The organism is Streptomyces sp. NBC_01525, assembly GCF_045040405.1.
Taxonomy (GTDB): domain Bacteria; phylum Actinomycetota; class Actinomycetes; order Streptomycetales; family Streptomycetaceae; genus Streptomyces; species Streptomyces benahoarensis.
The window spans coordinates 2259699-2317369 of the sequence record NZ_CP109397.1 but is presented as its reverse complement, the minus strand read 5'-3'; the positions used below and the strand labels follow the sequence as shown (position 1 = coordinate 2317369).

Below are 57671 nucleotides of genomic sequence, written 5' to 3'. Positions count from 1 at the left end.
CTGCCGGGACGCGCACGTTCGGGAGGGCCGCTCAAAGCTCCCCGGGCACGTCGCCCCGGCCACGCGTAGCCGGTCCGATCCCCCAAGACCGGCACGGCTGTTGCCGAGCAGGCCCCGCCGGGGAGCCTGCACACCTGGTTAGACTCTCGACCCCCCACGATGGTTACGTTCGGAACTCTGTGATCTGGGTCTCTTGCCATATGAGGGCGAAAACGGTCAAGGGCCGCGATCTGAATTTCGCGGCCCTGACGTATGGGTGTTGTGCCCATTGTGGGAATTTTGTGAACATGTGGGCTGTGTGGGCTACGGAGCGGCCCCTGTGGTGAAAAGCCCTCCGGTCGATACCGGGGAGGCTTAGGCCGGACCCAGCAGCTCGTAACCGGCCTCGCCCACCGCCTCGCGCACCGCGGCCTCGTCGAGGGCGGCCCGCGAAACGACGGTCACCAGGCCCGTGGCGGCCTCCGCGCGCACCGAGACGACGCCGTCCAGCTCCGAGATCTCGGAGTTGACCGCGCCCTCGCAGTGCCCACAGGTCATGCCGGTCACCTTGTAGGTCGTGGTGATCTCGCCCGCCTGCGCCGCGCTCTCGCCGGAGTGGCAGGAGCTTTCGGGCGTGCAGCAGGAGCCGTTCGTCGATGCGGCGGTCATGGGAGTCTCCTCGTGGTGCCGATGGTCCGTGGATGTCGAGGTGTTGTACGGGTCGCCGGAGCGTGCGCCACCAGAGGTGCGGCGGTGCGACCGGAGTCGCCGACGTCGTCCGGCGATGCCCACTGTATACCCCTAGGGGGTATCGATCCAGCGGTGTCGCGCCGTTCGCCCCGGCACACGTTGCCGTCCCGCGTGTCGCGCGTCAGCCTGGGAGGTACCGGACCGGAGCGCGCCGGACCGGGGCGATCGGAGGAGGCGCGCCGGATGGACGTGCTGGCCCTCTACGGGCTGCTGGTGCTCACCACCCTGCCACCGCTGGTGCCCAACTCCGCGGTGCTCGTCTCCGCCGGGGTCCTCGCCGCGCACGGCGATCTCTTCCTCCCGCTCGTCCTGCTGGTCGTCGCCGGCAGCGCGACCCTCGGCGACGTACTGATGTATCTGCTCGCCCGCCGCTTCGGCGGCCCGGCGCGCGCCTGGATGCGGCGCAGCGTCCGCCGCCGCGTCCTCCTGGAGTGGACCTCCCGGCGTATCGAGCGGTACGGCCTGCCCTTCGTCCTCGCGGTGCGGTTCCTGCCCAGCGGCCGGATCGTCGGCGCCGTCGCCTCCGGCGTCCTGCGCTACCCGCTGCGCCGCTATCTGCTCGGCGCCGGCATCGCCGAGACGGTGTGGGCGTCCTACTCGATCGGCCTCGGCTACCTCGGCAGCGCCGCCGTGGGTAACCGCCTCTACGCCGCCGCCCTGGGCATCGGCATCTCGTGCGCCGTCGCCGTTCTGGGTGCGGTCGTTCCATGGGTGGCGCGCCGCCGCGCCGTCCGGGCGCGGAGGGTGTCGGCGTGCCGGGTGACCGCTGCCGGGGTGGCGGTCCGGGGTGGTGGCTCCGGCGGTACGCGGTGGCGGGGCGAGGGCGATGTCGCGCAGGGTGGATGCCGCGTCCCGGGTCCGGGTCGACGTCCCCGGTCCGTTGTCAGTGGTCGCCCTTACCGTTGAGTCATGACTTACGAACTCTCCGTAATCATCTTGGTGTTGGGGTACGCGTCGGGCTGGGCGTGGCGGGCCCTTCGCGCTCCGGGTGGGTCTTCCGGGGTCCCGGACGGTCGGGCCGGGGGAGTGGGTCGCGTTATGGGTGGCGCGGCTCACCGGTGGCCGCCGGGTGCCGGGGTGGTCCGCCGAGGTGCCCGGATTCAGGTGCCGTCCGTGGCCCGCAGTTCGCGGTCGACGGCGCGCAGCAGGGTGAGCAGCATGCGGTTCAGGGGCGTCGGGAGGGAGTGCCGTTCGCCTGCCGCGACCACCGCTCCGGAGAGGTATTCGTGCTCCAGCGGTCGGCCCGCCTCGCGGTCGTAGAGCATCGACGAACCGCCGCCGGGCGGGGCCATCGCATAGATCTCCAGCGTCCCGGAGATATCGCTGTCGCCGATGTCCGCCCCCTCCGCGCGGGCGACCTCCGCCGCCTCGGTGAGCAGCGCGCGGGCGAGCGCGGTCATCTCCGCCTCCCGGAAGATGTCCATCCGCTGCCCGAGCAGCGCCGTGAGGGGGTTGGCGGCGAGGTTGAGGAACAGCTTGCGCCAGGTGGCGGTGGTGAAGTCCGGCACCGGCGTGCCGCCCGGCGTGTCCGGCGGTGCCCGGATCCGCCCGTGTCCCGGGGCGTCCGCGGAGGCGAGGCAGGCCCCGGACCGGCGTGGCCCGTGCACCGTGACCTAGGTCGTGCGGAGGTGGAGTCATCCCCGTCGGCTGTGGCCCGGTCTGCGGGTCACCCAGTCGCGGACGGTGTCGGCGAACCAGTACGGCCTGCCGCCCTCGACGAGGTCCGGCTCGGGAAGCAGCCCGTGCTTGCGGTACGAGCGCACGGTGTCCGGCCGTACCCGGATGTGCGCGGCGATGTCCTTGTAGGACCAGAGCCTCCGGTCGGTCATCGCTGCCTCGCCTCCCTGGATCCGGGGCCCCGGCCGCGCGGCCTGCGGGAGGCGCGGACGGGGCGGGTGTTCCTGTGCCCTGCGCCGGGACAACGACACCGACCGCTGCACGGACAGGGGCTGTTGATCACCTGTGACGGAAGGCCCGCGTAATCGTGACGGATGTGACGCGCCGGGGACGGACGTGACAGGGACGGAACGGAAGGGGGGTGAGGGGGAGGCCGTGGCGGGATGCGGGATGCGGGAGGGATGCGGGAGGGAGGCGGCCTTACCGGTCGGGAAGTCCCGGACGTGAGCGGCGGGCCGCCCCGCTCGGGACGGCCCGTCGTGTGAAGGGTGCCGCGCTGAGGGCGCGGGTGGGTCGGGTCAGGCGTAGAGCGCCTTCCAGGTCTTCTTGCCGACCTTGCCGTCAGCGGTCAGATGCGACGCCTTCTGGAACTTCTTGACGGCGGCGCGCGTCTGGTCGCCGAAGTAGCCGGTGAGGCTGCTCCAGGGCAGGTACTTGCGGTTGGCCAGCAGGCACTGGACCTGCTTGACCCGGTCGTTGCGCTGGCCGTACACGGTGAGCGCGGTGCCGTTGTAGTAGGCGCAGGCCGCCCGGGGGTCCGGTCCGGCGGCGGCCTGTGCCGCAGGTGCCGAGCCGGTCAGCAGAGCGGCGGTGATCAGGCCGGTGGCGGCCGCCAGGGCGGCCGGGCGGCGGATGGTGCGATGCAGTGAGGCGATGCGCATGATGTCCTCTTTTCCCCCGTTGAACGCCATGCATCCGTATGGTGCGTATCCGGCCACCCCCAGGGGGTACGCGCGCCGGACCGCCCCGCATCCGGATGCCGTGCATCTACGGGCACGCCGCCCGCGCCCGCCGTGGTTGCCGGAGGTGCGGAGTCCGGTGCGTCAACTTTCCTACGTAAGAGGGGTGATGAGGGGGCATCGTCACGGACCAGTCGCTTTGCGCCGAACATCCCGTGGGTCGGGGGACGCGAAGGGGCGGCCGCCGCCCTCGCATCGACGCCGGACGTGCAGGGAAGGGGGCGGATCAGCGGTACAGCGCGGGCCGTTCGGGCAGGTCGACGGGGACACGCTCGCCGGTGCGCTGCGCCTGGACGCCCGCCCGGCAGACCACCGCGGCGGCGTAGCCGTCCCAGCAGCCGGGGCCCTCCACCGTGCCGCGCCGGGTGGCGTTCACCCACCGCTGCACCTGCCGGTCGTACGCGCCCGCGAAGCGTTCCACGAAGCCCGGCGGGATGGTGCCGCCCCAGCGGCCCGCCGCGTTGACGAAGACGCCGCGGTCGTCGCCGATCCGGGCGGTGCCCCGCTCGCAGACCGCCTCGCAGGACACCTGGTAGCCGAAGCCGCAGTTGACGAACAGTTCCGTGTCGACGAGGTGGCCGTCCGCGGTCTCGAAGACGATCAGCTGCGGATCGTGCAGCCCTTCGGGCGCACCGCCGGAGGGCGCCGGGCGCAGCACCCGCACGGCGGTGATCTCGGTGTCCAGCAGCCAGCGCGTCACATCGATCTCGTGCACCGCGGAGTCGTGCAGTGTCTGCGTGTCGGTGCAGCCGGGCGGCGAGGCGACGTTGCGGTGCGTGTGGTGCAGCATCAGCGGACGGCCGTACGCGCCGCGCGTCAACTGTGCCTTGAGGGCGAGGTAGTCGGCGTCGTAGCGGCGCATGAAGCCCAGCTGGACGAGGCGGCGGCCGCCTCGCTGTTCGGCGGCGAGCACCCGCAGCGCGGAGTCCGGATCCGGCGTCAGCGGCTTCTCGCACAGCACCGGCAGCCCGCGGTCGAACGCCGCCATCAGCGCCGCCTCATGGGCCGCCCCCGGCGACGCGACGAGGACCGCGTCCACCCCCGGAATATCCATGGCGGCCACCGGATCGGTGCAGGCCACGGCCCCCTCGATGGCGTCGGTCAGCGCCTCGGCGCGCGCCCCGTCGACGTCGGCGACGACCGCCACCCGCGCCCCGCTGATCACCTCGTCGATCCGGCGTACGTGATCGGCGCCCATCCGCCCGGCGCCGATGACGGCCACCCCCAGCGTCCCGTGCATGTCGTCCTCCTGCTCGCGGTCCGTTCCGTCCGTCGCTCAGGCGCCGCAGGAGCGCAGAAAGCGGCGGGTGCGCCGGGCGATGGGCAGCGGCCGCTCCGGCGGACAGGGATACATGTCCTGCTCGACGATGGCGAAGAGCGCGGTGCCCAGCTCCTGCGCCGCCTCCAGGACGGGCGGCAACGCGGGCACACCGCGCGGCGGTTCGCACATCACGCCCTGCCGGACGGCCGGACCGAAGGCGGTGCCCTTGGCGCGGACATCGGCCAGGACACCGGGGTCGACCTGCTTGAGGTGGAGATAGCCGATGCGCTCGCCGTAGGTGCGGATCAGCGCGACGCTGTCACCGCCGCAGTAGGCGTAGTGGCCGGTGTCCAGGCAGAGGGAGACCAGGCCGGAGTCGGTGGCGTCGAGGAAGCGGGTGACGTGCTCCTCGGTGTCGAGGTGGGTGTCCGCGTGCGGATGCACCACCAGCATCAGGCCGAATTCCTCCCGCACCCGCCGGGCCAGCCGCTCCGTGCCCTCGGTCAGGTGCCGCCACTGCGCGGCCGTCAGCTCGGGGGGCTCCAGCTCCTCGGCGGTGCGGTCGTCACGCCAGAAGGACGGGATGGCGACGAGGTGCCCGGCGCCCGTCGCCCGGGCGAGCGCGGCGACCCGGGACACCTGCGCCCATGTCGCCTCCCAGACCGCGGGGCCGTGGTGCAGCGAGGTGAAGACCGTCCCGGCCGAGACACCGAGGCCACGCCGCGCGGTCTCGTCGCGCAGCACCGCCGGGTCGGTGGGGAGATACCCGTAGGGGCCCAGCTCGATCCAGTCGTAGCCCGCCTCGGTGACCTCGTCGAGAAAGCGCCGCCAGGGGACCTGCCGCGCGTCGTCGGGGAACCACACGCCCCACGAATCCGGCGCGGACCCCACTCGGATGCGGTCCAGAACGGGCGCGTCGGCACGGGCTGCGGACATGCGACGGCTCTCCTCTCGCCGGTCGGCGGTGACCGGGGGCGTGGGAGTGGTGGGCTCAGCCTCGCGGGCGCCTCGGGGGGTGTCAAGATTTCGTTCTGCCATAAGGATCTCCCGGCACGACCGCCCTGGGGAGCGCCGGACGGCGCCCCTGGAAGCGGTGGTTCCGCCGCGTCGCTCCCCTGGCGGAAGCCCGCGCGAGGGGGCGGCCCCACCCATGGGGCCACTCGCCGTACCGCCGTCCCCGTACAGGTCAGGGCGGTGTGCCGCGCCGTTGACACGGTCCGGCAGCCCCACTAGACCTGTGCCCGCGACGGGGCGTGGGCGCGCCGCCCGGCCCCGCCGTACCGCGTCGGCCGAAGCGAAGGGGCCCCATGACGGAACCGTTCGACCTCATCACCATGGGCCGCATCGGGGTGGACCTCTACCCCCTCCAGACGGGCGTGCCGCTCGCCCGCGTGGAGACGTTCGGGAAGTTCCTCGGCGGCTCCGCCACCAATGTTGCGGTGGCCGCCGCGCGACTGGGCCGCCGCACCGCCGTCATCAGCCGCACCGGACGCGACCCCTTCGGCGACTACCTCCACCAGGCGCTGCGGGAATTCGGCGTCGACGACCGCTGGGTCACCGCCGTGGACGGTCTGCCCACCCCGGTCACGTTCTGCGAGATCTTCCCGCCGGACCACTTCCCGCTCTACTTCTACCGCCGCCCCACCGCCCCCGACCTCACCCTCCGCGCCGACGAGCTGGACCACGACGCGCTGCGGGCCGCCCGGATCCTCTGGGTCACCGGCACCGGACTGTGCGAGGAGCCCAGCCGCACCGCCACCCTCGCCGCGCTCGCCGCCCGCGGCAGGCGCGGCCCCACTGTCTTCGACCTCGACTGGCGTCCCCTGTTCTGGGGCGGTGCGGGCGGCGCCTCCGGGGACGGTGGCACGACCGGCGCCGCCGCCATGGCCGCCGCGCGCCCGCACTACGAGGCGGCGCTCGCCCACGCCACCGTCGCCGTCGGCAACGTCGACGAGGCCGAGGTCGCCACCGGGCTGCGCGACCCGAGGGCCTGCGCCGAGGCGCTGCTTGCCGGGGGCGCCGAACTCGCCGTCGTCAAACAGGGCCCCAAGGGCGTCCTCGCGGTGCACCGGGACGGCCGCACCGCCGAGGTCCCGGCCTTCCCCGTCGACGTCGTCAACGGCCTCGGCGCCGGTGACGCCTTCGGCGGCGCCCTCTGCCACGGCCTGCTGCATGGCTGGGACCTGGAGCCGATGATGCGCTACGCCAACGCGGCCGGTGCCCTCGTCGCCACCCGCCTCGCGTGCTCGCCCGCCATGCCGACCGCGGCGGAGGTCGACGCGTTCCTCGCCGGACGATGAACCCCGGCGTGCCCCGAAGCCCCGCCCGGAAAGAGCGGTTGGGGCCGCCGGGCCGTTGCGGCCGCGTCCGGACCCCGGCCCCGGACCGGCCCGACGGCCTCGCGCGGACCGGTGGGCACCGCCGCGGCGCACGGATTTTCCCTCACTGTCAGTGGTCGGGTGGAGACTTGTGGTCATGAATCCCGCATCCGCGTCATCCGCTTCCGCACCCGGCCCCGGCCGGGCCCTCGGCCTCCACATCCCGGCAGGTCACGGCGGTACCGGGCCGTACGCCCTGGACATCACGCCGGAGCGGGCGGGCTGGGGCCACTCCTCGCTGCGCGTCCTCGACCTGCCGCCCGGCGGCCACCACGCCTTCGATGCCGGGGACAGCGAATGGATCGTGCTGCCCCTCGCCGGAGGCTGCACCGTCACCACCGACGGTGCCCCGTACGAACTCACCGGCCGCGACAGCGTCTTCAGCGGCCTCACCGACTTCGCCTACGTCCCGCGCGACGCGCGCGCGGGGCTCACCAGCCGGGCGGGCGGCCGGTTCGCCCTCGCCGGAGCCCGCTGCGCCCGCCGCCTGCCCGCCCGCCGCGGCGCCGCGGCCGACGTCCCCGTGGAGCTGCGCGGCGCCGGGCCCTGCTCCCGCCAGGTCAACAACTTCGCCGCCGCCGACGCCTTCCCCTGCGACAAGCTCATCGCCGTGGAAGTCCTCACGCCGGGCGGCAACTGGTCGTCCTACCCGCCGCACAAACACGACACCGCCCGCCCCGGCGAGGAGTCCGAGCTGGAGGAGATCTACTACTTCGAGATCGAGCCCGCCCACGGCACCCCGGGCGTCGGCTACCAACGCGTCACTCCCTCCGGGCCCGGCCACCGCACCGACGTCCTCGCCGAGGTCCGCGGCGGCGATGCCGTCCTCATCCCCGACGGCTGGCACGGCCCGTCCATCGCCGCACCCGGCCATGCCCTCTACTACCTCAACGTCATGGCCGGACCCGGCGCCACCCGCGAGTGGCTGATCCGCGACCACCCCGACCACGGCTGGATCCGCTCCACCTGGGCCGGCCAACCCACCGACCCCCGCCTGCCCCGCTACACCGCGCCCCCGGGAGACACCCGATGACCACCCTCCGCCTCACCGTCGCGCAGGCCCTGGTGCGGTTCCTCGCCCGCCAGTACACCGAGCGCGACGGCCATCGCCACCGCCTGGTGAACGCCTGCTGGGGCATCTTCGGGCATGGCAACGTCGCCGGGATCGGCCAAGCCCTGCGCGAGGACCCCGCCGCCCTGCCGTTCCTCCAGGGCCGCAACGAACAGGCCATGGTCCACGCCGCGACCGCCTACGCCCGCCAGAGCGACCGGCTCCGCGCCCAGGCCGTCACCACCTCCATCGGCCCCGGCGCCACCAACCTCGTCACCGGCGCCGCCCTCGCCACCGTCAACCACCTCCCGGTCCTGCTGCTGCCCGGCGACACCTTCGCCACCCGCCGCGCCGACCCCGTCCTCCAGCAGCTCGAAGTCCCGTACGCCGGTGACCTCTCCGTCAACGACACCCTGCGCCCCGTCTCCCGCTACTTCGACCGCGTCACCCGGCCCGAGGCGCTGATCCCGGCCGCCCTCCAGGCGATGCGGGTCCTCACCGACCCCGTCGACACCGGCGCCGTCACCCTCGCCCTGCCGCAGGACGTCCAGGCCGAGGCGTACGACTGGCCGCCGGAGTTCTTCGCCTACCGCATCTGGCGCGTCCCCCGCCCCGCGCCCGACCCGGACGCCCTCGCCGAGGCGGCCCGGGCCCTGCGCGCCGCCCGCCGCCCGCTGATCATCGCCGGTGGCGGCGTCCACCACAGCGAGGCCGAGGACGCCCTGCGGACCTTCGCCGATGCCACCGGCATCCCCGTCGCCGCCACCCAGGCGGGCAAGGGGGCGCTGCGCCACGACCACCCCGCCGACGTCGGCGGCATCGGCCACACCGGCACCGCCACCGCCGACGCACTCGCCCGCGACGCCGATGTGGTCCTCGGCATCGGCACCCGCTACACCGACTTCACCACCGCCTCCGCCACCCTCTTCGCCGACCCCGCCGTCCGCTTCGTCAACCTCAACATCGCCGCCTTCGACGCCCACAAGCTCGCGGCGCTGCCCCTGGTCGCCGACGCCCGCGAAGGGCTCACCGCGCTCACCCGCGCGCTGCACGGCCACCGCGTCGACGCCGCGTACGAGACGGGCTACGCCACCGCGAAGGCCGCCTGGGAGCGCCGCGTCGATGCCGCGTACGCCGCCCCCGACCCGGCCGCCCGGCCCACCCAGACCCAGGTGCTCGGCGCCCTCGACGCCGTCGTCGACGACACCGACATCCTCGTCAACGCCGCAGGGTCCCTCCCCGGCGACCTGCACCGGCTCTGGCGCGCCAGGTCCCGCAGGCAGTACCACCTCGAATACGGCTACTCCTGCATGGGATACGAGATCCCCGCCGCCCTCGGCGTCGCCCTCGCCGCCCCCGGCCGCCCGGTATGGGCCCTGGTCGGCGACGGTACGTACCTGATGAACCCCACCGAGATCGTCACGGCGGTCCAGGAGGGCGCCGCGTTCACGCTGGTGCTGCTCCAGAACCACGGCTTCGCCTCCATCGGCGGCCTCTCCGAGCAGACCGGCGGCGAGCGCTTCGGCACCGACTACCGCTTCCGCGCGGCGGACGGCACCTACACCGGCGATCCGCTGCCCGTCGATCTCGCGGCCAACGCCGCCTCCCTCGGCATGCGGGTGCTGCGCGCGCCCACCGTCGGCGCGCTGCGCGACGCCCTCGCCGAGGCGCGTGGCGCGAACCGTCCCACATGTGTCTACATCGAGACCGAAACGGCCGACACAGTGCCGGGCGCGCCGGGCGCCCAGTCCTGGTGGGATGTACCTGTTGCCGAGACCGCGACGCGTCCCGCGGCGGTCGCCGCGCGCCTGGCCTACGACCAACACGCCGCCGACCGCCGCCGACACCTCTGATCTCAGCCCGTAGTAGTCACCACCGGAAAGGCCCCCCGCATGCAGACCATCAGCCACTGGATCGGCGGCAAGCCCGTCGAGGGTGTGTCCGGCAACTTCGGCCCGGTGTTCAACCCGGCCACCGGCGCCCAGGAGAAGCAGGTCGCCTTCGCCTCCGTCGAGGAGGTCGACGCCGCGGTCGCCGCCGCCAAGGAGGCGTTCGCCACCTGGGGCACCAGCTCCCTCGCCAAGCGCACCTCGGTGCTGTTCCGCTACCGCGAGCTGGTCGCCGCCCACCGCGAGGAGCTGGCCCGGCTGATCACGGCCGAGCACGGCAAGGTGCACTCCGACGCCCTCGGCGAGGTCGCCCGCGGTCTGGAGATCATCGAGCTGGCGTGCGGCATTCCCGAGAAGCTCAAGGGCGAGCTGTCCACGCAGGTCTCCACCCGGGTGGACGTCGCAGCGATCCGGCAGTCCCTCGGTGTGGTCGCCGGCATCACGCCGTTCAACTTCCCCGCCATGGTGCCGATGTGGATGTTCCCGCTCGCTGTGGCGTGCGGCAACACCTTCGTCCTCAAGCCCAGCGAGAAGGTGCCCGGCGCCGCCCTCAAGCTCGCCGAGCTGGCCGCCGAGGCGGGCCTGCCCGACGGCGTGCTGAACGTCGTCAACGGCGACAAGGTCGCGGTCGACCGCATCCTGGAGCACCCGGACATCGCCGCGGTCTCCTTCGTCGGCTCCACCCCCATCGCCAAGTACATCCACACCACCGGCACCGCGAACGGCAAGCGGGTGCAGGCGCTGGGCGGCGCCAAGAACCACATGCTGGTGCTGCCGGACGCCGACCTCGACCTCGCCGCCGACTCGGCGATCAACGCCGCGTACGGCTCGGCCGGTGAGCGCTGCATGGCGATCTCCGTCGTCGTCGCCGTCGGCGAGACCGCCGACCCGCTGATCGAGAAGATCAAGGCCCGCGCCGCCGCCCTCCGCATCGGCCCGGGCGACGACCCGGCGTCCGAGATGGGCCCGCTGATCACCAAGGTCCACCGCGACAAGGTCGCCTCGTACGTCCAGGGCGCCGCCGCGCAGGGCGCCGACGTCGTCGTCGACGGCACCGGCTTCACGGTCGAGGGCTTCGAGGGCGGCCACTGGCTCGGGGTGTCGCTGCTCGACAACGTCACGCCCGAGATGGACGCCTACCGCGACGAGATCTTCGGCCCGGTGCTGTCGGTCGTCCGCGTCGCCACGTACGACGAGGCCATCGCGCTGATGAACGCCTCGCCGTGGGGCAACGGCACCGCCATCTTCACCCGCGACGGCGGCGCTGCCCGCCGCTTCCAGCTGGAGGTCGAGGCGGGGATGGTCGGCGTCAACGTCCCGATCCCGGTCCCGGTCGGCTACCACTCCTTCGGTGGCTGGAAGGACTCGCTCTTCGGCGACCACCACATCTACGGCAACGACGGCGTGCACTTCTACACCCGCGGCAAGGTCGTCACCACCCGCTGGCCCGACCCGTCCGACGGTGGCATCAACCTCGGTTTCCCCAGCAACCACTGACGGTACGTACGCTGCCCCGCCGGTCATCGACCGGCGGGGCAGCGGCGCTCCGTCCGCCGGGGGGGGCACGGCGTTCAGAGGGACGGCCGTCGGCGGGGTTGCTACGGTGACCGGGCGTGTACACAACACCACTATCGGGGGACGCGATGCCACCTAGTACGGCGCTGGCCAAGGGCGCACGGATCACGGGCGGCATTTTCTGCCTGGTCTTCTTCCTCTACACCGCGTTCTGGCTCTGCTACGACCTCTCGCAGTTCGGCTTCCCCGCGGTGTGGGACTACTGGACCGGCGCACGTCCCCCCGGCCTCAACACCGTCAGCAACTCCACGCAGTTCTGCCTGGCCCTGGTGCAGCTGAGCGGGGCGATCGCGGCGTTCGCGGGGCGGCGGACGGCAGGCGGCCTGATGGCCGTCGCCACCACTTTCACCTTCGCCACCGCCGTCCAGACCATGGTCAGCGTCGGCTCCCACACCGGCGACAACCGCTGGTTCCTCCACGCCCAGATCGACGCCGACCCCTTCGAGGCGGTCTTCCTCGGCAGCCCGGTGCTCGCCCTGCTGGCCTTCGTCACCGGGATCGTGCTGCTCGCCGGGATGCGGTCCTGGCCGCGCCGCGCCCCCAGCCTGCCGCCGATGCGTCCGGTCAAGGCCGCCGGGGTCGTCGCCGGTCTCGTTCTCGGTGCGGTGGCGCTGTGTTCGGTGATCTGGCAGATCTACATGCTGGTCCAGAGCGGCGGGGCGGCCGATGCCCTCTTCATGCTCTACCTGGGCAAGGGCATCCTGTCGTCCCTGACGTCGCTGGCCCCGGGCTGGGACGCGCTGATCCTGCTGATGCTGGCGGTCATCGCCGCGCTCAGCTGCCTGATCCGCGGCACCGCCGCCCGTGGCCTGGCCCTGGGCCTGGCGACGATGCTGCTGCCGAACGCCCTGCTGACGGTGATCGGCCCCGGGTTCTCCGGCCAGTTGTTCAAGATCAGTGGCGCGGCGCCGGGCCAGAGCATCCTCGGCATCGCGCAGGTGGCACTCGACCTCTTCGGTTCGCTCGCCCTGTTCGCCCTGATGGCCAAGGGCGAGCCGGTTGCCCCCGGCTGGCAGCCGCCCGCGCCCGCACCGCAGTTCGGCGGCCCCGGCTTCGTCCCGCCCGGCCCGCAGGGCCCGCAGCCGGGTGGCTGGCAGCCGCCGATCCCGCCGCCGGGCGGCCCGATTCCCGGCCCGATGTCCGGCCCGGTACCCGGCGGCCCGGTACCCCCGCAGGCGGGCCCGGTCCCGCCGATGCCGATGCCGATGCCGATGCCGGGTCCCGCGGCCCCGCCTGTCCCGTCCGCGGCCCCGCCGATACCGCCGACCGCCCCGCCGGTCCCGCCCGGCAACCCGCCGGCCCTTGGTGGGTTCGGGCCTCCGCAGTACTGATCGGGAGCTGCGGCCGGTGCCGCCTCGCGGCGCGCACCCCCCGTACGGCCGACGGCTGCGCGGGGCGCGCCGCGACGGCTCCCACGTCTCCCGGCGGGCCGGGGCACACCGGCCAACCGGAGCGCCCCGCCTACGCCGACCGCACCCCCTCGTCGGCGCGAGCCCCCTCCCGCTCCTGGCCGCCGCTTCCGTCGCCCGTGCTCCGGCCCGTACCGCTGATGCCGGTCAGGACGAGGGCTACGGCGGAGGCGATCAACACCGTTCCGGTGGCCGGGAGGCAGGGGAGGAGAAGCCCGGGCGGCGCGGCGCGGGCCAGGGCGCCCGGCCGTCGTGCGGGTGGGAACGGCCGCCCCTCGGCCCGTCCGCACGGAGTCCCTTCACCGTAGGGGTGGAGGCCCGGGCTCCGGCACGGAACGCCGGTTCGCCCAAGGGCTCGTGGCGGCTCGTCGGTGGCGGCACCCACGGCGGCCCCGCGCCACCGGGCCGGGCCCCGGCGCCGCCTCCCGGCCACTCGCCGGGAACCCCGTAAGGGCCACTCCCTAGGATCCCCCTATGGATCTGCGACTGCGCGGACGGCGGCTGTACGCGGCCGTCGGTGTTCTGGCCCTGCTCATGGGCGGCGGCGTGTGGGCGGGCGCCACTTCGGACGCCGCACCCGTCGTGCACCGCGAGGACCGGGCGCTGGCGGTGCCCGAGAAGCCCGGCGGCACGAAGACCGTACGGATCGACACCTCCTACTTCACCGCGGGGAGTTCCACCGCGCGCCGCCCCGCCGTGCTGCTCGCGCACGGCTTCGGCGGCAGCAAGAACGAGGTCCGTCCGCAGGCGGAGCGGCTGGCCCGGGACGGGTACGCCGTCCTCACCTGGTCGGCGCGCGGCTTCGGCGACTCCACCGGCCACATCGGGCTCAACGACCCGGACCGCGAGGTCGCCGACGTCAGCCGCCTCGTCGACTGGCTGGCGAATCGTCCCGAGGTACGGCTCGACAAGGCCGGGGATCCGCGCGTCGGGATCGCCGGCGCCTCGTACGGCGGCGCCGTCGCGCTGCTCGCCGCCGGGCACGACCCGCGGATCGACGCCCTCGCCCCGCAGATCACCTACTGGAACCTCGCCGACGCGCTCTTCCCCCACGGCGTGTTCAAGAAGCTGTGGTCCGGGATCTTCTTCACCACCGGCTCGGCGGGCGATCCCACCGCGGCGCCCGGGCGCGTCCCCGCGTCGTCCGGCGGCTGCGGCCGGTTCGCCGCGGACCTGTGCGCGATGTACGAACGGGTCGCGGTGGCCGGGAAACCGGACGCGGCGGCCCGCGCCCTCCTGGAGAAGCGCAGCCCGTCCGCCGTCGGCGACCGGGTCGAGGCGCCGACCCTGATCATGCAGGGGCAGACCGACTCGCTCTTCACACTGGATCAAGCCGATGCGATGGAACGGGCCCTGCGCCGCAACGGCGCCCCCGTCTCCGTCGACTGGATCGCCGGTGGCCACGACGGCGGTGACCGCGAGACGGCCCGGCTCACCGACCGCACCCGCGCCTGGTTCGACCGCTACCTCAAGGGAGACAAGGGCGCCGACACCGGGCCCGCGTTCCGGGTCAGCCGCAGCGGAGGGGTGGACTCCACCAACGGCTCCCTGCAACTGCGCGGCGCGAGCGGCCCGGCCTACCCCGGCCTGGCCCACGACCCGCTCCGCATCCAGCTCACCGGCCCCGAACAGCGCTTCACCAGCCCGCCCGGCGCGAGCCCGCCCGCGATCTCCGCGGTCCCCGGCGTCGGCGCGCTCGGCACCCTTTCCACCCTGGGCACCGGCGGCCTCGCGGTCGACTTCCCGGGCCAGTACGCCCGCTTCGACTCGGCGCCGCTCACCGCGCCCGTCCACCTCACCGGCGCGCCACGCACCACCGTGACCGTACGGTCCACCTCCCGCGACGCGGTCCTCTTCGCCAAGCTCTACGACGTCGCCCCGGACGGCACCAAGCAGGTGCTGCCCGCCCAGCTCGTCACGCCGTACCGCATCTCCGGCGCCGACCGGGGCGTCCGCGTCGAACTGCGGCTGCCCGCCGTCGACCACGACTTCGCCGCCGGGCACCGGATGCGCCTGGTCCTCGCCGCGACCGACCTCGGCTACGCCTCACCCGCCGAGCCCGCCACCTACACCGTGGCGGCGGCCGGGGGCGGCGCCCTGACCGTCCCCACCGACGCGCGGGTCCGCGCCGCCGCGCCCCCGCTGCCCGCCTGGACGTGGCTGCTGCCGTCGGCCGCCGCCGTCCTCGCCGCCGCCCTGCTGCTCACCGCCCGCCGCCGCGCCACCGCCCCGGCCCCCGATCCGTCCCTCGCCGCCGTGCCGCTGGTGATCGACGGGCTGAGCAAGAAGTACGCCGGGGCGAGCGACCGGTACGCGGTGCGGGACCTGTCGTTCCGCGTCGAGACCGGGCAGGTCCTGGGGCTGCTCGGGCCCAACGGCGCCGGGAAGACCACCACCCTGCGGATGCTGATGGGCCTGATCCGGCCGGACGAGGGCGAGATCCGGGTCTTCGGGCACGCCATCCGGCCGGGCGCCCCGGTGCTCTCCCGGGTGGGCGCGTTCGTCGAAGGTGCAGGGTTCCTGCCCCATCTGTCGGGCCGCGCCAACCTCGACCTGTACTGGCGCGCCACCGGGCGGCCCGCCGCCGACGCGCACGCCGAGGAGGCCCTGGCGATCGCCGGGCTCGGCACCGCCCTGGACCGCGCGGTGCGCACCTACTCCCAGGGCATGCGGCAGCGCCTCGCCCTCGCCCAGGCCATGCTGGGCCTGCCCGACCTGCTGATTCTCGACGAACCGACCAACGGCCTCGACCCGCCCCAGATCCGCGAGATGCGCGAGGTGATGATCCGTTACGCGGCCGCCGGGCGCACCGTCATCGTCTCCAGCCATCTGCTGTCCGAGGTCGAACAGAGCTGTACGCATCTGGTCGTCATGGACCGCGGACGCCTGGTCAGGTCCGGGCCGGTCGCGGAGATCACCGGCGCCCAGGACAGCGTCCTCGTCGGCGTCGCGGACCCCGGAGCGCTCACCGAGGCGGTGGTGGAGAAGGTCCGCGCGCTGCCCGGTGTGCTCGCGGCGGTCCGCGCCGACGACGGTCTGCTGGTCCGCCTCGACGATGCCGCGGCCACCCCGCGCCTGCTCGCCGGACTCCTGCGGCTGGACCTGCCGGTGTACCGCGTCGGGCCGCACCGCCGCCTGGAGGACGCGTTCCTCACCCTGATCGGAGGCGACCGATGACCGCCACCACCCCGGATCCGCACCCCGCGCCCCCGGCGACGGCCGCCGCCCCCGGCTACCGTGCCCGCCGCACCCTCCCGTTGCGCGTCGAGGCGCTGCGGCAGCTGCGGCGGCGCCGCACCCTGGTGATCGGCGCCGGTCTGGCGCTGCTGCCGTTCGTACTGGTCGTGGCCTTCGCCATCGGCGGCACCCCGGGGCGGCGGGCGAGCGGCCGGGTCACCCTGATGGAGACCGCGACGGCATCCGGCGGCAACTTCACCGCCACCGTGCTCTTCGTCTCGGCGGGCTTTCTGCTGGTCGTGCCGGTGGCGCTGTTCTGCGGTGACACGGTGGCGTCCGAGGCGAGCTGGTCGTCGCTGCGCTATCTGCTCGCGGCGCCGGTGCCGCGCGCCCGGCTGCTGCTGAGCAAGCTCACCGTGGGCCTGCTCTTCAGCGCCGCCGCGATGGCGCTGCTGCCCCTGGTCGCCCTGGGGGTGGGCACCGCCGCGTACGGCTGGGGCCCGCTCACCCTGCCCACCGGCGGCGCGCTGCCGTCGGATGAGGCGGTGGGGCGGCTGGCGGTCGTGGTGGTGTACCTCTTCGTCAGCCAGCTGGTCACGGCGGCGCTGGCGTTCTGGCTGTCGACGGCCACCGACGCGCCCCTGGGGGCGGTCGGCGGCGCGGTCGGCCTGACCATCATCGGCAACGTCCTCGACCAGGTCACCGCCCTCGGCGGCTGGCGCGATGTGCTGCCCGCCCACTGGCAGTTCGCCTGGGCCGACGCGCTGCAGCCCAAGGTGGAGTGGTCCGGCATGCTCCAGGGCGCCTCCGTCTCGGTCGCGTACGCGCTGGTCCTCGTCGCCCTGGCGTTCCGCGGCTTCGCCCGTAAGGACGTGGTGTCCTGAGGGGCGCTCCGGGGGCGGTCCGGCCGTTCCGGGGCGGCGCCTGACCGCTCATGGGGCTGCCCCGGGCGCTCTCGGCCGGGGGCGCGTCGGGTGGGCCCACGCGCCGGGTGCGCACGCCTGCCCGCGGACCGCACCGCACGGCGCGCGACGGAACGGAACGCGCCCCCGGCCGCGCCCTGCCCGCGCCTCGGGCGCGAGCCCCGGCCACGCCCCGGCCTCGTGCCCGCCCGCGCCCCACCGGCACCGCTCCCGTACGCCCCCGGCGCCACGCGAGACGCCGGTACCAGCCGCCCCGAACCGCGACATTGTGCCCCGTATTCTCTCGGTATGACCTGGTCGCGCGCGCTGAAGAAGACCGCCCGCTCCGGGCTGACCATCGAGCGGGCCGAGCTCACCCCCCTCATCGCGGTGCGCGGCACCGTCGGCGTCGCCCTCGTCATCGGACTCTGCCTGTGGCGCGGCACTCCGACGCTCGCCGTCTCCTCCGCCTTCGGCGCCTTCGCCGCGGGCACCGTCACCTTCCAACGGAGCTGGCGCCCGCGCCCCGTCCTCGCGCTCGCCGTCGCCGGGGGCCTCGCCCTCTCCACCTTCCTCGGCTACCTCGCCGCCTCCCACCTCCTCGCCTTCCTCCTCCTGCTCGCCGGATGGACCTTCCTCGCCGGGCTGGCCTGGGCGATCGGACCGATCTCCGGCATCGTCGGCACCCAGACCGTCTCGATCATGCTGGTCACCGTCACCCTGCCGACCTCCGTGCTCGGCGCCCTCGAACACGCCGCCCTGATCGCCTTCGGCGGCCTCATCCAGGCCACGCTGATCATCGTCTTCCCGGTGCGTCCCTGGGGCATCCAGCGCGACGCCCTCGCGGACGCCCTCGCCGCCGAGGCCGACTACGCCCGGCGGCTGCGCCACGACCCCGTCGCCCCGTTCGACCCGCAGCCCCTGATGGACGCCCGGCTCGCCTCCGCGGTGACGCCACGCCAGGCCAAGCGGCGCCCCGTCCAGCTCCACGGCCCCCGCGGCATCGCCGAACAGATCCGGCCGGTCCTCGCCTCCCTCGCCGACCCCGTGGTCGGCGCGCCCCTGGAAGGGCCCGAACGCGACCGCACCCGCGATCTGCTGGGCGCCGCCGCCACCGTCCTGGACGCCGTCGCCCACGCCATCCGCCACGACCGCCCCGTACGGCTGCCCCCGGAGGCGATGGCCGCCCTGGAGGTCCCGCCGTCCGGACCGGTGCTCCAGGGAGCCGCCCGCCGCTCCGCGTACCGCCTGATCGCCCTCCTCGCCGACGCCGTCGAGAGCACCGACGAGCCCGTGGAGTCCACCCGCCCCACCACCGAGGAGGAACGCAGCCATCTGCTGCGCCCCAGCGTGCCCCGGCTGATCCCGGGCGCGCTGCGCTCCCTCCACCGCGAACTGCGCTGGTCCTCCCGCATCCTGCGGCACGCCGTACGGGTCAGTACGGTCGCCGCGGTCGGCTACCTCCTGGGCACCGCGCTGCCGTTCGGCCACGGCTACTGGGTGCCGCTCGCCTCCGTCATGGTGATGCGCCCCGACTTCGGCCAGACCTACGCCCGCGGCGTCGCCCGGTTCTGCGGCACTCTCGTGGGCGTCACCGTCGCCGGCGCCCTGATGGCGCTCTTCCACCCCGGCGCCCATGTCGCCGCGGCGCTCGCCCTCTGCTGCGTCCTGCTGATGTACCTGCTCATGCACACCGGCGTCTCGGTCACCTCCGCCTGCGTCGCCGCGTACGTCGTCTTCCTCCTCGGCATCGCGGGCGCCGGCTGGGAGCAGACCGTCCTGGAGCGCCTCGTCCTCACCCTCGTAGGCGGCCTCCTCGCCATGGCCGCCTACGCCCTCTTCCCGGCCTGGGAGACGCCCCGGCTCCGCCGCCGCCTCGCCGAATGGCTGGAGGCCAACGGCCGTTACGCGCTCGCCGTCTTCGAACTGCACGCCCGCCCCGCCGAACGCCGCCCCCGCCAGGTCCGCGACGCGCTGCTGGACTCCCGCGCCGCCCGCGCCGCCTGGGAGGAGAGCGAGGAGCGCGCCGAGAAGGAGCCGGTACGCCACCGGGGGCTGTCGCGGTCCTCGGCCGCGGCGGCGACCACCGCGCTCGCCACCATGGGCCGGGTCGCGATGATCCTGGAGGCCCACCTCCCCAAGAAGGACGCCGAACCGTCGGTCGGCGCCACCGCGTTCGCCTACGAGCTGCGCGAATCCCTGGAGCGCGCCACCCAGGCCGTGGTGGACCGCGAGGAGCTGGACTGGAGCGAACTGCGCGCCGTGTGGGAGCGCTGGGACGCGGAGGACGAGAGCCAGGGCGTCGCCCTGCGCGGCGCCGACCTCCTCCTCGACGCCCTCGACGACCTGGCCCACGCCCTCTCCCGCGGCCCCGGCGGCCGCAACCGCGCCGTCCGGGGCAGACTGGGCAGCAGCAGTCGGTGACCGGCGGACCCGGGGCGGCTCCCCCCGGTGCGCTCCCGGAATCGGCCCGCCCCCGGGAGCGGTACGGAAACCGCCCCTCCCCGGGTGCGGACCCGTCCGGAACCCCCTCGGCGGTCCGCCCGTTTCCCCACCGCAGGAACCAATCCGCGACCCCAGTACTCTTGATAAATGCCCGTAATTGACGCCATTGGTACTCCCTTGGTGCCGCCTGGGCCGCGATGTCCGAGGACCCCGCTCAGCCGGGGCCTGTCATCCAGTTGAGAAAGAGCGAACGAACTCCCCATGGCGCCCAGCACCTCGTCCGGTACGTACGACATAGGCATCGACCTCGGCACCGCCAACACCCTGGTCCACGCGCGCGGCAAGGGGGTCGTGCTCAACGAACCGTCCGTCGTCGCCGTCAACGCCGCGGGTGACGTCATCGCCGTCGGCGCCGAGGCCAAGCGCACCATCGGCCGCACCCCGTCCGGCATCACCGCCCTACGGCCCCTCCGCGAGGGCGTCATCGCCGACTTCCACGCCGCCGAACAGATGCTGCGCGCCCTGATGAAGAAGGCGCTGCCCACCCGCCGCTTCTCCAAGCCGCGGGTGGTCATCTGCGTCCCGTCCGGGATCACCGGCGTCGAGCGGCGCGCCGTCATCGACTCCGCACGCGGCGCGGGCGCCCGCGAGGTGCACCTCATCGAGGAGCCCATGGCCGCTGCGATCGGCGCCGGACTGCCGGTCGCCGAGCCGGTCGGCTGCATGGTCGTCGATATCGGCGGCGGCACCACCGAGGTCGCGGTCCTCTCCCTGGGCGGCCTTGTCGCCGCCCAGTCCGTACGCGTTGCCGGTGACGCCCTGGATGCCGCGATCATCGCCTACGTCAAGAAGAAGCACGCGCTGGCCATCGGGGAGCGCACCGCCGAGGACATCAAGATCGCGATCGGTTCGGCGGCCTGGAGCCCGGTCGCCGAGGACGAGGACGGCACCCCGGAGCGCCCCACCACGTACACCGTCCGCGGCCGCGACCACGTCGGCGGACTGCCGCGCGTCCAGGAGGTCACCGAGGAGGAGATCCGCCAGGCGCTCGCCGAGCCGGTCGACGCGATCGTCCGCGCGGTCCACCGCACCCTGGACGAGTGCCCGCCGGAGCTGTCCGGGGACATCGTCGAACGCGGCATCGCGCTGACCGGCGGCGGCGCCCTGCTGCGCGGCCTCGACCAGCGGCTGCGCCAGGAGCTGGGGGTGCCGGTGACCGTCGCCGACCAGCCGCTGGACTGCGTCGTCAACGGCACCGCCAAGTGCGTCGACGAATTCGCCACGCTGAAGGGCCTGCTGGCCGACGCCAAGGAGCCGCCCCGGCGAGCGGTGCGCCGCCTGTAGCGCGTTGTGGTGCGAAAGGCCCCGGGCGTCAGACGGAGGCGCCCGGGGCGCTCAGCGGGCCGCCCGCCGGTCGATCAGCGCTTCGAGGCCGTCGAGGATCCGCTCCAGCCCGAATTCCCGTGCCTGGTGCGCGCCGCCGGTGGCGCCGGACGCGAGGGCTGAGGCCAGCGCCGGGAAGCGGTCCGAGCGGCCGACGAGCAGTTCGTTCAGCGCGGCGCTCAGGACCTCCTCCGGCGCCGACGCCCGCTCGGAGGCCGTCGCCCATGGCGGCCCGACCTGGGCGAGGCCCCGCACAGGACCGGTCGGCAACACCACCGCGTCGAGCTGGTCGCCCCCGGTCAGGCCGGTGTCCGCCGACGCGGAGACGGCGCGCTCCGTCCAGCCCCCGGGCCGTGTCGCCCCGCCGCCACCGCATACCTCTTCGGTGACTCCCTCGCCTCTCTCACGGAGACCCCGGACGGCGTGCGCGTCACCTTCGAACGCGCCCCGCCACGTCGACCTCGTCGTCGAAACCGGGTACGCGGGCAAGGCGTTCTGCGTCTTCGCCGGGCCCCGCCTGCCTCACGACCGACGCGGCCCCCGGGCCGCAGATACGGCTTATCGCCGCGGCGTACGAAGGGTGTAAAGGGTGCGCCGCCGATGGGCTGGCCACCCTGCCGGACGCCACCGGGATCCACGTCGACGCCATCAGCCGCGTGGACGTGCCCACCTGGTCCACCGGCCGCACCGCCCTGCCCGGCGAGGCTGCCCACGGCGCCCCCCTCGGCGGCATGGGGGCCGGCGCCGCTCTCGTGGGGGCCTGCAGCCTCGCAGGTGAACTCTCCGCCGCCCGAGGTGACCACCGTCTCGTCTTCGCCCGCTACGAACGGCGGATGCGGCCCTACGCCACCCGGTGTCAGGAGGGCGGACGCCAGGTCGGAGAGTTCCTGGCACCCCGCACCCAGCAGGCGATCGACGCCCGCCACGCTCTGTTGAACGCACCAGAGGCATGTGCCGCGATGCTCGATGAGAGGTGGGAGGTATCCGAGGGGATCGCACTGCCGGACCACTCCCGCCGGACTGCCGAAAGCCTGTCCGATGACACGACTCACCCCGTATGGGAAGTGAATTGACGGAGTGTCGAATACGAAGGGGAAGTTCGATTTCCGCTTGTTCGGGGCGTAGTGACCTGGCGTCAGCCTGCGATCAAACCCGGTTATGCTACTTCCGGTCCGCCGCCCCCCTGGAAGTGTTGCACGGTAACCACCGTGTCGGCGCTGTCCGTTGTGTCGCGGATTCAGTAAGTCGTCCCGATCTTTCAATGTTTGAGGGTTTTGAGGGTGCAGATGGTTCGAGAAGGATCGTCGCCCGGGGGGTCACGTCCCGTCTCGGTTCTTGCGTGGGCCGTGCCCGCCGCGGTGACGGCCGTTGCCGGAGTCATCGCCGCGGTGACCGTCCCCTCCCAGGCGAGTACACCGGTCGCCTGGGTCGGGGTGATCGCCACCGTGGCGGTCGCACTGGTCACGGCCGAGCTGGCTCGACGGGCCAAGGTGATCGCCGGGCTGCGGCAGCGCGACCGGGAGTACCGCACGGCCATGTCCCGCCAGGAGTCGGAGACCATCCGCCTGGCCAAGGACCTGCTGCCCGAGATGGTCAACCGGCTCAGCCGCGGTGAATTCCCCGAAGACGTCTTCAACGCCATGGGGGAGCGGCTCGCCAAGCACGCCAAGGAGGCGGAGCTCACCCCCGAGTTCCACGGCGCCCACCAGGCCGTGCTGCGGTCCGTCATGGAAGCCGTCGTCGCGGAGGAAGACCTCCGTGACGCCGCCCAGCGCGCGTTCGTGAACATCGCCCGGCGCGTCCAGGCGATCGTCCACCAGCAGGCCCAGGAACTCCGCGAGATGGAGGACCGCCACGGCCACGTCCCCGAGGTCTTCGGCGACCTGCTCCAGCTGGACCACGGCACCGCCCTGATCGGACGCCTCGCCGACTCCATCGCCGTGCTCGGTGGCGCCCGCCCCGGCCGCCAGTGGAGCCGCGCGGTTCCGCTGTACAGCGTGCTCCGTGGCGCCATGTCCCGGATCCTCGACTACCAGCGCGTCGAACTGCACTCGGTCTCCGAGGTCGCCGTTGTCGGCCCGGCGGTCGAACCGCTCATCCACGCCCTCGCCGAGCTGCTGGACAACGCCACCCGCTACTCCCCGCCCCAGACCCGGGTGCACCTGACCGCCGTTGAGGTGCAGTCCGGCATCGCCGTGGAGATCGAGGACGGCGGCGTCAGCATGAGTGAGGAGGCGCGCAAGCGCGCCGAGCGGATGCTGGAGCAGGCCCAGAAGGGCATCGACGTCAACGACCTCGGCGAGACCCCGCGCCTCGGCCTCGCCGTCGTCGGCCGCCTCGCGCAGGTCTACAACTTCCAGGTGTCGCTGCGTACCTCCGCCTACGGCGGTGTCCGTGCCGTGCTGATCGTCCCGCAGGACCTGATCACCACCGCCCCCGCCACCGGCCGGGCCCACGGCATCGGCGCCTCCTCGGGCCCGCTGACCGCCCGCACGGAGCGTCCCGCCGGGATCTCCCGCCCCGCTCCCGCCCCTGCTCCCGCGGCGATGGCGCCCGCCACCCCCGCGCCGGTCAACGGCGGGTACCCGGGCGACACCATGGACGACATCCCCGTGGTGACGGAGCGGACCGCCACCGGACTTCCGCAGCGACGGCGCAAGGCCCGGCCGACCGCCCCCATGGCCCCGCCGGCCGCCCCCGCCCCCACCCCGGCGCCGGCCCCCGCTGTTCCCGCCCCCGCCCCCGCCCCGGCCAAAGCATCACCAGTGCAGCCCGGTATGTGGCTGGCGGCGTTCCAGAGCGGCCTGTCCGGCGAGAGCCAGACACCCGCGCCCACCGGTGCCTCCGGTGAGGCCGGTGCAGCCCGTGAGAGTGACGAGTCGTCGGAAAAGAGTGAGCAGCCATGATTCAGCACCGGCCCAACTTGGACTGGATGCTCAAGGACCTCGCGGAGAGCGTGCCGCAGACCCGTCACGTCATCGTGCTGTCATCGGACGGCCTGCGGATGGCCCAGCACGGCACCGACACCGACACCGCGGACCGGCTGGCGGCCGCCTGCGCGGGGCTGCAGAGCCTGGCCGGTGCGGTTTCCTCGGAGTTCCCGCGCAGCGACGGCCGGATGCGTATGGTCGTGATCGAACTGGATGGTGGGTTCTTCTACCTGATGGCAGCAGGCGCCGGGGCCTACCTCGCGGTGCTGGCCGATGAAGACGTGGACGCCGGCTTGATCGGTGCGCGGATGCGGGACCTCGTGGCCCGCATCGGCGAGCACCTGAGCAGCCCACCGCGCCACAACGGACAGGTCGTATGAGCGAGGTCGTCGAACGTGTTGAGGACATGCGGCGTCCCCGCCGAGGGGGAAGAGGGGCTCCGGAGTGAGCGATGCGGACGAGGGCTGGGAGGACGAGAACCCGGAGAGGCTTTATGTGATCACCGGCGGGCGCAGCGGATCCTCCGGAAAGTCGGCCTCCCTCGACCTGGTCACGCTGATCGTGTCCAAGAACGCCCCCAAACCGGGCATGCAGCCCGAGCACGCCACGATCATGCGGCTGTGCCACTCCCCACTGTCCGTGGCGGAGCTCTCCGCCTACCTGCGCCTGCCGGTCAGCGTGCTCACCGTCCTGCTCGGTGACCTGCTGACGGACAGTCGCGTCGTCGCACGGGCACCCGTACCCCCCGCTCAACTTCCCGACCGTGCCCTTATTGAGGCGGTGATCCATGGACTTCAAAAGCTCTGAGACGCTTGTCGAGCACCCTGCCGAGGGCCCACGGACCGAGGACGAACTGCCGGATACCGCGGCGGCAGCGGTCAAGGTCGTGATCGTCGGCGGGTTCGGTGTCGGCAAGACCACGCTCGTCGGTTCCGTCAGCGAGATCCGTCCGCTGACGACCGAGGAGACGATGACCCAGGCAGGTGTCGGCGTCGACGACACCATCGGTGTGGAACGCAAGACCTCCACCACCGTGGCCATGGACTTCGGCCGGATCAGTCTCAACGACGAACTCGTCCTCTATCTCTTCGGAACCCCCGGACAGCAGCGCTTCTGGTTCCTGTGGAACGGCCTGTTCGACGGTGCCCTCGGCGCCGTCGTGCTGATCGACACCCGTCGGCTGGAGGTCAGCTTCGACGTCATCGGGCGGCTGGAGGAGCGCGGCGTCCCCTTCGTCGTCGCCGTCAACTCCTTCCCGGACGCACCGCCGCACCCGGTCGAGGAGGTCCGCGCCGCCCTCGACCTGCCGGCCAACGTGCCGATAGTCGATTGCGACGCCCGGCTGCGCCCGTCAAGCCGCGACGTACTGATGACGTTGATGCGGTATCTGCATTCCCTCGCCGTGGCGTGAGCCGACGAGGAGCCAAGGAGCCACTGTGAGCACTTCCCCCACTCCGCCCCCGGGCTGCCCGGCCCACGGCGTCGGCCCGGAGGGGCTGCGTCGGCTGTACGGCCCGGAGGCCGAGGCCGACCCGATGGGGCTGTACGAGAAGCTGCGCGCCGAACACGGCCAGGTCGCGCCGGTGCTGCTGCACGGCGACCTCCCGGCGTGGTTGGTGCTGGGACACCGCGAGAACCTGGACGTGGCCCGCACCCCGTCCCGCTTCTCGCGTGACTCGCGCCGCTGGCGGGACATGCGGGAGGGCCGCGTCGGCCCGGAGCATCCGCTCACCCCGCTCACCGCCTGGCAGCCGGTGTGCAACTTCGCCGACGGCGCCGACCACGAGCGGCTGCGGGCCGCGGTCACCGACTCCATCAACCGCTTCGACCGGCGCGGCATCCGCCGCTACGTCACCCGCTTCGCCAACCAGCTGATCGACGAGTTCGCCGGTGCCGGCCAGGCCGATCTGGTCAGCCGGTTCGCCGAGCATCTGCCGATGCTGGTCATGACGCAGCTGCTGGGCATGTCCGAGTCGTACGGCCCCCGGCTGGTCGAGGCCGCCCGCGACATGATCAAGGGCACCGAAACCGCCGTCGCCAGCAACGAGTTCGTCATGCAGACGCTGCTGCAGCTCGTGGAGCGCAAACGCGCTACCCCCGGCCACGACTTCACCACCTGGCTGCTGGAGCACCGCTCCGCCCTCACCGACGACGAAGCCGCACAGCATCTGCGTGTCGTGCTGATCGCCGCGTTCGAGACGACCGCCAACCTCATCGCCAACACGGTGCGGATGGTCCTCACCGACCGCCGGTTCCGCGCCAGCCTCTCGGGCGGTCACATGACCCTGCCGGACGCGCTGGAGCAGGTGCTCTGGGATGAGCCGCCGTTCACCACCATCCTCGGACGGTGGGCCACCGGCGACACGGAGCTGGGCGGTCAGCGCATCAAGGAGGGCGACATGCTGATCCTGGGCCTGGCGGCGGGCAACGTCGATCCGGAGATCCGCCCCGACCTCACGGAGCCGGTGCACGGCAACCGCTCACACCTCGCTTTCAGCGGCGGCCCGCACGAATGCCCCGGTCAGGATGTGGGCCGGGCCATCGCCGACACCGGCATCGACACCCTGCTCGCCCGGCTGCCCGATCTGCAGCTGGCGGTGGCCGATCCCGAGCTCCCGTACCGCTCATCGCTGATGTCGCGTCATTTGGTCGAGCTCCCGGTGACGTTCACGCCGAAGCCGAGCATGCCGACGCAGGCCAGCTCCGAGCTGCCCACGCCGCATCGTTCGGAGCCACTGCCCGAGGCGGCCGGACCGCTGCCGCCAGTCGCGGTGCCCGCGACGGCGGCGAAGCGCCGCGCCAGCACTTGGTGGGGGCGCTGGTTCAGCGGCCACTGAGTTGTACGGTCCTGGGGCCGCGGACGTATGGAATGCGTCGCGGGCCGGGGAGTTGAAGGGGAGCGGCGGTGCGTACGTGCCGCCGTTCCCGCGGTTGGTGGGGTGTCCCGGTGGGGGCGGGACACCACGCTCAGGGAGCGTCGGGGGACGTCAGCTGGTCCCACCACCAGGCGATCGCCGGGAGTGCCGGTGCGTCCGTCGAGGGGTCGCTGGGCGTGTCCCGGTAGGTGATGCCGAACGACGAGCCCGGTACGGGCAACGGGTTGCGGTTGCGGGGACTGGCGAAGCGCGGGGCGCTGTTCTGCCAGGCGATGCAGCCGGCGATGTAGTGGCCGAGCGCCACCAGATAGCGTCGCAGTTCCGGGTCGCCCTGGGCGGCGAGCTGTTCGCTGAGCCGGATGAACAGCGTCATCGTCCGGTCGCGCAGACCGACGGCCTCGGCCAGTGCCTCCTTCGGGGTGCAGCCCCGTTCATGGGCGATGACATTGATGAGGTTCTGTTCGGGCAGCTCCAGGTGGTCTTCCTTGGCGTAGGAGAACAGGTCGTTGTCCGTGGAGACGATGAAGCCCGCGGCGTCGGTGACGGCCTGCACCGCCGGTGAGCAGAGAACATCGGGCGGCAGGTCGATGCCGTTGGCGACCTCGCACCAGGTGAGCGAGAATCGTGTGCCGTTGATCGAAACGGTCATGCCGGCAAAGTCGTTGAGGGTCGGCATGATGCGGCGTTCGACGTTGGTCATCTGCCAGGCAGAGGCGAACAGCCAGTCCCGCATGGCGTCGATGAACCGTCGCAATTGCCAGGGGCTGAGCATGTCCCGGGTCCGGGTCACCAGATCGTGCAGGGCGTCGGCCACCGGACCGGGCCTCGCCATCGACGATCCCGGGTACTCCAGGGCGCGGATCAGCCGGACACTGGTGTCGACGATCTTGGCGGTGGCGGTGGCGTCGCTGCCGGAGTCGAGCCAGTCGTCGATCGTGTAGGCCCAGTAGTTCCACAGCACGAACATGAACAGGGGTTCCGGCTGGCCGCACGGAATGATCCGGCAGCTGAACTTCGCGCTGTGGGTGGCCAGTCCCCAGGCGCGTTCGGTGGCATCGGGGTAGAGGCCGTAGTCGTCGAGCCAGTCCAGGGCGCGCTGTTCCAGTTCCGCGTGGCGCGGGTGGATGCCACCGGTGAGCGTGATCGGGCAGTAGAACGGCGGGAGTTGCCAGCCGATGGGGGACGGGCGGGACCGGTCGCCGCCCGGGGTGGTGCGGAGGTCGGAGGTGACACTCATGTCAGTTGCCTCCCAGGCGGAAGAGCAGCAGCCGGGTCTCGACCGCGTGGTCGCGCCAGATGCGGAACAGCTTGCCGTGGGTGCGCTCCGACTCCAGCAGCCGGTCGCGGGCGATGGGCGAGGGTACGCCCGTACGGTCCATCGCCTCCATCTCCGCGGTGCTCCAGGCCATCGACTGCATCCAGAACTCCGCGACGCGGTCGGTGATGTCCTCGTCCTGCTCCAGCTCCAGACCGGCCGCGCGGGCGGCGTTGATGTACTCGGTGAGGGTGCCCAGGCGGGTCTTGTAATAGGCGTCGATGAAATCGGTCCACTCCGGGCGGCACAGGAAGTGTTCCTGGATGCCGAACCAGCCGCCGGGCTTGAGGGCCTTGGCCACGACGGAGAACAGCCGCTCGCGGTCCATGTAGCCGGAGCTCTCGATGGCCACGGCGCCGTCGTAGCGGTTTTCGTCGGTCAGGTCGTGGATGTCGCCGAGGACCGGCGTGATCCGGTCGGCGACGTCGGCCTGACGGGCGAGGTCGGCGATGACCGGTATGTGTTCGCCGGTGACGGTGATGCCGGTAACCTGCGCGCCGTACTTCTGCGCCCAGTAGATCGAACCGCCGCCGACGCCGCAGCCGATGTCGAGGAGATGGCCGGGCGGGTTGCGCGGTACGTCCCAGAGTTCGGCGGCGTGGTCGAGTACGGCCTCCTGCGATTCGACGATGCGGCGCCGGAGGACTCGCTGCGCGACCGTGGTGTTGGGCCGCGCTCCTTCGTCAAATATCCCCATATGAAAGTGGACACGCGGTCCAGGCCCGTATTTGTGCAGGATGTCGGTGGTCTTGCGGGTGTAGTAGAGGGGGACTTGCTTCTCGTCGAACCCGGACTGGCCGGGGACCGCCGCGTCGATGACGAGGTTGTTGTCCATGTTTCAACTCCGATGGGCAGACAGTCCGGGGCGCCGGTAGCATCCGGCGCCCCGGTTGGGGGGTGGGCCGGAACCAGACAGTCCGGGCTCCCACGATCTGCCCGAGAGTGATCGTTCGCAATCCGGATACGGACTCCACGTGATCAGAGTCATATGCAAACAAGCCAAAAGTAAACATTTATGGGCGTGGGGAATGCCGTCAACGCGTCGTTCGTCTATTCGATACAGCGTCAAAGTGCGTGCAGGGAAAGGAAGTGGACGATGTGTCAGCCGGTAGAGGTGTGAGCGGTGCGACGCCTGGGATGAGGTCTCGGCCGGAGGGAGTTCCCGGTCCGCGTCCCTCCCGGCAGGATGTGCGGGAGGAGCACGGCGTCCGGCGGTTCCGCCACTACGGTTGACCGCGGGCGGAGAACGGATCGGCACGGCCGCCCGGCAGCGGTACGGGGCGGCCTACAGGGGGAGTGACGGCATGCTGGATCCCACGTCGATGGGGGCGGTTTCGTCCCTGCTGTCCACCATGGCGATGTCCATGGCGACAGAAGCGGGCAAACGTGGCTGGGAATCGCTCGGTGCGCTCGCCCGCCGGATGGCGGGACGCGAGGTGCCCGCGCCGGTCGGCGCCGACGCGCGCGGTGAGTTGGCCGCGGTGCTGGCCGACGGCGCCGCGCGCGACCCCGAGTACGCCCGCGCCCTCGGCGTCCTCTTCCGCACCGCCCCCGCCCGCGCGAGCGCGACGGCCGTCCCGCGCCAGCTCCCCACCACCGCACGCTTCTTCACCGACCGCCGCCAGCCCCTCAAACAGCTCGACAAGGAAGCCGGACGCAAGGCCGACGGCCTGCCCCGCGTCGCCGTCGTGTACGGGCCCGGCGGCATCGGCACCAGCGCCGTGCCCGTCCACTGGGGAAGCCGCAACGCGCACCGCTTCCCGGACGGCCAGCTCTACCTCGACCTGCGCGGCGGCGCCGCCGGAGGTCTCGACGCCCCCGCGGCGCTCCGCCACTTCCTGCGCAAACTGGGCGTCGCCGACGCGGACGTACCGCCCGCGGCCGAGGACCGCATCGACCTCTACCGCACCCTCGTCGCGGACCGCAGGCTGCTCGTCGTCCTCGACCACGCCCGGTCCGCCGCGCAGGTCGGCCCCCTGCTGACCAGCGCCCCCGGCGTCTTCACCATCGTTGTCGCGCGCCGCCCCCTGACCGGACTCGACGCCGTGCCCGTCCCGGTCGGGCCGCTCTCCGCCAAGGACGCGCGGACCCTCCTCGGCAACCTCACCGGACTGCGGTGGCGCGGCGACGACGAGGCCGTGCTCCAGGATGTCCTCGACCGGTGTGGCGGCTCCCCCTACGCCCTGCGGACCGCCGCCACCTCCCTGGCCCTGCCGCAGGACCCCGCGCCGGACGGCGCGGACGGGGCCACTCCGCCGGTCCGGGAGCCCGCCGCGGCCGACCCCGACCCGGTGCGCGCCGCCGCCGACGACGCCTACCGCGCGCTCCCCGCGGACGCCGCCCGGCTCCACCGGCTGCTGGCGCTGCGCCCCTGGCCCGCCATCGGCCCCGCACAGGCGGCGGTCACCGCGGAGATCACCGAGACCGAGGCCGAACGCCTCCTGGGCGAGCTGGTCGCGCGCGGGCTCCTGGAGACGCGGGACGGCGTGCGCCACCACCAGCGCCCTCTCGTCCGGCAGCACGCGGAAGCGCTCGCCGCACAGGAGGACCGGCCCGCGGGCTGTTCCACCGCCGTCGCCCGCGTGGTGACGTGGGCGCTGCGCCTGGCGGTGCCCGCCGACCGTGCCGCCCTGCCGCAACGCTGGCACCTCGGCCCGCTCTACGACCTGCTGCCGCAGGGCCCGTACGCCGACGACCGGGCGGCGCTGGCGGCCCTGGACCGCGAACTCCCGACGCTGGTGGCGGCCGTGCTGGCGGGGGAGGAGTACGGCGATCACCACAGCGTCTGGCAGCTGTGCGAGGCCCTGTGGGCGGTGCAGCTCAAGGCCGGGCGTCACGAGGAGGTCCTGCCGGCGCTGCGGGCGGGCGTCCGCGCAGCGGGCGCCCTGGCGCCCGAGGGCGACACGTCCGCGGCGGCCGAGGTGTCCGGTGCGCAGGTCCGGGTGCGGGCCCGGATGCACACCCAGCTCGCACTGGCCCTGACGGAGCTGGGCGCCGAGCACTTCGCCGAGGCCGAGGAGGAGCTGCGGCAGGCCGCCCGGGCGTCGCAGCTGGCCGGTCACCGCCTCGGGCAGGCCACCGCGGTGGAGACCCTGGGCCTGCTGAGGCTGCGGCAGTGGCGGTACGCCGAGGCGCTGGACCTCTTCGAGGAGGCCGACGCCGTCCTCGTCACCCTCCCGGAGGGCGGCGAGGGCAGCGGCAGCGTCCCCCGCGCCCGCGCTCTTCTGCGCCGCCACCGGGGCCGGGCGCTGCGAGGCCTGGGCCGCTGCGACGAAGCCACGCGATGGCTGGAGCAGGCCCTGGAGTTCTTCCGCGTCGAGGACGCGTACAACACCGCCCGCACCCTCACCGACCTCGCGGAGACACGCAACGAGGCCGGGCACCCGCGGGAGGCGCTGGCCCACTTCGAGGAGGCCGCCGGGCTGCTGGACGAGGGCGGTGCGGAGTTCCATCTGATACGCCTGCGGGAGCTGCGCGAGGCCGTCGAGCGGGACGCGGAGTAGGGGCGGCGGTACGGGTCGGGCGGCCGCTCCGCCGCGGTCACCAGGCGGTCCCGGTGCCGTCCTCCGCAGGGTCGGCCGGGGTGACCGTCACCCGGTGGCGGGCGCGGGCGGTCCGTACCGTCAGCCCGTTCGCGATCAGGCTCCGCGGCGCCGTGCCCGCGGACAGGCAGGCGAACAGCGCCGAGGCGTGTGCGGCGGGGTCGGCCGCCGAGGCGTCGGCGGTGAGGGTGAGCGTGACGCCGGTACGGGTGCGGACGGTGCAGGTGCCGGGAGCGCTGACGTAGACGGCGAGGGCGCACTGCGGGCGGCGGGCCAGCACCTCGGCGCACCACGCCGCGGGCGGGCCCAGACGCGGATCGTCGGCCGGGCTGTGGCGGAAGATTACGTCCGCCGCCGCCACCGCCTCCCGGTCCGCGGTGTCCTCGTGTGCCGCCGTGTGCGCCCGGACGGGTTCGCCGTCGCCCGGACGGCCACCACGGGAGGTGCCCGCCGGGCCCTCTGGCAGCTCCTCGGGCTCCTCCGGTTCGTACGTCGGCTCCGCGTAGCGGCGCAGCTCCACTTCGTGCGGGTCGAGGAGGCGGGTCAGGACGCGGAGGGAGGTGGTGTGCCGCGGGGGCGTGTGGTCGGGCAGTGGCAGCGGGTCGAGGAGGGCGGGGGCGTCGGGCTCGGGGAGGCCGATGAGGTCGTAGAAGAGGGTGCGCAGGAGGGCGGCGGATTTTCCGGGGACGGAGGTGGTGAGTTCGGCCGGTCCGCGGTGCGGGCGGTGGTCGCTGATCGCGGATTCCAGCTGCGGGCGCAGGGGCCGGAGCGGGTCGAGTCGGGGCGCGGTGCGGACGAATTCCGCGACGGGCGAGGCGGGGTCGAGGCCGTCGAGCGGCGCGGCTCCGAGGAGGACGGGGGTGCCGAGCGCGGCGGCGTAGTAGGTGACCGAGCCGTGGTCGCCGATGACGAGGTCGGCGGCGAGGAGGGCCTGCCGCCAGTCGGCCAGCGGATCGAGGAGCGCCAGGCCACCGCGGCGCGCACGCTCCAGCCAGGCCCGTACCTGGCCCGGGCCGTGGCCGTGCCAGATGTTGGGGTGGAGGACGGCGGTGAGGCGGTAGTCGTCGGCGGGGAGTTCGCCGGTCAGCCGGGGGAGGAGGGAAGGCAGCAGGTCGTCGCCGCCGTCACCGAAGAGCGAGGCCGGGTTCCAGGTCGAGTTGAGGACGACGAGCCGTTGCCCGGCCCGGAGCCCGAGGGCCCGGCGGAAGCGGTCGCGGTAGGGGCGGGCGTCCAGCATCCGGTCGAAGCAGGGGTCTCCGGCGAGGACGGCGGTGTGCGCGGCGGGCGGGCACGCGGCCCGCAGCCGCGCGAGCTGTTCGGGATGCGAGAGCACCATGGCGTCCGCGATCGGCTCCCCGTCGACGAGCAGCCACGCATCCGACATCCCGAATACCGGGTCCGGCGTCCGGCGTCCGGCGTCCGGCGTCCGGCGTCCGGCGTCCGGCGTCCGGCGTCCGGCGTCCGGCGTCCGGCGTCCGGCGTCCGGCGTCGCCAGCGTTTTATTGTACCCAACACCGTGCGACAAAACGGCCAACCTGCCGCAAACCTCATGGAGTTGGCCGCCGAAGCTGGCGGAGACGGCGAGGTCCACCCGCGTCCGCAGGGCCTGCGCCCACGGCAGTACGGGCACCCCGACCTCGGCCAGCAGCTCCGGCACCCCGGCCTGGAAGGGGGACGAACCGGTGCAGGTGGCCAGCAGCTGGACGCGCCAGTCGCGGAGCAGCGGCAGGACATCGAGCAGCCGGGTCGCGGAGGTCACGTTGTGCACCACGAGCAACACCCGCCGCACCGACCCCCGGGTGTCCCACCGGCCCGCCTCGGCGCCCACGGGTACCCGTATCCATGCCCCGGCCCCTTCGCCCACGGGTCCCCCTCTGTTGCTTCGACTGCCACTGACGTCCCGCCCGCAGGGGGTATCGGCTCGCGCCGTCCGGCCGGGCCCGTCCGCCGTGATCGACAACGGGCGGCCGGGACGGCGCAAGTGGCCATGATCTCATCGCCCGTCACCCTGTGGGGTGTGGCGGAGTGATAGCTGCGGATGCGTGCGTTCCGGGTGCCGGCAGCCGGAGAGGCAGGGGGCGTCGCCGCCTCCTCCGGAGGGAGTTGGCGTCGGCCTCCACCCGCGGGCGTCCGCCCGGCCGCCGCCTGGGCGGCAGGAGCCCGTCCCGTGCGGGTGGCGGCTGAACTCCGGGCACCGGTGTCCCCCGGTTGTCGGACGATGTACCTGCCGCCCGGTCGCTGACCGTCCTATGATCGCCACCCGCGTAGGAGGAGGCTGGGTATGGGGGCAGGCGGGTCGGCGTCGCGGCGGGCGCAGGAGGCGCGGCGGCAGGAGCGGCTGTTGCGTGAGCAGTGGCAGGCGGCCCGTCGGCAGGCGCGTCAGTGGGAAGCGGCGAGTGAGGGCGAACGTCTCGTTGCCGCTCAGCTGTTGGTGCTCACGGAGCGCGGATGGCGGCTGCTCGTGGACCGGCGGTGGCCGGGGACGCGTACCGCCAACGTGGACATGCTGCTGGTGGGGCCCGGCGGTGTCTTCGTGCTCGACGTCAAGAACTGGCGGTCCGCTCCGGAGGTCTCGGGAGGCAGGCTCCACGCCGGTGGCGAGCCGCGCGATGAGCACGCGGCCAAGCTCCTGGCGGTGACGAAGGCCGCCGAGGGTGCGGTCGCGTCGCTCGGGCTGTCTCCGGTGGCGGTCCAGCCGCTCATGGTCTTCGCGGGCCGGCGGGTCGACGCCACGCTCGGCAGGATCCGGCTTCTGGGCGAGCATGAGGTCGGCCCGGCGCTCCTGTCCGAGCGCTGCAGGCTGCGGAGGGAATCCGTCCGCGCGATCGCCGACCATCTGGAGCGGGTCTTCCCCGATTACGAGGGATCGGCGGTCGGGCAGGCGTCGATACCTCCCACCGCACTCCCTCAACAGCCCGAAGCCGACGGGCTGTTCGACCTCAACGGTCTGCGGGACGCGGTGCTGGAGGAGGCGTTGCAGGCTCCGATCGAGCAGTGGATGACATTTCTCCACCCCGATCAGGTCGCTCTGGTACGCCGCAACTGGTCGGGCCCGGCACGTATCAGCGGTCCCGCGGGCACGGGCAAGACGGTCGTCGGCCTCCATCGCGCAGCCCACCTCGCCAGGCGCACCAGCGGCCGGATCCTCTACGTCACGTTCGCCAACAACCTGCCCCGGGTGCAGAGCACCTTCTTCCGGACCATGTCCCCGGCCGTCGCGGACCGGGTGGATTTCCGCAGCCTGCACTCGTGGGCGCAGGAGTTCCTGCAGCAGCGCGGGGTGCAGGTCCGGCTGCACGGGGAAAAGGCCGAGACCGCCTTCAGCCTCGCCTGGAAGCACGTCGGTCGCGACAGCAGACTGGCGGAGATCGATCCGGCGTCGCGCTACTGGCGCGAGGAGATCGACCACGTCATCAAGGGCCGGGGCCTCACCGACTTCGAGGAGTACGCGACCGTGCCCCGGCGCCGCCGCAGGACGATCCTGCGGCAACCGCACCGCCAGGCGGTATGGGCGCTGTACGAGGCGTACGAGTCCCTGCGCGTCGAGCGCGGCGTGCACGACTTCAACGACGTCCTCTCCCTCGCCCTGGCGGAGGCGACGCGGTGCACGGACGGGTCGCGCTACGCGGCCGTGATCGTCGATGAGGTCCAGGACCTCACCCTCGTCGGGGTGCGGCTGTTGCATGCCCTGGTCGGCGATGCCCCCAACGGGCTGCTCCTGGTCGGCGACGGCCAGCAATCCGTCTACCCGGGCGGGTTCCGGCTCTCCGACGCCGGTATCGACATCCGCGGCGATCGCGGACAGGTGCTGCGTACCAACTACCGCAACAGCAAACAGATCCTCGACGCGGCCCTCGCGGTCGTCGCCGACGACGCCTTCGACGACATCGACGGCCTGCGCACACCCGGCATCCGGGATGTGGACCTCACCTACCACGACGGTCAGGTGGTCCGAGTCGCGAAGCCGACCGTGACCGAACACGACCAGGCGCTCCTGGACGCCCTGCGCGCACTGCCCGACGGCGCGCGTGCCGACGCCGCCGTACTGTGCCCTTCCACGCGAGCCGTCGGCCACTACCAGCGGCTTCTCGCCCGTGCGGAGATCCCGGTATGCCCGCTGGAGCACTACGACGGCCATCCCGTTGACGCGGTCAAACTGGGCACCTATCTCAGGGCCAAAGGGCTCGAGTTCAAACGGGTATATCTGCCGCAGCACGATGCGGCCCTGCCGAACGGGTCACCGAGCGCCGACGCCGGCGTGACAGAGGTGACCGAATCGGCACGCGAACGGGAAGAGCTGCTGCGCAGTCAGCTGTTCGTGGCGATGACCCGGGCCCGTGACGTGCTGTGGCTGGGCAGCACGGCCCCGTAGGGGCAGCGATCCGTTCGCCGTGTCACCTCCGCACACCTGCCTGACCGGCTGGCTCCACGTCGGCGTTCCGGCAGACGCGAACCTGCGTCCGAGCGCTGAGAAGGCGCCTGGTGGGGGCGGGGCGATGAGGCTCTGACCTCCGTGCGGCCCCGGCCTCACCGCCCGCTTGGGCACGTCACCGCTGAAGGAGCGGTGCCGGCCCGGCGAGGCGTTTCGTGGCAGTGGACCAGATCAGCACCGCGCACAGGAACGCCACCGCGGCGAACACCAACGGGCGCGCGAGGGTGTAGCAGGCGCAGGCCAGCAGCGTCGCTCCGAGGGCGTCGCTGGGCCGGTGCCAGTAGAGGGCCTGGACGGCGGCGGCGGTGACCGCGAGCCACAGGGCCCCGGCGGCGGCGACATAGGGACGGGTACGTGGGGAGGCGACGAGAGTGGCGCCGAGGGCCAGCCCGGCGGCGATGGCGACGTGGCCGCTGGGGAAACTCACCTCGGTGAGATTGCTCGGCGCGTTCACCAGGTCGGGACGGGGGAGGACGAACGTGTTCAGCGCCTCCGCCCCCGCGATCGTGATCACCGCGACGGCGACCGCCGCGCAGCCCTCACGCCAGCAACAGCGCACCAGGGCGATCACGGCGATCCCCGCGATGACGGTCGCGTACTCGGCCGTCAGTGGGGGCGGGCCCACCGACTGGCTCCAGGAGAAGATGCGCGCCTGGTCGGCGTAGCCGACGACCAAGGCGTTCTCCGCCGATTGCCCGATCGGTGTCCACACGGCGAGCAGGTAGACCGCCGCGAACGCGACGAGAAACACCACGGCCGGTATCGGGCGCGTCAGAGAAGTGAGGAGCCTCGCCGCCCCGGAGGCGGTGGTCTTCTTCTCCCCGGCCCCGGTGTCCTCCCGGGAGCCACCTGCGGGAATGTTCTGTGGGCGCATGGTCTCGTTCCTGGACCGGTGAATTGGCCGCTCGCGCGGTATCCCGTTCGTCGCGGCGCCCGTGTGACGGCGGCCGCCGCTATCCGAGGCGGCTGTTGCTGCGCCTGTCCCGCGCGGTGAGCGCCAGTACCGGAGCCGCGGCGGTCAGGACGAGGACGATGCCCGCGCTCGAAAGGTGGTGGATGTCCAGCGGTATCGCCTCGCTCAGCACCGCGTGGGCGCGGACGAGTGTGAACGCGGCAACGGGGATCGTCCACCGGTAGTCGCCGGTGCTGCCCGTCGCCCACCACGCCGCCAGCAGCGCGGCGGCTTCCAGCGCGAACTGGCCCCGCTGGAACCATGGATCGGACGAGGTGAGGTGCAGGCCCCCGGCCAGGAACATGGCGCCCGTGATCGGGACGAGCCACCCGTAGGAGCGGCGGCGCAGCCGGCTGGGCCGACACGTCGCCAGCACCGCGCAGGCGACGCACAGCGCCGTTGACAGGACCAGGTCGCTGACCAGGATCGGGGCGGCCAGCCCGTAATAGCCCGTGCCCACCACGCCCTCGTCGCCGAAGAACGCCGAACTGCCCAGCGTGGCACCGCAGTAGACCATCGCCGCCGAGGCCGGGAGCGCGATCCACGGATTGCCCCGCAGCAACGCGACCACGCAGATCAGCGGGAGCAGTCCGTAGGGCAGCATGCGCGGCGCCGTGTTGGGCCCCTGCGCCCAGGGGTACCAGCCGACGTGGTGGAAGCTGATGGCACGGCCGCCGGGATCGATGTGCAGCGTCCAGTCCCCTATGTCCTGGAGGTAAGGCACCAGGGCCAGGGCGGCGAGGCAGAGGGCTGCCAGATGCATGCCGTCCAGCCACCACGGCCGAGCCGTGTCGTCAACGACGGCCCGGGCGTGCGCCTGCACCCCGCCGCGCAGCAGTGCGACGGCTTCGCGGGGCGGCGGCCAGGTGCGGTCGGGGTGTGCCTCGGCCAGGCAGGCCAGCAGCTCGCTTCCGTACCGGTCGCGGTAGGTCTTGGGGTACGCGGAGAGCAGCAGGCGGTTCACGGCTGGGCCGTCCCCAGGGCTCCCGGACGCCCGGTGACGACGGCCGCAGCCTGCTGCATCCGCAGCGCTTCTTGCTCCAGCACGCCGGTGCCGTCCTGGGTGAGGCGGTAGTACCGGCGCGGGCGCCCGTCCACGACCTCCTCGCGGTCGGCGACCAGCAGCCCTGACCGCTCCATCCGCTCCAGCGCCCCGTACAGGGTGCCGACGGCGAGCGTGAGCCGACCCTCGGTGGCGCGCTCGGTGGCCTTGATGATGCCGTACCCGTGCAACGGCCCGTCCAGAAGGGCGGCGAGGATGAAGTACTGCGGCTCGGTCAGGGTGGGTTGACGTTTCTTCACACGCGGGTCATATATCGACTCTCGAAGTATGCCGAGAGGAAGGTGGCTGCCCACCAGGCCAGGCCGACAGCGCGACGAGCGGCCCACACGCGGCCGTCGCCACACCCGTGACCGCGGCCGGACGGGCCTCTTGACCGAGCGCCCTGCGAGGAGTCGTATCGTGCCGGCAGGCATGCCGTTGGGCAGCTGGCAGGACGTCGTCGTCTTTGCCGGCTCGTTGGCCCTCCTCGCGGGCTCCCTGCTCGCCGTCGTCGCCTTCGCCGTCGGAACGCTGCCGGTCACCGGCCCGATGGCGCGCCGCACCACCATGGGAGGCGTCGCCTCGGTACGCAATGCCGGCCCGCCCTGCCCGCCCTGCCCGCCATCGGCCTCGCCTTCGCGTCGCCCAGGTGTGGACCGCAGACCGCCGGACCTGTCTCGCCGATGTGGACAAGGTCTTCGAGGAGGCGATCGTTGCCTGGCACAGGCCAGTGCGCTGAAGTGGACGATCGATGACTGAAGCAGTAGCAGTCGGGCACCGTCAGATCTGCAGATCAGCCGGCTATGGGGTGGTCGGAAAGATTCCGGCACCCCGGATGTGTGGCGACACCTGGGTGTCGCAACGACGCGGGGCGGGTCAGCTCCGGTATCGGGCGCGGCTGACAGCGGCGGGGGTGGTGCGGACCGTGCCGGCGTGCCGCTGCCGGGCCCAGGCGGGGAGGCGCCGGCCGTAGGCGCGCAGGGCGGCCAGGGGCGCTGCGGCGGTGGCCGAACGGGTAGGGCTGTGGTGCATGCGGCGAGCGGCGTCCGAGAGCCGTCGGGCTCCCTGCATGATGCGCGGCAAGGGAATGGGGGGAACAGAGCAGGTGCCGCTTCAGCGCCTGCTCTGTCATGCCGACGGGCGTGGTGCCGAATGGCTCACCGGTAAGTTTGAGTAGGGCTGTCCCCCGTCCTTCCACGACGGGGGACAGCCCTTGAGGGGCAGGCCGCTTACCGGAAGGCCCTCAGGTCAGGGGCGGCACTGCGCGGACCGGACCTGTGCGCGAGTACTGCCACAGGACCCGTCACGCCGCCCCGGTCGATCGGGCGCAGGCCGGTCACACCGGCGGGAAGCAGGGCCTCAGGGTGCCGGTGGCCTGGACCGGGATGTCGCCGACGGTGGCGGTCGCCGTGTAGCTGCTGGCGCTGATCTGGAGCAGGGACAGGCCGGCGTTGAGGGTGGCGATGCCGTTGGCGTTGGTCACCGCCGTGCCCACCGGCAGGCCCGAGACGAAGAAGGTGACCGTGACTCCCGCTTGCGCCGGCGTGACGGTGGCCGTCAACGTCGCCGCGAACAGGTTCGGAATCGGGATGGGCAGGTTGACGTGCCAGCAGGCGGGCGCCACGCTCAGCGGGCCCGTCGCCGGAGTGACGGGGATGGTGAGGGGCGCGGACGCGACGCCGGTGCACGCGCACCCGGTGCCGGCCGCGGTGACCGTGGCGGTGACCGTGGCGGTACCGGCCGTGTTGAAGGTCAGCGATCCGGTGGCGACACCGGCCGCGTTGGTGGTGACGGTCACCGGGACCGCACCACCGGTGAAGGTCACCGTCCCACCGACGACCGGCAGACCGTTACAGGTCACCACAGCCGACACAGGAGTCGGCTGGCCGACCACCACCGGCCCGACCACCGGCTGGATCACCACCAGGCAGGACGGCTGCGGAGTGACGGTGATGGGGAGGGGTGCGGAGACGACGCCGGTGCATGTACAGCCGGAGTCGGCCGCGGTGACCGTGGCAGTGATGGTGGCGGCCCCGGCCGTGTTGAAGGTCAGCGATCCGGTGGCGACGCCCGCCAGGTTGGTGGTGGCGGTCACCGGGACCGCACCACCGGTGAAGGTGACCGAGGCACCCGAGACCGGCAGACCGTTACAGGTCACCACAGCGGACACGGAGGTCGGCTGCCCGACGACCACCGGCCCGACCACCGGCTGGATCACTACCTGGCAGGTGGACAGGGCCGGCACGGTGATCGCGTTCGAGTCCAGCGTGACGGCGGCACCGAGAGCCAGCAGCCGGCCGTCCACGATGGCCCCGGTCGTGGCGGTGATCGAGGTGAAGGCGAGGATGCTGCCCCTGATGGTGGAGCCGGCGCCGAGTGTTGCGGAGCTGCCGACCTGCCAGAAGACGTTGGCGGACTGCGCCTGGTTGATGAGGTTGACGTTGCCGGTGGCTCCCGTGATGAGCGTGGTGTTCATCTTGAAGATGAAGACGGCGTTGGGGTTTCCCTGACCGTCCAGGGTCAGTGTCCCGTTGAGGCTGAACGTGCCGGAGGCGGAGTTGTACACGCCGGGGGTCAGGGTGGTCCCGCCGAGTTCCGTCGGGACAGTGTTCGTGACCGGTTGGAGAAGTGCGTTGGCGTACCCGGTCAGCAGGTCGGCCTGGGCCTGCGCCGCGGCAGCGTCGTTCACGTGGATGGTTCCGGTGACCGTTCCGGGAGGGAACCCGGTCACCGCACCGGCGGGGCTCACTCCGAGGTCGCCGGCGACCACGGTGGGGCCGGTGTTGGTGATCGCCGTGTTGGCGAGCACCCCGAAGGTGGCGGCGGTACCCAGAGGTACATTTGTTGCCATCGTGCGTTTCCTTTCCTAAGGCTTCCGGGGCAGCCCTGATGCCGCCCTGGGACTGTGGGAGATCGGCGGGCTTGCACCGCTTGCGACTGGTGCCTTGGGCACGGGTGAGCTGTGCCATGCGCTGCGCGCCGGAAGGAACATGAAGGCTTCGACCGGGTGTGGTGTGCGCACTCGCCACAGCTGCCGGAGCGCACTCAGCCGTCGGCGCTCGTGCCCCGTGCTCCTGGTGACGCCGCACCGGAGGTCGCCTGAAACAGCGGAGTTGTCGCCCGAGTCGGTCACTTGGGCGTGCTAGCGGCCGGTGGAGCCAGGTGGAGAGGGGATCCGCCAATTCCAGTACGGTCGTATTCAGCGGAGTCGGCAGTGTGAGTTGATGTCCACTCACCACGACTTACGGCAGTTGATGCCTTTCGGCTGAAAACCCTTGCCCATGTTGAGCCCTCGCGATCTAGGTCTGTATGGATCTAGTTCGGGGCTCCTCAAAAGACTGACCGGTAGTCAGCCAACAGCTGGGAGGGGCAACTGACCAGCCGTCCAAGGAGCGCCCATCAGGCAATGCCGCTGACCGCTACCGGCCAACCGGCAAAACATGAGTCTCCGAGAGGGATGGGCGACCTTCGGACTCACTCTTGCTATTTAAGGCGTCACCGGCGGGCCCCGGACAGGGGGATGACCCAGATGCCGCCCGAATGGCGCAACGCTTACTCGGGGCCGCTGCTGCCACGGACCGTGCGTGGACATCACGCCTTGACGCCGGAGCAAACTCACGGCCAGCACAAACAAGCGGCCTGGAACCGTTCGTGCGGACGCCCCCTGGGGGCGGCAGCGGCTTTCCGGTCACCGGGCCGTTGCTCCGGCCGTGAGGGATGAGCCTGAGATCTGTGATGATGCGTGGGTGGTGGTCGCGCCGTTCGGCTCCTGGAAGGCTGCACGGACGTGTTCGTCCGCTGGGCTGCCGCCTCCTGCTGAGCGTTCTGGCGCTGGTGGCGCCGGTGCATCGCCGCGCGGCGGTGAATGGCGGCGGATCAAGGGGAGTTGCGGTTCGGCCCGATTCATCGGGCCGAGCGTCGGAGATCATCCGCTGGGCCCCGTCACTTGGACGCTCCGTCGGCCTTGACTACTCGCGCGCGACGACCCTTGCGTTCACCGCCGCCGGCAACAACTTCGAGCTGGCCATCGCGGTAGCCGTGGCCACGTTCGGCGCCACCTCCGGACAGGCCCTCGCGGGCGTGGTCGGTCCGCTCATCGAGGTACCGGTGCTGATCGGCCTCGTCTACGTCGCGTTGTACGCCCGCCGCCTCTTCGCCACCCCTGCGCCGCTGACGGAGGAAGACCCTGCCCATGTCTGACACCGCCCTGCCTTCCGTGCCGTTCGTCTGCGTCCACAACGCCGGCCGCTCGCAGATGGCCGCCGCGTTCCTCGCGTACCTTGCGGGCGGCCGCGTACAGGTGCGGTCCGCCGGGTCCGCCCCCGCCGACTCCGTGAATCCGGCCGTCGTTGCGGCAATGGCCGAGGTGGGCATCGACGTCTCGGCCGAGGTGCCCAAGGTGCTCACCATCGAGGCCGTGCAGGCATCCGACGTCGTCATCACGATGGGCTGCGGCGACACCTGCCCCGTCTTCCCCGGAAAGCGTTACCTCGACTGGCAGTTGCCCGACCCCGCGGGGCAGGGTGTCGAGGCCGTACGGCCAATCCGCGATGACATCGAGCGGCGGATTCGCGGACTGGTCGACGAGATCGCCCCTGAGGGGCAGGCGTGAGCATGCTGCCTGGTCGTCGGCGCCGAGCCGCCAATGTGCCGGGAGCGCCTTGCCGGCTAGGCAGTAGGGGTTTAACAACCGAAGGGCCTTCGAACTCTCCAGCGACGGCATCCATGATGACTTCGTCGCACGTCTGCCCGAACCAGTACCCGGCTTCACGGAGGTTGCCGGCAGCGCGGAAGCCCGCCTTCTCGTAGGCACGGATGCCGGCCTTGTTCGGGGCGAGAACCTTGAGTCAGAGGGGTTCTGGTGCCTAACGGTCGTAGCCGACGAGGAGAGTGGGGTCCTGTTCCCGGCGCCAGTACGTCTCGACCAGGTCGGCTCGGTAGGGGCCGAGTGCGCAGGTGTCGGCGCCGGTCCACAGGATCGGGTCAGGGCTCGTGCGGGCCCAGGTCGCCGCCTGGGGGGCAACAGTGTTCCTGTCCTCCTGGCCGCTTACACACACTGCATCACCGGGCAGCTGACCGAACTCCAGGGGCGGATCGATGGGCCCCAGCGGCTGCCTGCCGTGCCCGCAGCCGTGAAGGACCCGTCGGAAAACTTCGGGAAGTTTTCGGGAAACCAGCCGCCGAGAGCCGTTCAAAACCGGCGTCGGCCGGACTGGCGCCCTCGCCGCCGGGAGTCGTTCCGGCCTGCCAAAGCCGTCACGCCGCGTCTGTTAAACCGCCTCTGACCTGCAAAAAAGCCCTCCACAAGGGAGGGCTGGGCGCAGTATGGGCGATGGCGCCCCCGGCAGGACTCGAACCTGCGGCCAAGTGCTTAGAAGGCACCTGCTCTATCCGCTGAGCTACGGGGGCCGGTGGTGGACGTGGATCACGGACCGCGGACAAGGATAGAGGTCCGGGTGCCTCGTCCCGGTTGCTTCACCTCCGTGGCACGTTGTGGAGATTCAGTGAAGCGGTCCCGATAATCGCAGGCGGGTACGAATCCTGCACCGGTTTTGGCCACTCCGGCGGCGGCTGTTGTGCAGTCGTTATGCCTGCGGGCCGCTCACCTCGATCGTCTCACGCGCCACTCATACCGTTCTGTGGCAGTTTTTACGGCGCGCACACAGGTGTATACGCTTCAAAAACCCAACCAAATTGGGCATTCTGCACATGTGGCGACCCTGGACGTACGACCCCGACTCATCGACGCCCTGTCCGTACTGCGCGACCGCGTCGACGCCGCACGCTTCCCGCTACCCCTGAGAGGCGCCGCCCGCGCCCGACGCAGCAGGGACGAGCTGCTCGCCCAGCTCGACGACTACGTCATGCCGCGGCTGCGCGCACCCCACGCCCCGCTCCTCACCGTCATCGGCGGCTCCACCGGCGCCGGAAAATCGACCCTCGTCAACTCCCTCGTGGGCCGACGCGTCTCCGAAGCCGGCGTCCTGCGCCCCACCACCCGCACCCCCGTCCTCGTCTGCCACCCCGACGACCTCCACTGGTTCGCCGGCCGCCGCGTCCTGCCCCACCTGGCCCGCCTCTGGGTCCCCGAACAGGACGGCCCCGGCCCCGCCACCCGCGAACCCCGCCGCAGCCCCGCCCGCACCACACCCCCGTACCCCACCTACGGGACAAGCGGAACGTACGGCACCGGCGGGCACCCCGAGAGCCACGGCGCCGCACACGACGCACCGCACCCCACCCGCGACGAACCGCCCGTCCCCACCCTCCGCATCGAAACCGACCCCGCCCTCCCCGCCGGACTCGCCCTCCTCGACGCCCCCGACATCGACTCCCTCGTCGCCCGCAACCGCGAACTCGCCGCCGAACTCATCTGCGCCGCCGACATCTGGGTCCTCGTCACCACCGCCGCTCGCTACGCCGACGCCGTCCCCTGGCACCTCCTCCGCACCGCCAAGGAGTACGACGTCACCCTCGTCACCGTCCTCGACCGAGTACCCCACCAGATCGCCGCGGACATCTCCGCCCGCTACGCCGCCCTCCTCCAGCGCGCCGGACTCGGCCACGTCCCCCGCTTCACCATCCCCGAGCTCCCCGAATCCGCGGGCGGCGGCACCGGACTCCTGCCCGCCACCGCCGTCGCCGCCCTCCGCGACTGGCTCGCCCGCCACGCCCAGGACCCGCCCGCCCGCACCGCCGCCGCGGACCGCACCACCGCCGGGGTCATCGCCTCCCTCCGCAGCCGCCTCCCCGCACTCGCCGGGGCCGCCGCCGCCCAGCACGCCGCCGCCCTCCGCCTCGCCGCCCGCGTCGAGGAGGCGTACGCGGAAGCCGCCACCCGCGTACGGCGCGAGATCACCGCAGGCGAGGTGCTGTCCGGCGACGCCCGCGCCCACTGGCGCGACCACGCCCTCGGTGGCCGCCCCGACGACCTCCTCGACGCCCTCACCCACGGCCTCACCGCCCTCCTCGCCTGCGCCGTCGAACGGGCCGACGAACGCACCGCCGACGCCTGGCGCCGCGACCCGGCCGCCGCCGACATCGCACCGACCGCCGCCGCCGCCGGTGCCACCGGCGCACCCGACCGCCTCGGCGTCGCCGTCCGCCGCTGGCGCCGCTGCCTGGAAGAACTCACCGAAGAGGAGATCCGCGAGGCCCGGGGCGGCCGGGCCGCCCGACGGCCCGGCTCCGTCACCCCCGATGAACCCACCACCCTGCTGGCCACCGCGCTCCTCGGCGGCGACCGCGCCCGCGCCGCCGCCGAACGCCTCGCCACCCTCCTCGGCGCCCAGAGCACCCTCCGCCTCCACGACCGGGGCACCCGCCTCCTGACCACCTACCTGGACCGCGCCCTCACCGCCGAACGCCAACGCCGTCTCGCCCCCCTCGAACGGCTCACCGTCCCCCCCGACCAGCAGGCCGAACTCATCGCCGCACTGTCCGTACTGCAGAGGGAGAAGGTGACCGGATGAACGGGGCGAGCGGACCCGACACCCCCGACGGCACCGATCCGCACCCGGCGCCCGCACCGCCCGACCCGTGCGGGGCATGCGGCCGCACCGGCATGTGCCGCGCCTGCCGGACCTGCGGCGAACGCGTCGACGCCACCCCGCCCCGGGGGCACACGCACGACGAGCCGGAACCGGAACCGGACGTGGCCGTGTCCCCGGGCGCGGACGTGGTGCCGCCCGCCCCCGGCCCCGCCCCTTCCGCGCGCGACGCCGACCGTCCGGAGGACCACCGGGCATGGGCGGCGGGCACCGTCGTCTGCACCGACGGCCGCCTCGTCACCCGCGCCGCCGCCTGGGACGACGGCCTCATCGCCCGCCGCGCCCCCGCCACACCACGCGACACCGCCCGTCGCCCCGACGGAACACCCCGCCGACGCCGACGACTGCCCACCCCCTGGATCACCAGAAACAGCCCCCGCACCCCGGAGGGCGAAGGCCGCCGCATCGGCCCGCAAGGGGACGGGGAGACCCTCGCCGCCGCACCCGCCGCACGGGGAATGGACGCGGCGGCACCGACCGGACCCGCACCCCGCGACGAGCCTGCCCCCGGGCACGTCCCCTACGGCTGGGCACTCCCCGGCGGCGGCTTCCCACGGATCCCCGACGCCGGACGCCACGACCTCGGCGACTCCCTACGGGCCCGCCTGGACGCCCTCCGCCAACTGATCGTGCTCTCCCGCACCCGCCTGGACGGCGCGACGCTCGACGACGCCGGACAGGTCCTCGACGCCGCCGACGAACGCCACCGGCTCTCCGACCGGCACACCGTCGTCGCCATCGCCGGCGCCACCGGAAGCGGCAAATCCTCCCTCTTCAACGCCCTGGCAGGCGCACCCCGCTCCCGGGCCGGCGCCCAACGGCCCACCACCGGCGAACCCGTCGCCTGCGTCTGGACCGGCGGCAGCCCCGGCGCCGACGGCCTCCTCCACCGGCTCGGCGTCCCCCCGCACCGCCGCCACACCCCCGCCCGCGACGCCACCGGGCTCGACGGACTCGTCCTCCTCGACCTGCCCGACCACGACTCCGCACAGACCGGCCACCGCGAACAGGTCGACCGGCTCCTCGGCCTCGTCGACGCCGTCATCTGGGTCGTCGACCCCGAGAAATACGCCGACGCGGTCCTGCACGAGCGCTATCTCCGCCCCCTCGCCGGATACGCCGAGGTCACCTTCGTCGTCCTCAACCAGATCGACCGACTGCCCGGCGACGCCGCCGACCAGGTCGTCGACGACCTGCGACGCCTCCTCGACGACGACGGGATGGCGCTCGGCGAACACGGCGAACCGGGCGCCACCGTCCTCGCCCTCTCCGCCGCCACCGGCACCGGCGTCGGCGAACTCCGCGACGCCCTCGCCCGGTTCGTCGCCGACCACGACGCCGCCGACCGCCGCCTCGCCGCCGACGTCGACGCCGCCGCCGCCCGCCTCCGCCCCGTCTACACCGCACAGGGCCGCGTGACGCTCACCGCACAGGCCCGCCGCACCTTCGACGAACGGCTCGCCGAAGCCGTCGGCGCCGCGGCGACCGGCCGCACCGCCGAACACGACTGGCTCCGCCACGCCGACCGCGCCTGCGCCACCCCCTGGACCCGCCTCCACCACCGGCGCACCCGCCCCACCGGCGACGCCCCCCGCACCACCGACGACCGCGCCGCGGCCCGCCCCGTCATCGAACAGGCGGTACGGAACCTGGTCGGAGAGGCGTCCCGCGGACTGCCCGCGCCGTGGGCCCACGCCGTACGTGACGCCGCCGGGCGGGGCGCCGAAGGGCTGCCCGCGGCGCTGGACACGGTCGCCGCCGAAGCCGAGGAGGCACTGCGGCCCGGCCCCGACCGGCCGAGGTGGTGGACGGTGACCGCCACGCTCCAGGGGCTCATGTGCATCCTGCAGATCATCGGCACGGTGTGGCTGCTGGGGACGCTCACGGGGCCCGCGGACGTGACGGGGTGGCCGGGGGCGCTGGCCGTGACGGCCCTCGGCGTGCTGGGCGCACCCACGCTGACCTGGGCCTGCGCGGCTGCGGCCCGCGCCCCGGCACGCCGCCACGGTCAGGAGACGGAACGCCGCCTGCGCGACACGGCGGCCCATTACGGCAGGGCCCACGTCCTCGAACCGGTCGCGGCGGAACTGCTGCGGTACCAGGAGGTCCGGGAGCAGTTTGCGGTGGCTTCGGGGGGCTGAGGCGGGGCCGAGGGCCGGGGGCGTTCGCTCCGTCGGGGTGGATGTGTGAATTCCCCCTTCGGGTGGCCGAGTTGTGCACAGGACGATTCGTCGTCCACAGGCACAAGCGGGGGTTGGCGGATGCGCGCAGCATGAGAACTGTCCACGGCGACAGCGGTGGCCCGCACGGCACGGACGTGGGCGAGGAGCGGAAGAAGAGGCGAGGGCGCCGGGTGACGGCGGCCTGATGAGGGGGAGCGATGAACGACACGATGGTCACGCTGGTGGGGAACGCCGCCACCGCGGTGGAGCACCGGCAGACGGCAACGGGCGTACCGGTGGCGAGATTCCGGCTGGCGGCCACGCCCCGGCGCTGGGACCGGGCGCGCGAGCGGTGGACGGACGGGGACACCAGTTTCTTCACCGTCAAGGCGTGGCGCGCGCTCGCCGACCACGTCGCGGCGTCCGTGACGGTGGGCGAACCACTGATGGTGCAGGGGCGGTTGCGCGTACGGGAGGGCGAGCAGCCCGCGGACCGCGGCGGGCAGCGGTGGCTCGCGGCGGAGGTCGAGGCCGTCGCGATCGGCCATGACCTCACCCGGGGGACCGCAGCGTTCCGCCGGGCGTCACCCCGGGCGCGGATCGAGCCGCAAGCAGGCGAAGACGGCGGGAAGAGCGGGGAGTTGAGTCCGGATTGGTCGACAGGGGAAGGGGCGTGGCGGAAGGCGTCGCCGCCGTCGCCGGTGCCGGACGCGGGCGGAGGGGGGAGCGGTGGCGCGGCCGAAGTCGCTGCGGGCGTCGCGGATGAGGCCGCGGCGAGAGCGGCGGAGGGCGCCGCGGAGAGGGAAGCGCCGGAGGGCGTTGCGGTGGGGGTGATGACGTAGGCGGGGAGTGCCTCCGGGTGGGCTCGGGCCCGAGCCCACCCGGAGGTTGATGGGGTGTCGGTGTCGGTGGCAGTGGTGGCAGTGGTGGCAGTGGTGGCAGTGGTGGCAGTGGTGGCAGTGGTGGCAGTGGTGGTCGGTGGGGAGCGGGGAGGGAGGGGGAGGGGGCCCCGCCCCCGCCGATTTATCGATAATCCCAGCCCCCACGTTCCCCCCTCGATAACGATTGCGATTCGGATCGCGTACGAGGGTGTGATCCCGGGGACCGTGTTGCGCCTTCTCCCTAGGATCCGACGAGTACTCACGGGGGCTGATCTGTTCAGCTGTTGAGTTGTCTGGGATCTTTCCGGCGAGGCTTCTCCCCACTCGACCGCCTCGCCCAGAGGGGAAATTCATGCTTTCGAGGAAGAGGCGGGGCGCAGCCCGCCTTGCCGCCGCGGTCGTGGCTTCGGGCCTGGTCGCGGCGGGTGCGATAGCCACGGCGGGGTCCGCCGTGGCGGACGAGACGGTCGCGGGGCACGGTGGTGCCACGGCCACGCTCGGTGGATTGAAGGTCTACGACCAGGCGATCGTGCACGGTGAGGGTGGGGACCAGCCCCTCGGTGCGGGCCTGTTCGAGATGTCCGTGGACAACGGTGGCACGCTGCAGACGTACTGCATCGACGTGCACAACCCGACGCAGCAGCAGGCGAAGTACCAGGAAGTGCCCTGGAGTGCTTCGTCGTTGCACAACAACGCGGACGCGGGCAAGATCCGCTGGATTCTGCAGAACTCGTACCCGCAGGTGAACGACCTGGCGGCGCTGGCGCAGAAGGCCGGTGCGCAGGGGCTGAGCGAGAAGACGGCGGCGGCCGGTACGCAGGTCGCGATCTGGCGGTTCTCCGACCACGTCAAGGTGGACGCGGTGAACCCGGCGGCGGAGAAGCTCGCCGACTACCTGGAGCGCAGCGCGCGCAACCTCGCGGAGCCGAAGGCGTCGCTGACGCTGGACCCGCCGGCGGTCTCCGGTAAGTCCGGCAGCCGTCTCGGTCCGGTGACGGTGCGTACCAACGCGGACAGCGTCGCGGTCTCCCCGGCCGCGGATCTGCCGTCGGGTGTGAAGGTCGTCGGCAAGGACGGCAAGCCCGTCACCAGCGCCGCCGACGGCTCCCAGCTGTTCTTCGATGTGCCCAAGGGCGCGGAGGACGGCAGCACCTCGCTGACCGTGCAGGCCGCCACGAAGGTGCCGGTCGGCCGGGCCTTCACCGGTATCGGTGAGCACGCGAAGAGTCAGACGCAGATCCTGGCCGGGTCCAGCGAGTCGACGGTGTCGGCGGCGGCGACCGCGTCGTGGAAGAAGCAGGGTGCCGTTCCCGCGGTGACCGCGCAGAAGAACTGCTCCAAGGGCGGGGTGGACGTCACCACCACCAACCGTGGTGACGAGGCGTTCCCCTTCTCGCTGTCCGGCAAGGACTACGAGGTCGCGCCGGGTGAGTCGAAGACCGTGACGGTGCCGGTGGGCGAGGACCAGCCGTACAAGATCACGGTGAAGGGCGAGGGCGGCTTCGAGAAGACGTTCTCGGGGGTGCTGGACTGCAAGACCGCCGGTTCCGGTGGCGGCAAGCCCACCCCGCAGCCCAGCCCGGCGTCGGTGGGCGGCACCAGCGGTGGTGACACCGGCGGCGGTGACCTCGCCGAGACCGGTTCCAGCAGCGCCACCCCGGTGATCGCGGGCGCCGCGGTCGCGCTGGTGCTGATCGGCGGCGGCGCGGTGTTCTTCCTCCGTAAGAAGAGGGCTGCGTAACACCTCCTCGTGAGCGACGGCGGGCGGCACCCCTGAGACGGGCGCCGCCCGCCGCCGTATGCCCGGACGGGCACGCACCGCAGGCCGGACGGCGGCCACGGGCCCGAGGCGGTCACGAGCCGCGGGCCCGGTCCGGGCCCCGGGCCCGCACTCCGCCCAGCGGTGTACCGGCGCCGCAGCCCGGCCGTCCCCGGGCACCTCCTCCGCCCCGCTGTCCCCGGCATTCCCCCGCGCGTTTCCGCCTGGGCAGGGCCGTACGGCAAGATGGGTGTATCTGCCTTCGCGCGGCCACGCCGCTTCATGGCCCACGCGGCGGAGCCCCTACAGACCCGCACGATCCAGACTGCCGGACGGTTTCTCTTGGCTGAGTACATCTACACGATGCGCAAGACGCGCAAGGCGCACGGTGACAAGGTCATCCTCGATGACGTGACGCTGAGCTTCCTGCCGGGCGCGAAGATCGGTGTCGTGGGCCCCAACGGCGCCGGTAAGTCCACGGTGCTGAAGATCATGGCAGGTCTTGAGCAGCCCTCGAACGGTGACGCGTTCATCTCCCCCGGCTACACCGTCGGCATGCTCCTGCAGGAGCCGCCGCTGGACGAGTCGAAGACGGTGCTGGAGAACGTCCAGGACGGCGCCAAGGAGATCATGGGCAAGCTCCGGCGCTTCAACGAGGTCGCCGAGCTGATGGCGACCGACTACTCCGACGCGCTGATGGAGGAGATGGGCAAGCTCCAGGAGGACCTCGACCACGCCAACGCGTGGGACCTGGACACCCAGCTGGAGCAGGCGATGGACGCGCTGGGCTGCCCGTCCGGTGACTGGCCGGTCACCAACCTCTCCGGTGGTGAGCGGCGCCGCGTCGCGCTGTGCAAGCTGCTGCTGGAGGCGCCCGACCTGCTGCTTCTCGACGAGCCCACCAACCACCTGGACGCCGAGTCCGTGCAGTGGCTGGAGCAGCACCTCGCGAAGTACCCGGGCACCGTCGTCGCCGTCACCCACGACCGGTACTTCCTCGACAACGTCGCCGGCTGGATCCTGGAGCTGGACCGCGGCCGGGCCATCGGCTACGAGGGCAACTACTCCACGTACCTGGAGACCAAGCAGACCCGTCTGAAGGTCGAGGGCCAGAAGGACGCCAAGCGCGCCAAGCGGCTCAAGGACGAGCTGGAGTGGGTCCGCTCCAACGCGAAGGGGCGGCAGGCCAAGTCGAAGGCGCGTCTGGCGCGTTACGAGGAGATGGCCGCCGAGGCGGACAAGATGCGGAAGCTGGACTTCGAGGAGATCCAGATCCCGCCGGGCCCGCGTCTGGGCAGTGTCGTCGTCGAGGTGGAGAACCTCTCGAAGGCGTTCGGCGAGAAGGTCCTCATCGACGATCTGTCGTTCACGCTGCCGCGCAACGGCATCGTCGGCGTCATCGGTCCGAACGGCGCGGGCAAGACCACGCTGTTCAAGATGCTCCAGGGCCTGGAGACGCCGGACGGCGGTTCCATCAAGGTCGGCGAGACGGTGAAGATCTCCTACGTCGACCAGAGCCGCGAGAACATCGACCCGAAGAAGACGCTGTGGGCCGTCGTCTCCGACGAGCTGGACTACATCAACGTCGGCCAGGTCGAGATGCCGTCGCGCGCGTACGTGTCGGCGTTCGGCTTCAAGGGCCCGGACCAGCAGAAGCCTGCCGGGGTGCTCTCCGGCGGTGAGCGCAACCGCCTCAACCTGGCGCTCACCCTCAAGCAGGGCGGCAACCTCCTGCTCCTCGACGAGCCGACCAACGACCTCGACGTCGAGACCCTGTCGTCGCTGGAGAACGCGCTGCTGGACTTCCCCGGCTGCGCCGTGGTCGTCTCCCACGACCGCTGGTTCCTCGACCGCGTCGCCACGCACATCCTGGCGTACGAGGGCGAATCCAAGTGGTTCTGGTTCGAGGGCAACTTCGAGTCGTACGAGAAGAACAAGGTCGAGCGGCTCGGTGCCGACGCGGCCCGTCCGCACCGTGCGACGTACAAGAAGCTGACGCGGGGCTGACGTCGTGCGCCATACCTTCGCCTGCCCCCTGCGCTGGTCCGACATGGACGCGTTCGGTCATGTCAACAACGCGGTATTCGTGCGCTATCTCGAAGAGGCGCGGATCGACTTCATGGACCGGCTGGCGCCGGGGGACGGCAGCGTGTCGTTCACCGGCGGGTCCGTCGTCGCCCGGCACGAGATCGACTACGTCCGCCCGCTGGTGCACCGGCACGCCCCGGTGGCCATCGAGATGTGGGTCACCAAGATCAGTGCCGCGTCGATGACGGTCGCCTATGAGGTCAAGGACGAGGAGACGCTGTATCTGCGTGCCTCGACCGTCGTCGTGCCGTACGACTTCGCGGCCGAGCGGCCCCGCCGCCTGACCGCGGAGGAGAAGGCGCATCTGAAGGAGTACCTCGACGACGCCGCGCAGTCGAAGGGGGCAGTCGCCGGATGACGGTGCTGCGCCTGGCCGATGCCGGGGAGGCGGCGGATCTCGCCGCCTTCCTGGCCCGGCTGCTGCATTACGACAAGGCCGCCGCGGTGCGGTTGCAGGGCGGTGGTGGGGCGCTGGCCGTCTTCGGGCGGCCGCCGTCCTTCGAGGTCCTGGCGATCCGCACGGCCCGGCTCGCCGATCCGCGGGGCCCCGGCGGCCCCGACGGGATGCGGCTGGACACCACCGTCTCCGCCGGTGATCTGCTGGAGGCGATCGCTCCGGAGGATGCCGGGGAGGCCGCCGGTGCGCTGACGGTGCCCGCGGCCGTCACCGGGCCGCCGTGGGCCGGGGTGCTGCCGCCGCGTGGCGGCTGGCGGCGGGTGCCGGGGCTGCCGGGTCCCGAGGCGCTGGGCCGGGCGGTCGCCGCGGCGGTCGCGGAGTTCCGGGCCCGGGACGAGGCGCTGGCCCCGCAGGACCGCACCCGCGCGGCGCGGGACGCGATCGGCCGGGAGATCTGGTCGCGGACGCTCGGCGACACCCGGCTGCCGCTGCGCGCCGTGCATGCCGCGCGGTCCCTGGGGTTCCTGCGCCCCGCGCAGGTCGCGGCGGGCCCCGGCGGCGGGACACTGACCGCGCCCGCCCCGCAGCCGCCCGTGCTGCTCGCCGCCGGTGGCTGGCTGCGGCTGTCCACGGCGTACGGGTCGGTGGCGGTACGGGTGGCGGGCCCGGGGCTTTCCGGGCTGACGGTCACGCCGACCTGAGCGGGGCCGTCCGGCCTGCTCCTGTCCGGCCCGAGCGGTGGGGCCCGGCGCCCGGCCGGTGACCGCTCAGGCGCCGGGCGCCGCACCCCGAGCATCCCCGTCCTGAGGATCCCGGTCCGCCTCCCCGGTCGTACGGGTGCGGGCCGCGTCGTCGGCGGTGTGGTCGGGCCAGACGCCGATGTGGTCGCTCTCCAGCTCCAGCAGCACCCGGTGCGCCATGCCCAGGCTCGTCATGTGGTCGGTGGGCAGTTGCAGGCGTCCGGCGCGGTCGAGCATCGCGTACTCGCGGGAGACCAGCGATTCCGTGCCGGTCGCCGCGTCGCGTTCGGTGCGGCGCAGCACCTCCGACGCGGTGCGGCCGTCGCGGATGGCGACGGTGCGGCGCACCTCGTCGGCGACCGTCCGGTCGTGGGTGACGATGACGACGGTGGTGCCCAGCTCCTCGTTGGCGGTGCGGAACGCGGCGAAGACCTGCTCGGCGGTGGCGGAGTCCAGTTCGCCGGTCGGCTCGTCCGCGAGCAGCACCTTCGGGGTGTTGGCGAGGGCGACGGCGATGGCGGCGCGCTGCTGCTCCCCGCCGGACATCTCGTGCGGGCGGCGGTCGCGGCAGTGGCCGAGCGACAGCATCGCCAGCAGCTCTTCGGCGGCCCGGGCCCGCTCCGCGCGGCGCCGCCCGCCCGCCAGCCGCATCGGCAGGGCCACGTTCTGCAGTGCGGTGAGGTACGGCAGGAGGTTGCGGGCGGTCTGCTGCCATACGAAGCCGACGGTGTCGCGGCGGTAGGCGAGGCGGTCCCGGGCGCCCATCGTCAGCAGGTCGCGGCCGTCGACGCGGGCGGCTCCGGCGGTGGGGACGTCCAGTCCGGCGAGGATGTTCATCAGCGTCGATTTACCGCTGCCGGACGCGCCGACCAGGGCCATCAACTCGCCCTCGGCGACCAGCAGATCGAGCCCCTGGAGGGCTTGGACCTCCACGCCGTCGGTGGCGAAGACGCGGACCAGCCGGTCGCAGACGATCAGCGCGTCGTGGCCGTAGGCGGGGCGGTCACCACGGGAGGCGGCGCGGCGCTCCAGCTCGGCGAGGCCGGCCGGGGTGGAGCCGTCCGGCGTGCGGCCCTCCGGTGCGCCGCCCTCCGGCGCGTCGTGGTCCGGTGCACGGCCCTCCGGCGTGCCGTCGTCCGCCGTCCCGTCGGCGTGTGCGGGTCGTTCCGTCACAGGTCACCTGCTCTCCGGTCGGGGGACTGCCGTCGTCCACTCGGCCATGCCTGGGCCAGGGCCGCCACCAGGGTGAGGACGAGGATGCCCGCCGAGGGCAGCAGCAGCGTGGCGGGCCCGGTCCGCAGGTGGACGGTGCCGGCCGTGCTGCCGGGCAGTGCCAGCGGGGTGAGGTCGGTCGCCGGGCCCAGCAGCCACAGGGTGGCGGCGGCGGTCACCGCCCCGCCGGCCGCCGCGAGCAGGGCCTGCGGCAGCGCCTCCAGGACCAGCAGCCGCCGCCCCTGCCGCCGGGTCATGCCCAGGGCCCGCAACCGGTCGAGCAGCGGGGCGCGTTCGGGCGCCGCCCGCAGCCCGTCGAGCAGCAGGGCCAGCAGCGCGAACCCGGCGCCGGCGGCGGTCGCCGCGCCGTACAGCCGCGCGGCGCCCTGCTGGAGCGGCGCGTCCGCGAGGCGCGCGCGGACCTCCCCGCGCAACACCGTCGTGGGGTGCGCGCCGGGCGGGGTGTGCGCGCGGACGGCGGCGCGGAGCGCGGCGGGGTCGGGGGAGGCGCCGGAGAGCAGCAGGGCGGTGGGCCCGGTGTCGGCGTCCGGGTGGCAGCGGTGCACGGCGTCGGCGGCGACCACCAGGAAGTCGCCGCCGGGCAGTGCGGGGGTGTCGGCGCGTACCGCGACGGGCCGGACGACGAGCGCCCCGGCCTCGGGCTGCAGCGGCATCGGGTCGCGGCCGAAGCGGCGGAGGACGTCGGGGGAGACGAGGGCGGGCAGCGGGGCGTCGCCGCCGGGGTCGGCGAGGGTGCGGGCCGGGAACGCGCCGAGGCCGGTGGCGCGGGACAGCCGGGCGTAGGCGTCGGCGTCGGCGACGACGAGGGTCAGCGGCGGGCCGTTGTCCGGCGCGGGCTGCACCTCGGTACGTACCGGTACGGCGTCGGTGACGCCCGGGACCTTGGTCAGCGCGGTACGGAGGGCGGGCGGCAGGGGCCGGTCGGAGGTGATGCGGGCCTCCGCGCCGACGGCGGTGAGGGCGGCGGCGTCCCGGCCGTGGCCGACGCCGGACAGCACCGCGCCGCCGAAGGTTGCGCAGGTCAGGGCGGTCAGCAGGGCGAGCAGCGGCAGCCCGGTGGCAGTCCGGGCGCGCCCGGCGCGGGCCAGCGCCAGGAAGCCGGTGAGACCGCGGCGCCGGGCGGCGGGCCGGGCCAGCGCGCGCAGCGGCAGCGGAGGGAGCCGGAGCAGCACCAGCGTGGCGATCACCGCGATCAGCACGGGCGCGGCGCTGACCAGGAGGTCGGGACCGTCCGCCGGGCCGTGACGCCGCAGCGCCGCGACGGCCGCGGCGGCGAGGGCGACGGTGGTCGGTTCGGCGACGGCGCGGCGGCGGGAGGGCCGGGCGGTGGCGGTGTCGCGGCGGGCCGCGGGGTGCGGGCGCCGGTGGGTTTGGGCGGCCCGCAGCGGCAGGACGGCCGCGCCCGCCACGGCGACGCCGACCGCGGCGAGCAGCGGGCCGGTGGCCGGTGCGCCGGGAGAACCGGGGACGAGGAGCCGGGCGGCCGCCCAGCCGGCCGCGGCGGCGGGCAGCGCCACCGCGCAGGTACCCGCCGCGAGACGTCCGGCCAGTCCGGGGAGGGAGGCGCCGCGCGCCCGCAGCAGGGCGAGTTCGTCGTGGCGGCGGGCGGCGGCGAGGGATCCGGCCATGACGAGGACCACGGCGGCGGTGGTGGCGACGGTGCAGGCGGCGACGGCGATGACCGGTGTGAGGGCGGCACGGGCCCGTTCGTAGCCGGTCAGGAGGGTGTCGGCGGCGGTGTCGACGACGGTGTCGGGGCCGGTCGCGGCGCGGACGGCGGTGAGGCCCGCGCCGTGTTCGAGGGAGGCCAGCCGGGCGCGCAGCGCCGGAACCTGACGGGCGGTGAGGGCGCGCGGGTCGAGCCCGTACCACCAGAACTTCTCCGGGGCGCCCCGCTCGTCGGCGGCGAGTGCGGGGCCGTCGCCCGGCGCCAGCAGCAGCGCGGCACGCCAGGCGCGCTGCGGGGGGACGCCGCTGGTGGCGGAGAGGTGCGGGCCGGTCAGCAGGTCGTCGAGGGACCAGTACGTGCCGGTGGCGGCGCGGGGCGTGAACAGGCCGGTGATCCGGACGGTCAGGGCGCCGGGGTGCAGGGTGTCGCCGGGGCGCAGCCGCAGGGCGCGGGCGGTGGCGGTGGTGACGGCGGCCTCCAGCACCGGGGCGCCGGGGGCCGCGGCGCGCGGCAGGCGGCCCCCGGTGAGCGTGGCGTGGTCGGCGAGGCCGGCGGGCGCGTACAGGGCGAACGCGGCGGGTGCGCCGTCCGGGCGGGGCAGCGCGGGGTCGGGGGCGGTCAGCGGGACGGTGGTGCGGACGCCGTGCACCGCGTCGCCGGGCGCGACGGGGACGCCCAGGGTGCGGCGCACCGCCCGGTCCTCGCGGTCGGTGCGTGCCGGGGCGAAGGCCGTGCCGGGGCCGGTGGTGTCGGCGCGGGCCAGGGAGAGCTGGAGGGTGCGCTGCTCGGCGGGGGCGGTGGCGAGGGCCGCGCGGGCGCCGCGGGTCTCGTACGCGTCGGCGCCGCGGACGAACGCGGCGGCGAGGAACGCGGTGAGCAGCACGAGCGCGCCGAGGACCAGGGCGGGGCCGTACGCGGGGTGCCGGGCGGGGCCGGGGGTGCGGGTCATGTCAGAGGGCTCCCCGGCCGCGCAGGTCCCGGACGGTGTCGCCGCGCCGGGCGGCCACCGCGGCGGTGGTCAGCAGCGGCACCGCGACGACCGCGGCGATCAGCAGCGCCACCTGCCCGGCCGGCAGCTCCACCAGGACCGGCGGGACGGGCCGGCCGGCGTGTTCGGTCAGGACGATCAGCGGGACGACGGCGTGGGTCAGCAGCGCGCCGAGGGCCGCGCCGACGGCGGTGGCCGCCGCGATCAGCAGGCCCTGTTCGGCCACGACCGCGCGGGCCCGGCGGCGCCGGGACGCGCCCAGGGCCCGCAGCACGGCGAA

At 73.2% G+C, this 57671-nt stretch carries 46 protein-coding genes, 1 tRNA gene and 1 pseudogene (1 of these 48 only partly in view); 28 read left to right on the top strand and 20 right to left on the bottom strand.

The window, feature by feature from the left end; translation table 11 throughout:
* Positions 1-354 precede the first annotated feature (354 nt).
* On the bottom strand, positions 355-648 hold the full coding sequence (locus OG422_RS10265; protein ID WP_405742142.1) for a heavy-metal-associated domain-containing protein: 294 nt from the start codon (positions 646-648) through the stop codon (positions 355-357).
* Positions 649-912: 264 nt separating this feature from the next.
* Between OG422_RS10265 and OG422_RS10260 the strand changes: the two genes are divergently transcribed.
* The gene (locus OG422_RS10260) at positions 913-1635 is read left to right on the top strand and encodes a DedA family protein (RefSeq protein WP_405742140.1); all 723 of its coding nucleotides are present in this window, start codon (positions 913-915) and stop codon (positions 1633-1635) included.
* Positions 1636-1829: 194 nt separating this feature from the next.
* Here the strand turns inward: OG422_RS10260 and OG422_RS10255 are convergent, their stop codons facing one another.
* The 5 genes from OG422_RS10255 to OG422_RS10235 all read right to left on the bottom strand — a co-directional run bounded on the left by OG422_RS10255 (position 1830) and on the right by OG422_RS10235 (position 5562).
* Entirely contained in the window at positions 1830-2237 is a 408-nt protein-coding gene (locus tag OG422_RS10255; RefSeq protein ID WP_405742138.1) for a ketopantoate reductase family protein, read from the bottom strand.
* Between the two features lie 126 nt (positions 2238-2363).
* The gene (locus OG422_RS10250) at positions 2364-2558 is read right to left on the bottom strand and encodes an AlpA family transcriptional regulator (RefSeq protein ID WP_143940123.1); all 195 of its coding nucleotides are present in this window, start codon (positions 2556-2558) and stop codon (positions 2364-2366) included.
* Positions 2559-2924: 366 nt separating this feature from the next.
* Complete coding sequence (locus tag OG422_RS10245; protein ID WP_405742136.1) at positions 2925-3317, bottom strand: peptidoglycan-binding protein; 393 nt, start codon at positions 3315-3317, stop codon at positions 2925-2927.
* Positions 3318-3591: 274 nt separating this feature from the next.
* Positions 3592-4605, bottom strand: coding sequence for a Gfo/Idh/MocA family protein (locus OG422_RS10240; RefSeq protein WP_405742134.1), 1014 nt, complete (start codon positions 4603-4605; stop codon positions 3592-3594).
* Positions 4606-4641: 36 nt separating this feature from the next.
* A complete protein-coding gene (locus tag OG422_RS10235) occupies positions 4642-5562 on the bottom strand; it encodes a sugar phosphate isomerase/epimerase family protein (RefSeq protein WP_405742132.1) in 921 nt (306 codons plus the stop codon).
* A 371-nt stretch (positions 5563-5933) separates the two neighbouring features.
* Here OG422_RS10235 and iolC point away from each other — a divergent pair, with 371 nt between their 5' ends.
* From iolC to OG422_RS10210, 5 genes are all read left to right on the top strand, one after another.
* Positions 5934-6926: a 5-dehydro-2-deoxygluconokinase gene (gene iolC, locus OG422_RS10230; RefSeq protein ID WP_143940120.1), complete on the top strand. Its 993-nt coding sequence runs from the start codon at positions 5934-5936 to the stop codon at positions 6924-6926.
* A 175-nt stretch (positions 6927-7101) separates the two neighbouring features.
* Positions 7102-8037, top strand: coding sequence for a 5-deoxy-glucuronate isomerase (iolB, locus tag OG422_RS10225; RefSeq protein ID WP_143940119.1), 936 nt, complete (start codon positions 7102-7104; stop codon positions 8035-8037).
* Positions 8034-9908, top strand: coding sequence for a 3D-(3,5/4)-trihydroxycyclohexane-1,2-dione acylhydrolase (decyclizing) (iolD, locus tag OG422_RS10220; protein ID WP_405742129.1), 1875 nt, complete (start codon positions 8034-8036; stop codon positions 9906-9908). Before iolB ends, iolD begins: the two co-directional genes overlap by 4 nt.
* Positions 9909-9947: 39 nt before the next feature.
* Complete coding sequence (locus OG422_RS10215; RefSeq protein WP_405742127.1) at positions 9948-11441, top strand: CoA-acylating methylmalonate-semialdehyde dehydrogenase; 1494 nt, start codon at positions 9948-9950, stop codon at positions 11439-11441.
* A 146-nt stretch (positions 11442-11587) separates the two neighbouring features.
* Positions 11588-12850, top strand: coding sequence for a hypothetical protein (locus tag OG422_RS10210; RefSeq protein WP_405742125.1), 1263 nt, complete (start codon positions 11588-11590; stop codon positions 12848-12850).
* 130 nt (positions 12851-12980) lie between these two features.
* Here the strand turns inward: OG422_RS10210 and OG422_RS10205 are convergent, their stop codons facing one another.
* Positions 12981-13109 carry a hypothetical protein gene (locus OG422_RS10205; RefSeq protein WP_405742123.1) on the bottom strand — a complete coding sequence of 43 codons (129 nt, stop codon included), beginning with the start codon at positions 13107-13109 and terminating at the stop codon, positions 12981-12983.
* 293 nt (positions 13110-13402) lie between these two features.
* On the opposite strand from OG422_RS10205, the gene OG422_RS10200 reads away from it, so the two are divergent.
* The 4 genes from OG422_RS10200 to OG422_RS10185 all read left to right on the top strand — a co-directional run bounded on the left by OG422_RS10200 (position 13403) and on the right by OG422_RS10185 (position 20796).
* Complete coding sequence (locus OG422_RS10200) at positions 13403-16105, top strand: alpha/beta fold hydrolase (RefSeq protein WP_405742121.1); 2703 nt, start codon at positions 13403-13405, stop codon at positions 16103-16105.
* Complete coding sequence (locus OG422_RS10195) at positions 16102-16989, top strand: ABC transporter permease (protein WP_143945373.1); 888 nt, start codon at positions 16102-16104, stop codon at positions 16987-16989. Before OG422_RS10200 ends, OG422_RS10195 begins: the two co-directional genes overlap by 4 nt.
* Before the next feature lie 327 nt (positions 16990-17316).
* A complete protein-coding gene (locus OG422_RS10190) occupies positions 17317-19431 on the top strand; it encodes an FUSC family protein (protein ID WP_405742119.1) in 2115 nt (704 codons plus the stop codon).
* 282 nt (positions 19432-19713) lie between these two features.
* Complete coding sequence (locus OG422_RS10185) at positions 19714-20796, top strand: rod shape-determining protein (protein WP_143943783.1); 1083 nt, start codon at positions 19714-19716, stop codon at positions 20794-20796.
* 51 nt (positions 20797-20847) lie between these two features.
* Here the strand turns inward: OG422_RS10185 and OG422_RS10180 are convergent, their stop codons facing one another.
* A complete protein-coding gene (locus OG422_RS10180) occupies positions 20848-21105 on the bottom strand; it encodes a hypothetical protein (protein WP_405742117.1) in 258 nt (85 codons plus the stop codon).
* A 386-nt stretch (positions 21106-21491) separates the two neighbouring features.
* Here OG422_RS10180 and OG422_RS10175 point away from each other — a divergent pair, with 386 nt between their 5' ends.
* The 6 genes from OG422_RS10175 to OG422_RS10150 all read left to right on the top strand — a co-directional run bounded on the left by OG422_RS10175 (position 21492) and on the right by OG422_RS10150 (position 26602).
* Positions 21492-21908, top strand: coding sequence for a hypothetical protein (locus OG422_RS10175; protein WP_405742115.1), 417 nt, complete (start codon positions 21492-21494; stop codon positions 21906-21908).
* A gap of 213 nt (positions 21909-22121) precedes the next feature.
* The gene (locus OG422_RS10170) at positions 22122-23741 is read left to right on the top strand and encodes a sensor histidine kinase (RefSeq protein ID WP_405747720.1); all 1620 of its coding nucleotides are present in this window, start codon (positions 22122-22124) and stop codon (positions 23739-23741) included.
* Positions 23738-24145 (top strand): roadblock/LC7 domain-containing protein, encoded by a 408-nt coding sequence (locus OG422_RS10165; protein WP_143941382.1) that lies wholly within the window; start codon positions 23738-23740, stop codon positions 24143-24145. Before OG422_RS10170 ends, OG422_RS10165 begins: the two co-directional genes overlap by 4 nt.
* Before the next feature lie 64 nt (positions 24146-24209).
* On the top strand, positions 24210-24572 hold the full coding sequence (locus OG422_RS10160) for a DUF742 domain-containing protein (protein WP_143941381.1): 363 nt from the start codon (positions 24210-24212) through the stop codon (positions 24570-24572).
* Entirely contained in the window at positions 24553-25176 is a 624-nt protein-coding gene (locus OG422_RS10155; RefSeq protein WP_143941380.1) for an ATP/GTP-binding protein, read from the top strand. Before OG422_RS10160 ends, OG422_RS10155 begins: the two co-directional genes overlap by 20 nt.
* A gap of 25 nt (positions 25177-25201) precedes the next feature.
* Positions 25202-26602, top strand: coding sequence for a cytochrome P450 (locus OG422_RS10150; RefSeq protein WP_405742112.1), 1401 nt, complete (start codon positions 25202-25204; stop codon positions 26600-26602).
* Positions 26603-26732: 130 nt separating this feature from the next.
* Here OG422_RS10150 and OG422_RS10145 read toward each other — a convergent pair whose 3' ends face one another.
* Together OG422_RS10145 and OG422_RS10140 are read right to left on the bottom strand one after the other, a co-directional pair.
* On the bottom strand, positions 26733-27878 hold the full coding sequence (locus tag OG422_RS10145) for a terpene synthase family protein (protein WP_405742110.1): 1146 nt from the start codon (positions 27876-27878) through the stop codon (positions 26733-26735).
* A gap of 1 nt (position 27879) precedes the next feature.
* Positions 27880-28791: an SAM-dependent methyltransferase gene (locus OG422_RS10140; protein ID WP_405742108.1), complete on the bottom strand. Its 912-nt coding sequence runs from the start codon at positions 28789-28791 to the stop codon at positions 27880-27882.
* A 469-nt stretch (positions 28792-29260) separates the two neighbouring features.
* Here OG422_RS10140 and OG422_RS10135 point away from each other — a divergent pair, with 469 nt between their 5' ends.
* The gene (locus tag OG422_RS10135; protein WP_405742106.1) at positions 29261-31459 is read left to right on the top strand and encodes a tetratricopeptide repeat protein; all 2199 of its coding nucleotides are present in this window, start codon (positions 29261-29263) and stop codon (positions 31457-31459) included.
* Between the two features lie 37 nt (positions 31460-31496).
* Here the strand turns inward: OG422_RS10135 and OG422_RS10130 are convergent, their stop codons facing one another.
* On the bottom strand, positions 31497-33362 hold the full coding sequence (locus tag OG422_RS10130) for a hypothetical protein (protein ID WP_405742104.1): 1866 nt from the start codon (positions 33360-33362) through the stop codon (positions 31497-31499).
* A gap of 417 nt (positions 33363-33779) precedes the next feature.
* On the opposite strand from OG422_RS10130, the gene OG422_RS10125 reads away from it, so the two are divergent.
* The gene (locus OG422_RS10125; RefSeq protein WP_405742102.1) at positions 33780-35870 is read left to right on the top strand and encodes a UvrD-helicase domain-containing protein; all 2091 of its coding nucleotides are present in this window, start codon (positions 33780-33782) and stop codon (positions 35868-35870) included.
* A 175-nt stretch (positions 35871-36045) separates the two neighbouring features.
* On the opposite strand, the gene OG422_RS10120 is transcribed toward OG422_RS10125, so the two are convergent.
* The 3 genes from OG422_RS10120 to OG422_RS10110 all read right to left on the bottom strand — a co-directional run bounded on the left by OG422_RS10120 (position 36046) and on the right by OG422_RS10110 (position 38163).
* A complete protein-coding gene (locus OG422_RS10120; RefSeq protein ID WP_405742100.1) occupies positions 36046-36804 on the bottom strand; it encodes a phosphatase PAP2 family protein in 759 nt (252 codons plus the stop codon).
* 79 nt (positions 36805-36883) lie between these two features.
* Positions 36884-37846: a hypothetical protein gene (locus tag OG422_RS10115; protein WP_405742098.1), complete on the bottom strand. Its 963-nt coding sequence runs from the start codon at positions 37844-37846 to the stop codon at positions 36884-36886.
* Positions 37843-38163, bottom strand: a complete 321-nt coding sequence (locus tag OG422_RS10110; protein WP_405747718.1) for a PadR family transcriptional regulator — start codon at positions 38161-38163, stop codon at positions 37843-37845. Before OG422_RS10110 ends, OG422_RS10115 begins: the two co-directional genes overlap by 4 nt.
* A 181-nt stretch (positions 38164-38344) precedes the next feature.
* On the opposite strand from OG422_RS10110, the gene OG422_RS10105 reads away from it, so the two are divergent.
* Complete coding sequence (locus tag OG422_RS10105) at positions 38345-38683, top strand: hypothetical protein (protein ID WP_405742096.1); 339 nt, start codon at positions 38345-38347, stop codon at positions 38681-38683.
* A gap of 577 nt (positions 38684-39260) precedes the next feature.
* On the opposite strand, the gene OG422_RS10100 is transcribed toward OG422_RS10105, so the two are convergent.
* On the bottom strand, positions 39261-40775 hold the full coding sequence (locus OG422_RS10100) for an ice-binding family protein (RefSeq protein ID WP_405742094.1): 1515 nt from the start codon (positions 40773-40775) through the stop codon (positions 39261-39263).
* Positions 40776-41851: 1076 nt separating this feature from the next.
* On the opposite strand from OG422_RS10100, the pseudogene OG422_RS10095 reads away from it, so the two are divergent.
* Together OG422_RS10095 and OG422_RS10090 are read left to right on the top strand one after the other, a co-directional pair.
* A pseudogene (locus tag OG422_RS10095) lies at positions 41852-42124 on the top strand (arsenic resistance protein); the annotation flags it as partial.
* On the top strand, positions 42117-42536 hold the full coding sequence (locus OG422_RS10090) for an arsenate reductase ArsC (RefSeq protein ID WP_405742092.1): 420 nt from the start codon (positions 42117-42119) through the stop codon (positions 42534-42536). The pseudogene OG422_RS10095 and the gene OG422_RS10090, both read left to right, overlap by 8 nt.
* Before the next feature lie 253 nt (positions 42537-42789).
* Here OG422_RS10090 and OG422_RS10085 read toward each other — a convergent pair whose 3' ends face one another.
* Entirely contained in the window at positions 42790-42981 is a 192-nt protein-coding gene (locus OG422_RS10085) for a hypothetical protein (protein ID WP_405742090.1), read from the bottom strand.
* A gap of 276 nt (positions 42982-43257) precedes the next feature.
* Positions 43258-43333 (bottom strand) — tRNA-Arg (locus OG422_RS10080).
* Between the two features lie 302 nt (positions 43334-43635).
* Between OG422_RS10080 and OG422_RS10075 the strand changes: the two genes are divergently transcribed.
* The 7 genes from OG422_RS10075 to OG422_RS10045 all read left to right on the top strand — a co-directional run bounded on the left by OG422_RS10075 (position 43636) and on the right by OG422_RS10045 (position 53462).
* Positions 43636-45396 carry a dynamin family protein gene (locus OG422_RS10075; RefSeq protein ID WP_405742088.1) on the top strand — a complete coding sequence of 587 codons (1761 nt, stop codon included), beginning with the start codon at positions 43636-43638 and terminating at the stop codon, positions 45394-45396.
* The gene (locus OG422_RS10070) at positions 45393-47615 is read left to right on the top strand and encodes a GTPase (RefSeq protein ID WP_405742086.1); all 2223 of its coding nucleotides are present in this window, start codon (positions 45393-45395) and stop codon (positions 47613-47615) included. Before OG422_RS10075 ends, OG422_RS10070 begins: the two co-directional genes overlap by 4 nt.
* 239 nt (positions 47616-47854) lie before the next feature.
* Positions 47855-48478, top strand: coding sequence for a single-stranded DNA-binding protein (locus OG422_RS10065; protein ID WP_405742084.1), 624 nt, complete (start codon positions 47855-47857; stop codon positions 48476-48478).
* Positions 48479-48869: 391 nt separating this feature from the next.
* The gene (locus tag OG422_RS10060) at positions 48870-50258 is read left to right on the top strand and encodes an LAETG motif-containing sortase-dependent surface protein (RefSeq protein ID WP_405742082.1); all 1389 of its coding nucleotides are present in this window, start codon (positions 48870-48872) and stop codon (positions 50256-50258) included.
* 360 nt (positions 50259-50618) lie between these two features.
* Positions 50619-52283: an energy-dependent translational throttle protein EttA gene (ettA, locus tag OG422_RS10055; RefSeq protein ID WP_405742080.1), complete on the top strand. Its 1665-nt coding sequence runs from the start codon at positions 50619-50621 to the stop codon at positions 52281-52283.
* A 4-nt stretch (positions 52284-52287) separates the two neighbouring features.
* Positions 52288-52722 (top strand): thioesterase family protein, encoded by a 435-nt coding sequence (locus OG422_RS10050; protein WP_143942484.1) that lies wholly within the window; start codon positions 52288-52290, stop codon positions 52720-52722.
* Complete coding sequence (locus OG422_RS10045; protein WP_143942483.1) at positions 52719-53462, top strand: hypothetical protein; 744 nt, start codon at positions 52719-52721, stop codon at positions 53460-53462. Before OG422_RS10050 ends, OG422_RS10045 begins: the two co-directional genes overlap by 4 nt.
* 66 nt (positions 53463-53528) lie before the next feature.
* On the opposite strand, the gene OG422_RS10040 is transcribed toward OG422_RS10045, so the two are convergent.
* From OG422_RS10040 to OG422_RS10030, 3 genes are all read right to left on the bottom strand, one after another.
* On the bottom strand, positions 53529-54533 hold the full coding sequence (locus OG422_RS10040; protein ID WP_143942488.1) for an ABC transporter ATP-binding protein: 1005 nt from the start codon (positions 54531-54533) through the stop codon (positions 53529-53531).
* A 137-nt stretch (positions 54534-54670) separates the two neighbouring features.
* A complete protein-coding gene (locus OG422_RS10035) occupies positions 54671-57352 on the bottom strand; it encodes an FtsX-like permease family protein (protein ID WP_405742077.1) in 2682 nt (893 codons plus the stop codon).
* A 1-nt stretch (position 57353) separates the two neighbouring features.
* A protein-coding gene (locus tag OG422_RS10030) for an FtsX-like permease family protein (protein ID WP_405742075.1) crosses the window boundary here: on the bottom strand, positions 57354-57671 show its final stretch. Its footprint extends 3009 nt past the window's final position; 318 of the gene's 3327 nt are visible here — the last part of the coding sequence; its start codon lies off the right edge, out of view — the gene reads right to left on this strand; it ends in the stop codon at positions 57354-57356.

Excerpts from the sequence above, each read along its gene's own strand:
- OG422_RS10065 (WP_405742084.1), top strand. The coding sequence starts at position 47,855 with ATGAACGACACGATGGTCACGCTGGTGGGGAACGCCGCCACCGCGGTG.
- OG422_RS10200 (WP_405742121.1), top strand. The coding sequence starts at position 13,403 with ATGGATCTGCGACTGCGCGGACGGCGGCTGTACGCGGCCGTCGGTGTT.
- OG422_RS10250 (WP_143940123.1), bottom strand. The coding sequence starts at position 2,558 with ATGACCGACCGGAGGCTCTGGTCCTACAAGGACATCGCCGCGCACATC.
- OG422_RS10125 (WP_405742102.1), top strand. The coding sequence starts at position 33,780 with ATGGGGGCAGGCGGGTCGGCGTCGCGGCGGGCGCAGGAGGCGCGGCGG.
- OG422_RS10210 (WP_405742125.1), top strand. The coding sequence starts at position 11,588 with ATGCCACCTAGTACGGCGCTGGCCAAGGGCGCACGGATCACGGGCGGC.
- OG422_RS10190 (WP_405742119.1), top strand. The coding sequence starts at position 17,317 with ATGACCTGGTCGCGCGCGCTGAAGAAGACCGCCCGCTCCGGGCTGACC.
- iolD (WP_405742129.1), top strand. The coding sequence starts at position 8,034 with ATGACCACCCTCCGCCTCACCGTCGCGCAGGCCCTGGTGCGGTTCCTC.
- OG422_RS10060 (WP_405742082.1), top strand. The coding sequence starts at position 48,870 with ATGCTTTCGAGGAAGAGGCGGGGCGCAGCCCGCCTTGCCGCCGCGGTC.
- OG422_RS10185 (WP_143943783.1), top strand. The coding sequence starts at position 19,714 with ATGGCGCCCAGCACCTCGTCCGGTACGTACGACATAGGCATCGACCTC.
- OG422_RS10140 (WP_405742108.1), bottom strand. The coding sequence starts at position 28,791 with ATGGACAACAACCTCGTCATCGACGCGGCGGTCCCCGGCCAGTCCGGG.
- OG422_RS10170 (WP_405747720.1), top strand. The coding sequence starts at position 22,122 with ATGGTTCGAGAAGGATCGTCGCCCGGGGGGTCACGTCCCGTCTCGGTT.
- OG422_RS10135 (WP_405742106.1), top strand. The coding sequence starts at position 29,261 with ATGCTGGATCCCACGTCGATGGGGGCGGTTTCGTCCCTGCTGTCCACC.
- OG422_RS10145 (WP_405742110.1), bottom strand. The coding sequence starts at position 27,878 with ATGAGTGTCACCTCCGACCTCCGCACCACCCCGGGCGGCGACCGGTCC.
- OG422_RS10195 (WP_143945373.1), top strand. The coding sequence starts at position 16,102 with ATGACCGCCACCACCCCGGATCCGCACCCCGCGCCCCCGGCGACGGCC.
- OG422_RS10045 (WP_143942483.1), top strand. The coding sequence starts at position 52,719 with ATGACGGTGCTGCGCCTGGCCGATGCCGGGGAGGCGGCGGATCTCGCC.
- OG422_RS10120 (WP_405742100.1), bottom strand. The coding sequence starts at position 36,804 with ATGCGCCCACAGAACATTCCCGCAGGTGGCTCCCGGGAGGACACCGGG.
- iolC (WP_143940120.1), top strand. The coding sequence starts at position 5,934 with ATGACGGAACCGTTCGACCTCATCACCATGGGCCGCATCGGGGTGGAC.
- OG422_RS10165 (WP_143941382.1), top strand. The coding sequence starts at position 23,738 with ATGATTCAGCACCGGCCCAACTTGGACTGGATGCTCAAGGACCTCGCG.
- OG422_RS10090 (WP_405742092.1), top strand. The coding sequence starts at position 42,117 with ATGTCTGACACCGCCCTGCCTTCCGTGCCGTTCGTCTGCGTCCACAAC.
- OG422_RS10100 (WP_405742094.1), bottom strand. The coding sequence starts at position 40,775 with ATGGCAACAAATGTACCTCTGGGTACCGCCGCCACCTTCGGGGTGCTC.
- OG422_RS10155 (WP_143941380.1), top strand. The coding sequence starts at position 24,553 with ATGGACTTCAAAAGCTCTGAGACGCTTGTCGAGCACCCTGCCGAGGGC.
- OG422_RS10035 (WP_405742077.1), bottom strand. The coding sequence starts at position 57,352 with ATGACCCGCACCCCCGGCCCCGCCCGGCACCCCGCGTACGGCCCCGCC.
- OG422_RS10260 (WP_405742140.1), top strand. The coding sequence starts at position 913 with ATGGACGTGCTGGCCCTCTACGGGCTGCTGGTGCTCACCACCCTGCCA.
- iolB (WP_143940119.1), top strand. The coding sequence starts at position 7,102 with ATGAATCCCGCATCCGCGTCATCCGCTTCCGCACCCGGCCCCGGCCGG.
- OG422_RS10235 (WP_405742132.1), bottom strand. The coding sequence starts at position 5,562 with ATGTCCGCAGCCCGTGCCGACGCGCCCGTTCTGGACCGCATCCGAGTG.
- OG422_RS10245 (WP_405742136.1), bottom strand. The coding sequence starts at position 3,317 with ATGGCGTTCAACGGGGGAAAAGAGGACATCATGCGCATCGCCTCACTG.
- OG422_RS10240 (WP_405742134.1), bottom strand. The coding sequence starts at position 4,605 with ATGCACGGGACGCTGGGGGTGGCCGTCATCGGCGCCGGGCGGATGGGC.
- OG422_RS10265 (WP_405742142.1), bottom strand. The coding sequence starts at position 648 with ATGACCGCCGCATCGACGAACGGCTCCTGCTGCACGCCCGAAAGCTCC.
- OG422_RS10215 (WP_405742127.1), top strand. The coding sequence starts at position 9,948 with ATGCAGACCATCAGCCACTGGATCGGCGGCAAGCCCGTCGAGGGTGTG.
- OG422_RS10070 (WP_405742086.1), top strand. The coding sequence starts at position 45,393 with ATGAACGGGGCGAGCGGACCCGACACCCCCGACGGCACCGATCCGCAC.